This window comes from Ruegeria sp. HKCCA4812 (genome assembly GCF_013034245.1).
Lineage (GTDB): Bacteria > Pseudomonadota > Alphaproteobacteria > Rhodobacterales > Rhodobacteraceae > Ruegeria.
This window is the reverse complement of record NZ_WQFQ01000005.1, coordinates 1-57060: the sequence shown is the minus strand read 5'-3', so window position 1 is coordinate 57060 and position 57060 is coordinate 1. Positions and strand designations below refer to the sequence as shown.

The following is a 57060-nucleotide window of genomic DNA, read 5'->3' as shown; positions in this document are numbered from 1 at the left end:
GAAAACAGTGTTCCGGGTTCCAGCAGACCGGACGCCTGCAATGCCTCGGTTCGCACCAGAGTGCGCGGCCCAAGGCCAAACCCATCCGCCGCGCTGTCGGGCTCGTCCAGCAAGGCAGCCGTCAGGATGAGCTCTTGCGTCCCAAGTGAAAACCGATCACCGACGGACAACCCAAGCCGGTCCATCAGCACAGGTTCCATCACGGCCCCAGGCAAGCCGAAACTGCCGTTCAGGGCGTCTTCCAGCGGGATCTGGGGTTCCAGCCGTACCGAGCCGACAAGTGGGTACGCGTTGTCGACCGACTTGACCTGAGTCAGCGCTCGTTCCGGACCTGTCGCGCCGGGCACAACGGCCATCGAGCGGAAATCGACAACCTCGGACATCTGGACGGATGTCTGTTGCATCCAGGCGCGCTCTGCCTCATCGGCAAAACGATAGGTGAATTCAAGTTCGGCATCGCCCCCCAGCAGCGAGGCCCCTTCTTGCGCAAGCCCAGCCTGTATGGCCTGCCGCACCGACCCGACGGCCGCGATGGCTGCGACCCCCAACGCCAAACAGGCCAGAAAGATCCGAAAACCGCTCAGGCCTCCGCGTAGCTCGCGGCGGGCGAGCCGCCCGGCCATCCGCAGGCTCATTCCGCGGCCTCCTGCCGGGTCTCTTCGGCGATCCTGCCGTCACGCAACCGAACGACCCGATCACATCTTTCGGCCAATGAATGGCTGTGTGTCACCAGAACCAGGGTTGCATCATATTTCCGGCGCAGACCAAACAGTAAATCAACAATTGCGGCCCCGTTGGTTTCGTCCAGGTTCCCGGTCGGTTCATCAGCCAACAGGATTTGGGGACGTGGTGCAGATGCTCGCGCCAAGGCAACACGTTGTTGTTCTCCGCCCGACAGTTGCGCCGGGTAATGATCGCGACGGTGCGACAGGCCAACGGCGTCCAGCTCTTGCTCGGCCCGGTCGAACGCATCCTTGTGCCCTGCCAGTTCCAGTGGGGTTGCCACGTTTTCAAGCGCGGTCATTGTCGGGATCAGATGGAAGTTCTGAAACACCACCCCCATACTGTCGCGCCGAAACCGGGCCAGAGCGTCCTCATCCATGTCGGTCAGGTCCTGACCCAGCGCCATGATTTGACCGTGCGTCGCCTGTTCCAACCCCGCCATCAACATCAGCAGCGAAGACTTGCCCGAGCCAGAAGGCCCGATTAGCCCCAGCGTCTCGCCCTTGTTCACAGTCAACGTAATGTCATGCAGAATATCGACCCGCCCGGCATTGCCATCCAGGGACAAAGCGGCATCTTGGAGGGCGAGAACAGCAGTCGTCATGGGTCTACCCGAAAAAGGAGCGGTCTTTTGGGATATGGAGCGATCACCACGTTGCGCAAGGCTTTGATGGCAGGCCTTTTCACGTGGTGCGGTTTTGCGGTCACAGCCGAACAAGTGGTGATTGCGGCTTTGGGGGACTCGCTGACTCAGGGCTATGGGCTGGTGGAGGAAAGCGGGTTTGTTCCGCAGCTTGAACGCTGGTTGCAGACGCAGGGCGCGGATGTCCGCATCATCAACGCAGGTGTTTCGGGTGACACGACGGCGGGCGGGGCCGCACGTGTGGACTGGACCCTGACACCGGATGTGGATGGCATGATCGTTGCCCTTGGCGGCAACGACCTGCTGCGGGGGATCGACCCTGCCGTATCAAAGGCCAACCTGCGCAGGATCCTTGACGTGGCGCGGGGCGTGAATGTACCGGTTCTGCTGATCGGTATGCAGGCGCCGGGTAACTACGGGGCCGATTACAAGCAAGCTTTCGACGGAATGTACCCAGACTTGGCGAAGGAGTTCGACGTCCTCTTCGCCGCCAGTTTCTTCGAAGGGCTTGCGGCCGAGGGCGACCCCGGTGCGGTATCGCAGTTCATGCAGCCGGACGGAATTCATCCAAACGCGGATGGGGTGGCAAAGATCGTTGAATCACTGGGGCCGTCCGTTCTGAAGCTGGTTGATCAGGCGGGTCGAGCGGAATAGGCGCCCATCCATGGGCACCTAGACGACCGTGACAACTGTTCCGATCGGGACCCGGTTGTACAAATCGATCACATGCTCGTTCAGCATTCGTATGCACCCGTTGGACACCGCCCGGCCAATGGTCTGCGGCTGCGTCGTGCCGTGGATGCGGAAATAGGTATCGACACCGTTCTGGAACAGATACAGCGCGCGCGCGCCCAGCGGGTTATCTCCGCCGCCGGGTTGGACATAGTCGTTGTCCTTGAATTTGGAGTAAGCGACGGGATCACGTTCGATCATCTCATCGGTCGGGCGCCAGGTCGGCCATTCCTTTTTCACATCGATGGTGGCCGTGCCGGTAAACTCCAACCCCGCTTTTCCGACGCCGCATCCATAGCGGATCGCCTTGCGAGGTTCCGTGACGAAGTAAAGATAGAACGACCGGGGCGCGACCAGCAGCTGACCTGGTACAAACTGTTTCTTGATGCGCACGAATTGCGGCGTTGGATCATACTCGACCGCTTTTTTGGCGCTGGCGATGCCCGGCAACATGCTTGCTGCTGTTCCGGCCAGAAAAATACGGCGTGTAAACATCGAAACCCTCGTCGAATGACCAAAGAAACTGAAACCAATTTCATCATGATACGATATTTGGTCAATTCTAGGGCAGACATCACGTGGACGTGATGTGTCCTGCCTGCCACCCGAGGTGGTGGCGGGAAAGGGGCGAGGGGGATCCCCTCACCCGAAATCAAGCTCAGGCCAGCTGGATGCTGTCGGCGCTTTCGCGGCCGTCACGACCGGCGCGCAGCTCGTACGTGACTTTCTGGTTGTCGGCCAGACCGGTCAGGCCCGAACGTTCGACAGCCGAGATGTGTACGAATACATCTTTGCCGCCCTCTTCCGGTGCGATGAAGCCGAAGCCTTTGGTGGTGTTGAACCATTTTACGGTGCCTGCTGGCATATCCGTGTCTCCTGTTTGAGTGCTGCCCACGGAGTTGCGGCAGCCTGGCGTCGTCGGTCTGTATCGATAGACTGACTGCCGATGAAGGAGACAGTAGGTCGAATAGAAAAACGTAAGCACTTTGCATATGGCATCGGGGCGGGGGTGTGACAAGGGATTTTGTTTGATTTCTACAAAGGCATGAGGGATTTCCGCCGTGTCCACAGGCCCGGGGAGGCTAGTTTTCTTTCACGGTGCCGCAGCCTTGCCTAGCATCCACGAACAAGTTGAACGGTCAATCCTCGTTATCACTGATGTCGTGCAGAGTGGTGTTCATGTCACCAGATGGTCACCGCCTTTTTCACTGCAATGCAGGGCGCGATGCGGGTTGCGTCAATCGCGATCGCTTTCCCGTTCAGGCGTGGGCGATCAAGCCAGTCACGATCGGGATGAAGGCACCTTAGTCGCGCCTGCGTTTGCACCGGTTGAATACCGGTTTGTGACGCGCGCATTCTTTGCCAACATCACGCCTGAGAAAGTCGTCGCGATGGATGGAGACTATCCCGCGCCACACGCCTGACGTTGATGCAAGGCATGCGCTGCGATTTCAGAGACGAAAATGCCGGGCATGCCCGTTACCCATAAAGTGCGTGGGCCTCGGCAAAGGACAACAGACGACGGTTCTTCTCATCCCACAGGTGAAGCCGCGCATTGGCGAGGCTTTCCCGGATGGTCATCCGGTTGCTGTTTGCCAGTTCTTCATGATCACGCAGCACTTCGGTCAGACGGTAGAACGGAATGCGGCTGTAGAGGTGGTGTACATGGTGGATGCCGATATTGGCACTGAACCACTGCAACACCGAGGGCAGGATATAGTGCGAACTTCCGTGCGGCGCCGCTTCATGCAGTTGCCAGTCTGCATCGGCGTCCCAATGCGTGTTCTCGAACTGGTGTTGTACATAAAACAGCCAAACTCCGGCCGTTGCGGCAATCAGAGTCGACGGCAGGAAGATCAGCAACATCGGCATCAGCCCGCCAAAATAGTAGATGGCCACAAGGGCAACCAGAATCGCAAGATTGGTCGCCATCGCGCTGACCCAGAACCTGACGCTGTCTGTCAGACCCAGCGGAAGGCGGTTTTGAAACAGAAACAGATAGCCAGGGCCAAGCACGAACAGAGTAATCGGGTTCCGGTACACGCGGTACCAGAACCTGTTCAGTGGTGTTTTGGCGCGGTATTCAGCCACGGTCAGGGTGTGGACATCGCCCATCCCGCGCTTGTCCAGGTTGCCGGAACTGTTGTGATGCGTAGAATGCGTGCGCCGCCAGACATCATATGGTGTCAGTGTCAGAACTCCGATGCCGCGCCCGATCCAGTCGCTGACGGCCCGGTTTTTGAAGAATGCGCCGTGCCCGCAATCATGCTGGATGGCAAACAACCGCAACAGAAAGGCCGCATTGAGGGCGGAAATCACAAAGGCCAGCCAATAGCTGACTGAAAGTGACATCCAGGACAATGCCCACAGTCCGAAAAAGGGGACAATGCTTACGCCCAGCTCAAAAGCGCTGCGCATTTGGTCCGGTTCGCGATATTTGGCAAGCGTTGTTACCCAGTCACGTGCGGCGGTGGTCTCCGGCTTGTCGCGGAGCGAGAGAGAGGGTTCAGTCATACGCCTGCCAGTCTAGTGTTTGTAGGCCACCGGATAGACGACCACCCCGACATAGCAAGCGGTTTTTCTTAAAGGCGCTGCATTTCACGGTCACTTTTCGGTCAAAGGCCGGCAGAGGTGCCCTTTGCGTAACACTGGGCTCAAGACCTCATGCCGGCGTCCCGGGGCGCAGGGCAATCTACAGGCTTGTCAAGTGCGGTTATCGGGCCTATACGCCTGCGGTGGCTTTCCGCCACGAGAATCAAAAACCAAGAAATGCCGTGTTTGGCCCATCACGCTTCGGGGTCATATCCGGCTTAGGAGAAGCGACATGAAACTGAACGAACTGCGCGACAATCCAGGCGCCAGCCCGAAACGCACCCGCGTCGGCCGTGGTCCGGGTTCCGGCAAAGGTAAAATGGGTGGCCGTGGTATCAAAGGCCAGAAATCCCGTTCGGGTGTGGCCATCAATGGCTACGAAGGCGGCCAGATGCCATTGTACCAGCGTCTGCCCAAGCGCGGCTTCAACAAGCCGAACCGCAAGGAATTCGCCGTTATCAATCTGGGTCTGATCCAGAAATTCGTCGACGCCGGCAAGCTGGACGCTTCGGCTGCGATCACCGAAGACGCTCTGGTTGCGTCCGGTCTGGTGCGCCGCAAGCTGGACGGTATCCGCGTTCTGGCCAAAGGCGAAATCAGCGCCAAGGTGAACCTGGAAGTGACCGGTGCTTCGAAATCTGCCGTCGAGGCAGTCGAGAAAGCGGGCGGTTCACTGAAGGTCACAAAAGCTGCTGCGGCAGAGTAATCGCTTGTGAGCGGGCAAAGACCCGCTTACATAGACCTCAGAGTTTTCCAAGACGCCGTCCGAGCCGGAAAACGGTTTCGGGCGGCGTTTGCATAAGAGAGACCGATTTATGGTATCAGCAGCAGAACAAATGGCAGCCAACACAAGCTGGGCTGCTTTGGGCAAGGCCACCGATCTGCGCAACCGCATCCTGTTCACGCTGGGTTTGCTGATCGTCTATCGTCTGGGCACCTTTATTCCGGTACCGGGGATTGACGGAGCAGCTTTGCGCGAATTCATGGAGCAGGCGGGGCAGGGCATCGGCGGCATGATTTCGATGTTCACCGGCGGGGCGCTGGGGCGGATGGGTATCTTTGCCCTCGGCATCATGCCTTACATTTCGGCCTCGATCATCGTTCAGCTTCTGACATCCATGGTTCCCGCGCTCGAACAGCTCAAGAAAGAGGGCGAGCAGGGGCGCAAGAAGATCAACCAGTATACCCGGTTCGGCACCGTGGCTCTGGCCACCGTTCAGGCTTATGGTCTGGCCGTTTCGCTGGAATCGGGCGATCTGGCGACTGATCCGGGGCTCTATTTCCGCATGTCGACCATGATCACGCTGGTTGGCGGCACAATGTTTCTGATGTGGCTGGGTGAACAGATCACTGCACGCGGGATCGGCAACGGTATCTCTTTGATCATCTTCGTCGGCATCATTGCCGAAGTTCCGGCTGCTCTGGCGCAGTTCTTTGCAAGCGGCCGCAGCGGTGCAATCAGCCCCGCCGTGATCGTTGGCGTGATCGTCATGGTCATCGCGGTCATCACCTTTGTGGTGTTCATGGAGCGCGCCCTGCGCAAGATCCACATTCAGTACCCGCGTCGTCAGGCCGGTATGAAAGTCTACGAAGGCGGCTCAAGCCACTTGCCGGTCAAGGTCAACCCTGCGGGTGTTATTCCGGCGATCTTCGCCAGCTCGCTGCTGCTGCTGCCGGTCACGATCTCGACCTTCTCGTCCGGTGCTGCCAACGGGCCGGTCATGTCGTGGCTGTTGGCCAATTTCGGCCCCGGACAGCCGCTTTACCTGCTGTTCTTTGCCTCGATGATCGTGTTCTTCGCCTATTTCTATACGTTCAACGTGTCGTTCAAACCGGATGATGTGGCGGACAACCTGAAAAAGCAGAACGGTTTTGTGCCCGGCATCCGGCCCGGCAAGAAAACCGCCGAGTATCTGGAATACGTGGTCAACCGCGTGCTGGTTCTGGGTTCGGCCTATCTGGCGGCGGTCTGTCTTCTGCCCGAAATTCTGCGGGGCCAGTTTGCCATTCCGTTCTATTTCGGTGGCACCTCGGTTCTGATTATCGTCTCTGTGACTATGGACACGATCCAGCAGGTCCAGAGCCACCTGTTGGCGCATCAATACGAAGGGCTTATCGAAAAGTCCCAGCTGCGCGGCAAAGGCAAGAAACGTGGCAGAAAGGGAGCTGCTCGTCGATGAACATCATTCTTCTGGGCCCCCCGGGGGCAGGCAAGGGAACGCAGGCGCGTCACCTGGTAGAGACCCGCGGGATGGTGCAGCTCAGCACCGGGGATATGCTGCGCGAGGCCAAGACCAGCGGAACCGAAATGGGCCAGAAGGTTGCTGCGATCATGGACGCGGGCAAGCTGGTCACCGATGAGATCGTGATCGGCCTGATTGAGGAAAAACTGACCACCGAAAAAGGCGCCGGTTTCATCTTTGACGGCTTCCCCCGCACTTTGGCGCAGGCCGACGCGCTGTCGGCTCTGCTTACCAAGCTGGGCCAGTCCCTGCACACCGTGATCGAGATGCGCGTGGATGACGATGCTCTGGTGGAGCGGATTACCGCACGGTCAACCTGCGGCGGATGCGGTGAGGTCTATAACGACAAGACCAAGCCGATCCCGGCTGACGGCAAGTGCACCAACTGCGGCAAGGAAAATGACTTCGTTCGTCGCGCCGACGATAACGAAGACAGTCTGCGCACGCGGTTGATGGAGTACTACAAGAAGACCTCTCCGCTGATCGGCTATTACTACGCCAAGGGCGATCTGCGCCCCGTGAACGGGCTGGCGGACATCAAGGAAGTCACAGCGTCGATCGAGGCCATTCTCGGCTGATTTCAATATGGGCTTGACGGCACCGCCAAAAGCCCATATCGACCCCCATCCCTAAAGGGAATCAAGACCGCGTGCGGGATTCGTCCCAACCGCCCCGACCACCTCGAATAATGCTGAACCCTCTGGCCACACTGCCACGGTAAAGCGTTGTGAAAAAAGGTTCTGGAGTTACGGAACCGCAACGAAAAGGAAAGTGACACGTGGCACGTATTGCCGGCGTAAACATCCCGACTGCAAAGCGGGTACCTATCGCCCTCACATATATCACCGGTATCGGAAACACCTCGGCCAAAGCGATCTGCGAAGCCGTGGGCATTGAAGCGCACCGTCGCGTCAACGAACTGTCCGACGCCGAAGTTCTGGCCATCCGCGAGCACATCGACGCAAATTTCACCGTTGAAGGTGACCTGCGTCGTGAAGTTCAGATGAACGTCAAGCGCCTGATGGACCTGGGCTGCTATCGCGGTCTGCGTCACCGCCGCAACCTGCCGGTTCGCGGTCAGCGTACCCACACCAACGCTCGTACCCGCAAAGGCCCCGCAAAGGCCATCGCTGGTAAGAAGAAATAAGGGAGGGTCTGACCGATGGCACGTGACAAGACTCGCGTTAAGCGCAAAGAGCGTAAGAACATCGCATCGGGCGTTGCCCATGTGAATTCGACCTTCAACAACACCAAGATCCTGATCTCGGACGTACAGGGCAACGCCATCTCGTGGTCGTCTGCCGGTACCATGGGCTTCAAGGGATCGCGGAAATCGACCCCCTACGCCGCTCAGATGGCTGCGGAAGACGCAGGCAAGAAGGCGCAGGAACATGGCGTCAAGACGCTGGAAGTCGAAGTTCAGGGCCCCGGTTCGGGCCGTGAATCGGCACTGCGCGCGCTGGCTGCCGTGGGCTTCAACATCACGTCGATCCGCGACGTGACACCGATTGCTCACAACGGCTGCCGCCCGCCGAAACGTCGTCGCGTCTAAGCGATTTTGAATTGAGCTGGGGCTGTGTTTCTGCACGGCCCCAGCACGTCATTTTGAACCTCGGGCGTCTGCACCTTGTTGGTCATGGGGCGCGGACAGGAATGGAGGGATTACATGATCCACAAGAATTGGGCAGAATTGATCAAGCCGACCCAGCTGGAAGCCAAGCCGGGCAATGATCCTGCACGTCAGGCCACCCTGGTTGCCGAACCGCTGGAGCGTGGCTTTGGTCTGACCTTGGGCAACGCCCTGCGCCGCGTCCTGATGAGCTCGCTGCAAGGGGCGGCCATCACCAGCGTCCAGATCGACAACGTCCTGCACGAGTTTTCGAGCGTGGCAGGCGTTCGTGAAGACGTCACCGACATCATCCTGAACCTCAAGCAGGTTGCCCTGCGCATGGAAGTCGAAGGCCCCAAGCGCCTGTCGATCAATGCCAAGGGCCCCGCGGTCGTCACTGCGGGTGACATCAGCGAAAGCGCCGGCATCGAGGTTTTGAACCGTGATCACGTCATCTGCCACCTCGACGATGGCGCTGACCTGTTCATGGAACTGACCGTCAACACCGGCAAGGGCTATGTCTCGGCCGAGAAGAACAAGCCCGAAGACGCGCCTATCGGCCTGATCCCGATTGATGCGATCTATTCGCCGGTCAAAAAGGTCGCCTATGACGTTCAGCCGACCCGTGAAGGTCAGGTTCTGGACTATGACAAACTGACCCTGAAGATCGAAACCGATGGTTCGATCACGCCGGAAGACGCACTGGCCTTTGCCGCTCGTATCCTTCAGGATCAGCTGTCGATCTTTGTTAACTTCGACGAGCCGGAATCGGCAAGCCGCCAGGACGAAGACGATGGTCTGGAGTTCAACCCGCTGCTGCTGAAGAAGGTGGACGAGCTGGAACTGTCGGTCCGTTCGGCAAACTGCCTGAAGAACGACAACATCGTCTATATCGGTGATCTGATCCAGAAGACCGAAGCCGAGATGCTGCGCACCCCGAACTTCGGCCGCAAGTCGCTGAACGAGATCAAGGAAGTGCTGTCCGGCATGGGCCTGCACCTGGGCATGGATGTCGAGGATTGGCCGCCGGACAACATCGAAGATCTGGCCAAGAAATTCGAAGACGCGTTCTAAGCGCGTCTTCCCCAATGCCCGGCCCGAAGTGGGAATATCCGGGGACCATATGGGCATTCCCGCCCCAAGGAGAGCCGGTGACACGCATCGCCGGCCAGACAAAGCAAAACGCAAAAGAAGGAACTAGAAAATGCGTCACGCACGTGGTTATCGCCGCCTGAACCGTACTCATGAGCACCGCAAGGCGCTGTTTGCGAACATGGCTGGCTCGCTCATCGAGCATGAGCAAATCAAAACAACTCTGCCCAAGGCAAAAGAACTGCGCCCGATCATCGAAAAGCTGGTCACTCTGGGCAAGCGCGGCGACCTGCACGCCCGTCGTCAGGCCGCAGCACAGCTGAAGGAAGACAAGGACGTCGCCAAGCTGTTCGAAGTTCTGGGCCCCCGCTACGCCGAGCGTCAGGGCGGTTATGTCCGCATCCTGAAGGCTGGCTTCCGCTATGGCGACATGGCCCCGATGGCGATCATCGAATTCGTTGACCGTGATCTGGACGCCAAAGGTGCGGCCGACAAAGCCCGCGTTGCCGCCGAAGAGGCAGCAGGCGAAGAATAAGATCTGACCCGAGGTCACGGTCGAACCTCCGTTCGGGAAACCGGACGGAGGTTTTTTCGTTATGGCATGTCCGACATGTTGCGGGGCATACCCGACCGCCGACTTGCAATTCAGATTTTGTGTCAGCATATCTGGGCCAATCGCAAAAAACGGAGCCACCATGATCCGCGTAATGCTGACCCTTGTTGCCTTGACCTGCGCGACGCAAGGAATGGCCGAAACGAAAGTTCCGCAGTCACAGGCCGAGATTTCGTTGGGATTTGCCCCGGTCGTGAAACAGGCATCGCCGGCGGTTGTGAACATCTATGCCAAGATCGTCCGGCAGGGCCGGGCAAGCCCGTTTTTCTCGGACCCGTTCTTTCAGGATTTCTTTGGCCGGGGGTTTGGCGAACCACGTCAGCGGGTTCAAAACTCGTTGGGTTCCGGGGTTATCCTGTCTGACGATGGGTATGTTGTTTCCAACTATCACGTGGTCGGGTCCGCGACCGAGATTCGGGTTGTCACCACGGATCGGCGCGAGTTCTCGGCCGAGGTTGTGCTGGGCCATGAGGAAAGCGATATCGCGATCCTGCGGCTGAAAGAGGCCGAAGACCTGCCCTATCTGACCCTTCGCGATTCCGATCAGGTCGAGGTTGGAGAGCTGGCCCTGGCCATCGGAAACCCGTTCGGGGTGGGGCAGACGGTGTCGTCCGGCATCATCTCGGGGCTGGCGCGCACGGGCACGGCAACCGGGAATGGCCGCGGGTATTTCATCCAGACGGATGCGGCAATCAACCCGGGCAACTCCGGTGGGGCGCTGATCGATGTGAATGGCCAGCTTATCGGGATCAATACCTCGATTCTGACCCGATCGGGTGGGTCAAACGGAATAGGCTTTGCCATCCCCGCCAATCTGGTCGCGCAATTCCTCAAGCAGGCACAGCAGGGAAACGAAACCTTCGTCAGCCCGTGGGCGGGAATGTCGGGTCAACACATGAGCGCGGATATCGCGGAATCCCTTGGTCTGGCCATCCCGTTGGGCGTTGTGATCTCTGATCTGCATGAGCTCAGCCCTTTGCGCGACGCAGGGTTCAGAGTGGGAGACGTGGTAACCCATGTGGACGGGGATGAGGTCAATTCGCCCGCCGAGATGAAGTTTCGGATGTCGGTCGCCGGAGTGGGCGGAACCTCGGTTCTGACCCGTCTGCGCGGCGACCAAAGTGAAGATGTTGAGGTGGCGCTTATCAAAGCCCCCGACGTTCCGGCCGCCGAAGAAACGACGTTGAATGACAGAACCGTTCTTCCGGGGTTGGTGGTGTCCCGGGTCAATCCCGCGGTGATCACCAGGATGGGATTGTCGCTGTCGCTGACCGGTGTCGTCGTGGTGGATCCCGGCCCGTATGGCGGAAGGGCGGGTTTGCGAACCGGTGATATTCTTGAAAGCATCAATGCCGATGAGATCCAGCGCCCTCGGGACGTTGAGACCGCGCTGACCGATCCGGGCCGTTACGTGCAGATAGGTCTGGTGCGCGGGGGGCGGTCCGTCTCTTTGCGGTTCCGGTTGTGACCTGTGAGTGATCTGTTCGATACCGGGGCGGCAGAACCTGCCGCTTCTCCTCACCGGCCTCTGGCTGACCGGTTGCGGCCTCGATCCCTGGCCGAGGTGATCGGGCAGGAGCAGGTGCTGGGCCCCGAGGCCCCTCTGGGTGTCATGCTGGCGGCAGGCAGTCTGTCCAGCCTGATCTTCTGGGGCCCTCCCGGAGTTGGAAAGACCACGATTGCACGGCTGTTGGCACAGGAAACCGATCTGCACTTCGTTCAGATCAGTGCGATCTTTACCGGTGTGCCGGATCTGAAGAAAGTCTTCGAGGCCGCGAAAATACGCCGCCAGAACGGGCAGGGCACCTTGTTGTTCGTGGACGAGATTCACCGCTTCAACAAGGCTCAGCAAGATGGGTTTCTGCCCCATATGGAAGACGGGACAATCCTGTTGGTCGGCGCAACCACCGAGAACCCGTCATTCGAGTTGAATGCCGCTGTGCTCAGCCGGTCGCAGGTGCTGGTGCTGGAACGGTTGAGCCTTGCCGATCTGGAGCGTCTGACCCAGCGGGCCGAGAAAGAGTTGAGCCGCGCGTTGCCATTGACGCCTGCCGCCCGCGATGCGTTGCAAGAGATGGCCGACGGCGACGGTCGGGCTTTGCTGAACCTGATCGAACAGGTTTCGGCGTGGAAGGTGGACGCGCCGCTGGCCCCCGACGCGCTGTCAACGCGTTTGATGCGGCGGGCTGCAAAATACGACAAATCCGGTGATGAGCATTACAACCTGATCTCGGCCCTGCACAAATCGGTGCGCGGATCTGACCCCGATGCGGCCTTGTATTGGTTCGCGCGCATGCTGACCGGGGGCGAAGATCCGCGTTATCTTGCGCGCAGGATCACACGCATGGCGGTCGAGGACATAGGCCTGGCCGATCCGCAGGCGCAGGCCATTTGTTTGCAATCGTGGGAAACCTACGAACGTCTGGGTTCACCCGAGGGCGAGTTGGCGCTTGCTCAAGCGCTGGTCTATCTTGCCCTGGCGCCAAAATCCAACGGCGCCTATGTCGGCTACAAGGCGGCAATGCGGCTGGCCAAGCAATCCGGCAGCGAGCCACCGCCCAAGCATATCCTGAACGCGCCGACCTCTTTGATGAAGGATCAGGGTTACGGCGCGGGCTATGCCTATGACCATGATGCCGAGGACGGGTTTTCCGGTCAGAACTACTTCCCCGAGACGATGAAACGCCCGGTTTTGTATCAGCCGGTCGAGCGCGGTTTCGAGCGTGAGCTAAAGAAACGCCTCGATTATTTTGCCAAGTTGCGGACACAGCGGAACAGCTAGTAACGCAGGGTCAGTCGTGGAGGTTCCGCTGCGTCACAGGCGACAGGATTGAAATTGAACGCTTCCCTTGGGTCAAAGCTTGCAGGGGAGGGCTTGATATGCCGATTTCAATCGACAAATCCGAAGATGTCTGGACCGTCATTCACGACAGGCCGGATGCGCGGAACGCCGTTGATACGGAACATGCCGAGGCTCTGGTCGAGGCATTTCTGAGTTTCGAGGCCAGTTCGGCCAAGGCTGCGGTATTCTGGGGCAAAGGTGGCAATTTCTGTGCAGGGTGGGATCTGAAACTTGCCGCATCGCTGGCCGATCCCGAACGGCGCGAGGCGTATTTCGACCAACATGGCTTTCCCATCGGTTCGGCCCCGTCAACGCTGGGGCCCATGGGGCCGTCGCGGCTGGAGCTTTCGAAACCTGTCATCGGCGCGATAGAAGGCGCGGCAGTGGCCGGAGGAATGGAGCTTGCCTTGTGGTGCGATATCCGGGTCATGGCGGAAACGGCTTACTTGGGTGTGTTTTGCCGCCGCTGGGGGATTACCCTGATGGATGGTGGTTCGGTCAGGTTGCCGCGTCTGGTGGGGCAGGGCAAAGCATTGGAGATTGCTCTGACCGGGCGCAAGGTCGAGGCGGAGGAGTGTTACAGGATTGGGCTGGCGGAAAAGGTCGTTCCGCATGGCGCAGCACGAAAGGCGGCTGAAGACATGGCACATGATATCGCCCGTTTCCCGCAAGAGGCCGTTCGGGCAGACCGCCGGTCGATCATCGAAACCCGTGGAATGCCGGTTCGTGACGCGCTGAAGGTTGAATGGGCCAACGGGTTGGATGCCATTCGCCGCGAAGGAACCGCTGGTGCGGCCCGTTTTCGGGATGGGGCAGGTCGGCACGGCGACTTCTCGAACATCTGAGATCCAGAGCCTGATACCTTGACTCTTGCCGCGTTGCGCGCGACAGACGCCCATGATTTCTGGGACACGGATAAACACGCAATCCGGGCGGATCACCCGCGCGGAAAAAGGGGTAATGGCATGAGTGGCGTGCAGATGATTACAGTCGCCGAAGGGGATGGGGACCAGCGCGTGGATCGCTGGCTGCGCCGCCTGTTTCCGCATGTCAGCCAGGGGCGCATTGAAAAGATGTGCCGCAAGGGAGAATTGCGTGTTGATGGTAGCCGTGCCAAGGCCTCGACCCGGTTGGAGGCAGGGCAGGTTGTTCGCGTGCCGCCTTTGCCGGACGCTGATCACAAACCGGCTGAGGTCAAGCATCACATCTCGGATGCGGATGCCAAGATGATCCAGTCCTGCGTGATCTACCGCGACGATCACATTCTGGCGCTGAACAAGCCGCATGGTCTGCCGGTGCAGGGCGGCAGCGGGCAGACAAGGCATGTTGACAGCCTGTCCGAAGCGCTGCGGTTCGGCTATGACGAGAACCCTCGGCTGGTTCATCGATTGGACAAGGACACCTCAGGTGTTCTGCTGCTGGCCCGCACGCGTGAGGCCGCCAAGGGTCTGACGGCCGCTTTCCGTCACCGCGATACGCGCAAGATCTACTGGGCGCTGGTTGCCGGTGTTCCAACGCCGTACCTAGGGGAGATCAAGACCGGCCTTGTCAAGGCGCCCGGTCATGGCAAGCACGGCGAGGGTGAAAAGATGATCCCCGTGCATATGAACGAAATTGAAAGCACTCCGGGCGCGAAACGCGCGCATACGCATTACGCAACACTCTATCGAGTTGCCGGCCGCGCCGCCTGGGTCGCGATGGAGCCGATCACTGGACGTACGCACCAATTGAGGGCGCATATGGCCGCAATCGGACATCCGATTATCGGCGACGGAAAATACGGTGGTTCGGGTCAGGAAAACCTTGGCGACGGATGGGGTGCGCAACTGGGTGGGATCATCAGCAAAAAGCTGCATCTGCACGCACGGCGGCTGTCCTTCCTGCATCCGGTGACGCGGAAACCAGTGACCGTGACGGCGCCCTTGCCCGAGCATATGAAGCATAGCTGGGACACGTTCGGATGGAGCGAGGATCTGGCGGCTGACGACCCGTTTGAGGCGCTGCAATGAGCGCACCCTTGCGGCTGGTCCTGTTCGACGTCGACGGCACTCTGGTCGACAGTCAGGGCAGCATCGTTCATTCCATGACCGCCAGCTTTCAGGCCGCTTCCGTGCCGGTTCCGACGCGAAAGGCGATCCTGTCCATTGTCGGCTTGTCGCTGCCGCATGCCATCGCACGGTTGGTGCCGGAACAGCCTCTTTCGGTCCAGAACGATCTGGTCGACGGGTATAAAGTGGCCTATCACGCCCATCGTCTTGAATTGGGCGCGGCAAGTTCGCCGCTGTACCCCGGTGCGCGCGAGGCGATTGAAGCGATGCATGCCATACCCGAAGTGCTTCTTGGCGTAGCAACCGGCAAGTCGCAGCGCGGGTTGGACGCATTGATCGAAGCCCACGGGCTGGAACCGTATTTCGTGACCCGGCAGGTCGCGGATCACCACCCGTCAAAGCCGCATCCGTCCATGGTGCAGACCGCATTGGCGGAAACCGGGGTCGATCCGGCCTGTGCAGTGATGATCGGCGACACGAGCTTTGACATGGATATGGCTGCGGCCGCCGGTGTTCGCGGCATCGGCGTCACCTGGGGCTATCATGACCGATCGGCTCTGACCGCAGCTTCTTGCATTATCGAAACCTTTGACCAGTTGCCCAATGCGCTGGCTGGGATGTGGGATTGAAAGATGAGTGACTGGAAACCGAAACGCTTCTGGAAGGACAGCACCGTTGTCGCGGTTGATGGCGGCTTCACCGTCGAACTGGATGGCCGCAGGGTCAAAACACCCGCCAAGGCAGACCTGATCCTGCCAACCCGCCCCATGGCCGAAGCGGTGGCAGGGGAATGGGACGCGCAGGAAAAAGAAGTTGATCCTGCCGTGATGCCGTTCACCCGTTCTGCAAATGCAGCGATTGACAAAGTCCGCATCCAGCACGGGGAAGTGGCCGACATGCTGGCCGATTACGGCGATTCCGATTTATTGTGTTATCGCGCAACCCACCCGCAGGAGTTGCAGGATCGTCAGAGCGCCGAATGGGACCCCGCCCTGGATTGGGCCGAGACCGCGCTGTCTGCCCGTCTGGTTCCGGTTGCGGGCGTCCTGCATCAACCGCAGCCGGAATCCGCCCTGGCGACATTGCGTTCTCGAGTGCACGGGCTGGATGCGTTCCAACTGGCCGCTTTTCACGATCTTGTCAGCTTGTCGGGGTCATTGATTCTTGGCTTTGCGGCCGCCATGAATTGGCGCAATCCGGACGAAATATGGCGCATTTCAAGATTGGATGAAACCTGGCAGATTGAACAATGGGGCCATGACGAAGAAGCCCATCAGGTTGCCGAGGCCAAGAAAGCAGCCTTTATGCATGCCAAACGCTTCTTTGAATTATCGGTTTGATCCTAAATTCCGGTTTTTTGAGCAAATCTGTAAACAGCTTGGGGCCTGATCCATCGATTTCGATGATCCGGCCCTTGACGTTTGTTTATGAATACGCCCAAACTCGGTGCCACTAAAGGGGAGACACCTTTGGGGTAACCTATCCGGCATCCACTTGCCGGGCAGAGCCGTCTCGGACGGGGCGGAAAATCAGGAAGAGGTAAAAATGAAAAAATCCGTAATCTTGGGCGCGGCAACGATTGCCGGTCTTGCTGCTGGCGCAGCCATGGCAGGGACCGTTGACGACGTTAAAGCACGCGGCAAGCTGAATTGTGGTGTGACCACCGGTCTGGTTGGTTTTGCTGCACCCGACGCAAATGGCGAATGGCAAGGCTTTGACGTATCGCTGTGCCGCGCTGTTGCTGCTGCCGTTCTGGGTGACGCCAACGCCGTTGAATTCGTTCCGACCACTGGTAAGACACGTTTTACCGCTCTGGCCTCGGGCGAGATCGACATGCTGGCAAGAAACACCACATGGACCTTCAGCCGCGACGTCGACCTGAAGTTCGAATTCACCGGTGTGAACTATTATGACGGTCAGGGCTTCATGGTTCCCAAGGCGCTGGGCGTCAGCTCGGCCAAGGAACTGGACGGCGCCCGTGTCTGCATCCAGACCGGCACCACCACCGAGCTGAACCTGGCCGATTTCTTCCGTGCCAACAACATCAGCTACGAGCCGGTTCCGATCGAAACCAACGCCGAAGCGCAGCAGCAGTACCTGGCTGGTGCATGTGACGTTTACACCACTGATGCATCGGGCCTCGCCGCAACCCGCGCCACCTTCGAAGCGCCGGACGAGCACATCCTGCTGCCCGAAATCATCTCGAAAGAGCCGCTGGGCCCGCTGGTCCGTCATGGCGACCACGAGTGGGGCGACGTTGTCCGCTGGACCCTGAACGCACTGATTTCGGCTGAAGAGCTGGGCGTGACCTCGGCAAATATCGACGAGCTGAGCGCCGGCACCGACAACCCGGAAATCAACCGCCTGCTGGGTACAGAAGGCACTCTGGGTGAAATGCTGGGTCTGGACGCCGACTGGGCGGCCAAAGCGATCAAAGCTGGCGGCAACTATGGTGAAATCTTTGCCAAGAACATCGGTGAAGAAACACCGATCGGCCTGGCGCGCGGCCTGAACGCACAGTGGACCGAAGGCGGCCTGCTGTACTCGCCGCCGTTCCGTTAAGGCATCAATGGAAGAGGGCGCGGGGCAACCTGCGCCCTCTTCTACAATAAATTGCTGCGGGCAGATGCAGAGCGGGGAAAACCTCGCCGAAATGAAACAGCTCGCAAGCCACGGGGATCCCAAAATATGTCGACTATGACTGACCCACCGAAAGCTGATTTTCGGTTGTCTATGCTCATAAACGATACCCGCTATCGCTCTCTTACATTTCAGGTGATTGCGGCCATCGTCATTGCGCTTTCCATCTGGTATCTGGGCAACAACCTGATCCAGAACCTCAGGGCCGCAGGGCTCAATATTTCCTATGCTTTCCTCGGCGATTCCGCCGGGTACGACATCAACCAGCGTCTTGTTGAATATGACAGTCAGTCATCGCATGCACGCGCGGCACTTGTCGGTTTGCTGAACACTTTGCTCGTGGCCTTCCTGGCCTGTATCACCGCAACGGTTTTCGGTGTGATCGCGGGTGTTTTAAGACTGTCGAACAACTGGCTCGTGTCGAAGCTGATGGCGGTATATGTCGAGATCTTCCGGAACATCCCGGTTCTGATCTGGATCATCATCATCTTCACGATCATGACGGCCGTGTTGCCGGCGCCCAGCGCGTTCCGGGGGGAAAACCCGACGTCTTCAATGCTGTTTGGGTCCTTTGCCTTTACCAATCGAGGTATTTATTTTCCCCGTCCCGAGTTCGCCAATGGCCTGTTTGCATCGACAGCCCTGAACTGGTTGCTGGTCATCGCCGTCCTGATCGGATCGTGGTTCGTCAGTGGCGAAGTCGAAAAACGCGCGACCAAGAAGCAGGAGGAAACCGGCGAGCGTCCCGCGACGCTGTTGCCGAAACTGGCAATCTGGCTGGTGCCTTTTGTGCTTTTGATGATCATCATGGGCCTGACCTGGGATGTCCCCGAGCTGAAGCGCTTTAACTTCAGCGGTGGACTGAATGCCGGTGGTCCACTGATTGCGCTGTGGTTTGCCCTTTCGATCTATACCGGTGCCTTTATCGCGGAAAACGTGCGTGCGGGCATTCAGGCGATCAGCAAAGGTCAGACCGAGGCGGCCGCCGCGTTGGGACTGCGTCAGGGACGGATCATGAAACTGGTCATCCTGCCCCAGGCATTGCGGGTCATCATCCCGCCGCTGATCTCGCAGTATCTGAATATCACCAAGAACTCGTCTCTCGCGATTGCCGTTGGCTATGCGGATATCACCGCAACACTGGGTGGTATTACCCTGAACCAGACCGGCCGGGCGATTGAATGCGTTCTGCTGCTGATGTTGTTCTACCTCACGGCCTCGCTGCTGATTTCGACGGGGATGAACATCTACAACGCTTCCGTCAAGCTGAAGGAGCGCTGAGCCATGAGTGATCAAGCAACAAACCCGATCGCCTTCGTGGCCGAAGGCACCATCCCGCCCTCACCGCCGCCGGCAAATGAGACCGGCGTCGTCAAATGGCTGCGCGAGAATCTGTTCTCAGGGGTCGTCAACTCGATCCTGACAGTTCTGTCGCTGATCCTGATCTACATTCTTCTCAAGAATACCTTGCCATGGATTCTGAACGGAGTGTGGAATGCCAACTCGCTCGCGGAATGCCGCGAGATTCTGGGGGACAAGACCGGAGCCTGTTTCGCGGTTCTGACGGAACGCTGGCCGCAGCTGATCTATGGGTTCAAGTACCCCGTCGATGCCTATTGGCGGCCGAACCTGGCCTTTGTGCTGATGCTGGTAGCGATTGCGCCGGTGCTTTTCTTTGACTTGCCTCGCAAGATGCTGTTGTTCACTGCGGTCTATCCCTTCCTGGCTTTCTGGCTGATCTGGGGTGGCACGATCCTCGTGCCTCTGGTTGCACTAGTTGGCTGCATAGCCGCCGGTGGTGTCTTCCAGAAGCTGGGCAACAACAACTTTGCGGCCGGGTTCTTCGGAGCAATTGTGACGGCACTGGTCATCTGGAACGTCGGAGGGGCCCTGATCCCGGAAGGCGCATCAGAGAATGCGTGGCTGACGGCCGTTCCCAGCCGTGATTTGGGCGGTTTCATGCTGAACATGATGCTGGGCGTAACCTGTGTGTCGCTGTCGGTACCACTTGGGATCGCACTGGCCTTGGGGCGACAGTCGAACATGCCGCTGATCAAGTGGGTTTGCGTCATCTTCATCGAATTCATCCGCGGCGTGCCTCTGATCACGCTGCTGTTCGTGGCTTCGGTGATGCTGGCCTATTTCTTCCCGCCTGACAGCACGGTCGACCTGTTCCTGCGCGTCGTGATCATGATCACCATGTTCTCGTCCGCCTATATCGCCGAGGTGATCCGCGGCGGTCTGGCAGCGCTTCCGCGCGGGCAGTACGAGGCCGCAGACAGTCTTGGGTTGGATTATCCGCAGGCGATGCGGCTTATCATCCTGCCGCAGGCGCTGAAGATCTCGATCCCCGGGATTGTGAACGTGGCCGTGGGCCTGTTCAAGGATACGACACTGGTTTCGGTCATTTCGATGTTCGATCTGGTGGGCATGATCCGGGGACCCATCCTGGCGTCGACCGAATGGAACGGCGTCTACTGGGAGCTTCTGGGCTTTGCCGCGCTTCTGTTCTTCGTCGTCTGCTACGGCATCTCTCAATATTCTCAGTGGCTCGAGCGTCGCCTTGCCACAGATCATCGTTAAGGAGTTCAACACATGTCTGAACTTGCAATCGACCGCGAAATCGACCGCTCCAAGATGCAGGTGAGCGACGAGGTCGCCATTGAAATCAACAGCATGAACAAGTGGTACGGGTCCTTCCACGTGCTGCGCGACATCAATCTGACCGTCAATCAGGGCGAGCGGATCGTAATTGCGGGACCTTCGGGGTCGGGCAAATCCACCCTGATCCGCTGTCTGAACGCGCTGGAAGAACACCAGCAAGGCAAGATCGTGGTGGACGGGATCGAGCTGTCGAATGACCTGAAGAACATCGACAAGATTCGCTCCGAGGTCGGAATGGTGTTCCAGCACTTCAACCTGTTCCCGCACCTGACCATTCTGGAAAACTGTACGCTGGCCCCAATCTGGGTGCGCAAGACGCCCAAGAAAGAGGCTGAAGAGCGTGCAATGCACTTCCTGGAAAAGGTGAAAATCCCCGAGCAGGCTGACAAGTTTCCCGGTCAGCTTTCTGGCGGTCAACAGCAGCGTGTGGCGATCGCCCGCTCGCTCTGCATGATGCCACGGATCATGTTGTTCGATGAACCGACATCGGCGCTGGACCCCGAGATGATCAAAGAGGTGCTCGACACCATGATCGAACTGGCCGAGGAAGGCATGACCATGCTTTGCGTGACGCATGAGATGGGTTTTGCCCGTCAGGTCGCCAACCGCGTGATCTTCATGGATGCCGGTCAGATCGTGGAACAGAACGAACCCGAAGAGTTTTTCAACAACCCGCAAAGCGAGCGGACCAAACTGTTCCTGAGCCAGATTCTGGGTCACTGACCTGCACAAAGGCTGAAAGAATTAAGGCGGGGTATTGCCCCGCCTTTTTTTATTCGATCAACTCACGCGGTATGGTGAACCCCAGCACCGTCCCGGTTTGCCATCGGACCTCGGCCCAGCTGTTTAAGTCGAACGACATGACGGTTGTTGCACAGGTTGGATAATCGAAAAAGCGTGTATGATTTGGCGGTTGTCGCACCAGACGGTTGGCAAAATCGGCGATCCCGGGATTGTGGCCCAGCATCAATACCGCCGGTTCCGTAGCACCTGAAAGCTCTCGCAGCATGACCTTTGAATCAGCGTGGTAGAGCGCGCTGTGAAAGCTGACTTTATCGGCCTGCAAACCCATGCGATCCCATGTCTCGCGGGTGCGAGTTGATGTAGAGCTTAGGACTTCATCCGGCAACCAACCGTGGTGACGCAACCAAGCAGCGATGGCCGGGGCTGACTTTCGTCCACGCTTGTTCAGCGGGCGGTCATGATCGCCAAGACCCGGGCTATCCCAGCTGGATTTCGCATGACGTGTCAGGATCAGAATTCGGGTCATGACCGATGAAAGGCTTTCATGTGATGGGCCGATTGTTCCGGGTCGCGTCCTGCGCCCGCGCTCAGAGGGCAGGCTAGGCGGGCCAGACACCCGCCCGCCATACAGGTTTGACCTTCAGCGGTGCCCAGATGGTCGTGGCATGCAGCGACGTCATAGAACTCCTGCGCTTTCAGCGCGCTGACCGGGCAGGTCGTCGTGCAAGGCGCGGCACAGCTTTCGCAAGGCGACACGCCGGAAGTGGCCGGGATGGCGAACTCTTCGGCAAAATGCAGTGCGCCCCGATAGGAAATCATCATCCCAACGGTATCATGCACCAATGCCCCGACCGGGCTGCTGAACGTCCGCCCTGATTTGAGCGCCCAGTCGATGAATGGCGTGTACGGGGGGCCGCCGAACGGAAAATACGCCTGTGCGCCCAGCCTTTCGGCCATCTGACCGACGACCCTTTTCGACCATCGGTCAACGGGGTCGTCCTGGTGCCATTCCGGTGAGGCCTTTAATACGGGCCAGAATTCCGGCCCGGCCCCCAACAGGATCAGCGTACCGGTTTCGAGGTCTTTGGCTGCAACGTGGCGAGGATGCAGCGCGCCCATGACCAACAATCCAGCATCACGGCCGGCGTTTTCAACCTGTTCATAAGGCGTCGCGTCAGGATCAGAGGAAGGCTGTGCAAGATGTGTCATGTCTCCTCCTCCTCTCTTGCGGGGATCAGTCCGGGCGTATCAGCGACCCGGCCCCATGTTCGGTGAACAGCTCCAGCAGCACGGCATTGGGTGCGCGCCCATCAAGTATGACGACAGCCCGAACGCCGCTGTGCAGGGCGTCCAGTGCGGTTTCTGTCTTGGGTATCATACCGCCTGCAATGGTGCCTTCGCGGGTCATTTCCCTTATCTGACCGGCCTTGAGTTCGGTCACGACATCGCCCGCCGCGTTCTTGACACCGGAAACATCCGTCAGCAGCAACAGACGGTCTGCCTTGAGCGAAGAAGCGATTGCTCCGGCTGCCGTGTCACCATTGACGTTGAATGTTTCACCGTCGCGGCCTGCACCAAGCGGGGCGATGACCGGGATTACGTCATGTGAAAACAGATCATGCAGGATCTTCGGATTCATCTCGGCAGGGGTGCCGACAAAGCCCAGCGACGCATCCGTTTGATCGCAGACCATCAGGCCTGCGTCCTTGCCGGACAGGCCCACGGCTGATCCGCCCTGATCATTGATCGCCTGTACGATGCGCTTGTTCACGAGTCCGGACAGAACCATTTCGACCACTTCAACCGTGGCCTTGTCGGTCACTCGCTTGCCGTTCACGAATTCGGATTGAATGTCCAACTTGCCCAGCATTGCATTGATCATCGGACCACCGCCGTGGACGACCACCGGGTTCACACCCACCTGGCGCATCAGAACCACGTCCCGGGCAAAGCTTTCCATCGCCTCGTCGCTGCCCATGGCGTGTCCGCCAAGTTTGATGACGACGATGGCTCCATCATAGCGCTGCAGATAGGGCAGGGCGCTGTTGAGTGTGGCTGCGGTGGCGATCCAGTCCCGGTTCATATCTCGTGTCTTCATAGCTAAAGTCCTTCTGGAAAACCGTGTTAGGACCTTTGCCCCACGCTGCCAAGGGCGAAGCTATTCCAGATGCGCAATGATGGACCGCAGGGTCGCGATGCCATCACCCTTTTCGGAAGAGGTAAGTACAATTTCCGGAAAAGCCGCGGGATGTTTGGACAACGCGGCCCGGGTTTGCTCCAGCACCTTCTCGCGATCCTTGGTTTTGACCTTGTCTGCCTTGGTCAGAACGCATTGAAATGTCACGGCGCTGGTGTCCAGCAACTTCATGATTTCGTCATCGACCGGTTTTACCCCGTGGCGCGAGTCGATCAGGACAAAGGCGCGGCGCAGTGTCTGGCGCCCGCTGAGATATTGTTTCAGCAGCTTCTGCCACTTCTCGACCACTTTCACCGGGGCGTTTGCGTAGCCATAGCCCGGCAGGTCCACGAGATAGAGTTCAGGGCCTTGGGTGAAAAAGTTGATCTCTTGCGTGCGGCCAGGCGTGTTGGATGCGCGGGCCAGACCCTTCGTGCCGGTCAAGGCATTGATCAGGCTGGATTTGCCCACGTTCGAACGCCCCGCAAAACAGACTTCCAACCGGTCAGGGGCGGGAAGGCCATTCATGGCGACAACGCCTTTGACGAACTCGGACGGGCCTGCAAACAGTTTGCGGCCTCGCTCCTGGGCGAATTCATCCGGGTCTTCGGCCAGGGGGAAGGGAAGCGCGGTCATAGCAGCTGCACCTCATCGTTGACGCGGATTTCGCCACCCTGGACTACCTCGGCGTAAACGCCGAAATCCTGATGGTCCCAACTGTTCAGGGCGCGCAGGGTGTCTGCGTCCCTCTCACCGGTTTCGGGATTGGCGGTGGTGGCCATACATCGCGTGATCCGCTCGCGGACGCGAAGCACGGCCTCGCCAATGCGCACGTCACGACCCAGCCAGTCAAACTCATCCCACAACGGCAGACCTTCGAACCAGATATTGCCGCGCCATCGAACAATGGACAGAGTCCGGTCCAGTTTCTGTTCGACTGCGCGATGCGATGCCATGTTGCACAGGCTGATCGATGGAAAGTCGCTGTCCGTCATACCGCGCCCCGGAACCCGAACGATCCGGGCAGATGCGGCCCGGTCCGCCGGCATAAGTGGCTTTACCCAGTCCAGAAAAGCCTCTTGTTCGGTGTCCGGCGCAAAACCGAGATCCGGTCGCTGCGGGTGGCGCAATGTAACCCGGTCGCCCTGCAATTCGGCCGAAATGGCCATCAACTGAGGCGCTTTTGAACCGCGGCTGAAATTGAAACAGGGTGCCCATTCCGAACCATCGGTTTTGGCGGCCTCATGAGCGACCGCCCAAACGCGATCCCCGGGCATGGTCTGCCCGGGGATGAGTGTGACTTGGCTCAGGGCTTCTCGCCCATGGCTTTTGATCGGGTGGCGCCAAAGGCTTGAGACCGTTCTGCTCATTTGTTGTCCGTTTTTGGCGTCCGCTTGAAACCGGACTTTATGTTTCCGAATACATCCGGCTTATAGCCCTGGCTGCGCATGATCAGATATTGCTGTGTGAACGTGATAGTGTTGTTCGCGATCCAGTACACGACCAGACCACTGGCGAAACCACCCAGCATGAACATGAAGACCCAAGGCATCCAGGCAAAGATCATGGCCTGCGTCGGATCGGTTGGCGCCGGGTTCAGTTTCTGCTGCAACCACATCGAAATACCCAGCAGCAGCGGCAGAATACCGATGAAGATCAGCGCCATCAGGCTTTCGGGTGCAGGTGCGGCCCAAGGCAGCAAGCCGAAGAAGTTGAAGATCGACGTCGGATCCGGCGCGCTCAGGTCCTGAAACGGGCCGAACCATGGGGCCTGACGCAGTTCGATCGTCACGAAAATCACCTTGTACAGCGAGAAGAAGATCGGAATCTGCAACAGAATTGGCAAGCAGCCTGCGGCAGGGTTCACCTTTTCCTTTTTGTACAGCTCCATCATACCCTGCTGCATTTTCTGGCGATCATCGCCTGCGGCTACTTTCAGGGCTTCCATTTGCGGCTGCAATTCCTTCATCTTCGCCATCGAGACGTAGGACTTGAAGGCAAGCGGGAACAGGATGGCCTTGATGATCAGCGTCAGGCCGATGATAGACCAGCCCATGTTTCCAATCAGGGCATTGATGTTGTGCAGCAGCCAGAAGATCGGCTTGGTCAGGAAGTAGAACCAACCCCAGTCGATGCTGTCGATGAACTTCTGAACACCTTCTACCTGATACTCACGGATGGTTTCCCATTCCTTGGCACCGGCGAACAGTCTGGTCGTGACCTCTTCCGTCGTACCGGGCGCGACTGTCAGCGTCGGCAGAACCGTTTCCGTTTGATAGATTTTGCGACGTGAATCGTATTTGGCAGCGGCCTTGAACGCTGCACCCTCGGCCGGGATCAGGGTGGTCATCCAGTAGTGATCCGTGAACCCGATCCAGCCGCCTTCTTTGACCTGATAGACCTCGGCCTGTGCGCGTTCATTGGGGTCGATATCGAAATCGCGCACATCGCCATAGTCGATCTCATCCAGAACGCCGTCAGACATGACCATGACGCCTTCGTGAAGAATGAAGAAGTTCTTCAGGCCCGGCAGATCACCGTCTTCGCCTACACCGTGGCGAGCCAGAATGCCGTAGGGGGCCATGCCGACCTCAGCATCCGTGGTGTTCTCGACCGACTGGGTGACCGAGAACATATAGTCTTCATCAACGGCAATGGTGCGGCGGAAGGTGAGGCCGTTTCCATTGTCCCAGGCCAGCGTGATCGGAGTGTCAACACCCAGAGTTTCGCCCTGCTCAAGCGTCCAAAGAGTGTTCGGGCCCGGAACGTCCGTGACCGACAGGCCCGCGCCGGGGGCCCAGCCATAAAGCGCATAATAGGCCGAGTCACTTCCAACTGGGGACAGAAGTTCGACGATCGGAGAATCCTCGGCCAGTGAAACCTTGTAATCCTTCAGAGACAGCTCATCAATTCGGCCACCGGCAAGCGACAGGCTGCCCGTCAGGCGGGGCGTGTCGATGCTGACGCGGGGCGCCTCTGGTTCGGCTTCGGCTTCAGTGGCGCTTGCAGTTGCTTCGCCGACCGTACCGGTATCAGCGGCGCTGGGCGTCTGAACCTCATTCCCTTCGATGCTGGCGATTTCAGCCTGTTCCGTGGTTGGTGTGGGTTCCGGCGGGGGGAACAGCACGAACCAGACCAGGATCACGAGAAAGCTGAGCGCGGTTGCGAGGATGAGATTCTTGTTCTGATCGTCCATCTGGGACAGCCACCTTGAGCAGTGAAAGACACCCGCAGGGTTCAACAGAGTGCAGGCCCAAAGGTCAAGCGGAATCGCTCGTCATTTCGTCACGGATTGGTCTTCTGTGGCGCAGTTTCCGGTTCTTCAGCCGGTTTGCCGCCCGATTTTGGGCATTCCGTCGATCTTGTTGCAATGAGACGTGATCCAGCCCTTGGTTTTTTCGAAAGGCATGGGCTTGCCGATGCCAAACCCCTGAACGTGGTCACATCCCAATTGCGCCATCAAGGCGTGTTCCCCGGGCGTTTCAACACCTTCAGCAAGCGTTTCCAGACTCAGCCGTTCTGCCATGGTCAGAATTGCGCTGGCCAACTGCTGCTGGCTTGGGTCCTGGTCCGCCTTTGTCACGAAAGAGCGGTCGATTTTGATCCGGGACACATTGAACCGCTTGATTGACGCGATCGAGGCATGCCCTGTGCCGAAATCGTCCAGATCGATACAGCACCCCATCGCGGCCAAGCCCGTGACATTGCGGGTGATTACGTCATCCGGCCCTCTGGAAAACACGGTCTCCAATACTTCGACCGCCAATCTGTCCGGGGTCAGATCGCATTGATCCAATTCCCATTTCAGGCGGTCGATCAGCCCCGGGTCACGCAATTCGTCCGACGAAAAGTTGATGCCGATGCGTGGTACGGTCAGACCGGCGCGATCCCATTCGCGCATTGCGCAAAAGGCGTGATGCCGCATCGCCTGCCCCAGTTTGCCCATCAACTCCGCCTGTTCGGCAAAGGGCAGAAAGACATTGGGACCCAGCACTCCTTTTTTCGGGTGTTCCCAGCGGGCCAGAGCCTCGAACCCGGACACGCGCCCGGTATCCGTCGAGATCTGCGGTTGAAACCATGGACGAATTTCACCGCTTTCCAGCGCCGCATCAAATTCCTTGCGCAGATTGGTTCTGACCTGAGCCCGGCGACGTGTTTCGGACGAAAAGGCACGAATCGTCGACGGCCCGTTTTGCTGTGCTTCTTGCAGCGCGTTGTTTGCAGCGTTGCACCAATCCGTCGCGGTGCCGTCGGGGACATTGCTGCTGAGGCAGAAACCGATGGAGCAGGACATGTAAACTCCGGTTCCGTTCAGCATGATGGGGTCTTCGACTGCGGATTGTATTCGTCCCGACATCTGTATGCAGGTTTCCAGATCAAGCTGTTGCGCCGGGTGCAGAACAACCATCATCTTGTTTCCATCGATCCGGGTCGCGGAGTCACTGGCGCGGATCATGGACATGACACGAGAGCAGAATTGCTGTGCCACATGGTTTGCTGCTGCTTGGCCATGCAGTTCAAGTATTTGCATATAGTCGTCCAGGATCACAGCGAAACAGGCCGACGTTTCACCGCTGCGGCGACTATCCGAGAGCACCTCTGCCAGAACGGTTTCGATCTGGTCATTCGGCAGCAGGCCACCTTGTTGCCGTTTCCTGTCTGCCTGGTTGGGGGCCATTGCGCCTATACCGGCAATCATCAGGGGCAAGCCCAGGGCCACCGCGACCAAAGCGCGTTCACCGCCAAGCCAGAACGCCCCCAGGCTTGTTGCCGGAACAAAGGCAAGAACGGCTGGGCCGTATGCCACGTTTCTCAAAGCTTCAAAAATACGGTCGACGAAAGGATGATTCCGCATCGGGTCCTGACCTTGGGCATGAATGGTATGCCGAGCCTAGGAAACCAGTCTGAGTCAGTCGTTAACGCAGAAGCGGTATTTCTTCCAAATTTTCCGCTTTTTCGTCGGAGTTTACGGAAAGATTAACAAAATCAAAGAGTTTCGCATCCAGAAGGTGCGACGGGCGTGCATTTGTTAGCGCGCGGAACATAACCTGACGCCGACCCGGACTGTTCGATTCCCATTGATCGAGAATCTGTTTGACCTGCTGCCGTTGCAACCCATCCTGACTGCCGCACAAATCGCAGGGGATGATCGGATATTGCATGGCCTTGGCAAATTTCTCGCAGTCGGCTTCGGCGACGTGGGCAAGCGGGCGAAAAACAAAAAGATCTCCCTCTTCATTCACCAGTTTCGGTGGCATGGTGGCCAGACGGCCTCCGTGGAAGAGGTTCATGAAAAACGTTTCGAGAATATCGTCGCGGTGGTGGCCCAGCACGACGGCGGAACAGCCTTCTTCCCGGGCAATGCGATACAGGTTGCCGCGGCGCAGTCGCGAGCACAGGGCGCAATATGTTCGGCCCTGCGGGACCTTGTCCATCACAACAGAGTATGTGTCCTGATACTCGATCCTGTGTGGCACACCCATGCGGTCCAGAAACTCTGGCAGGACCGTTGCCGGAAATCCGGGTTGCCCCTGATCCAGATTGCAAGCCAGAAGATCGACAGGCAGCAATCCGCGCCATTTGAGTTCGTAGAGGACGGCCAGCAGCGTATAACTGTCCTTGCCGCCCGACAGGCAGACAAGCCAACGCGGCGGTGTGCCGTCCTTGTCATGGGCGGACGGGTCAACCATCCCGTATTGTTCGATCGCTTCGCGGGTCTGGCGCACGATGCGTTTGCGCAGTTTCTTGAACTCGGTGGTCGAGGGCGCGCCGGCAAAGAGCGGGTGGATATCGTCTGCATCATCAAACATGCGCTGCCCCTACAGCAGATGGCGCAACCGGGCAAGTGGCGGGTCAGCCAAGCCGCGCCAGCAGGGCGCCGGTATCCAACCCGGCTACTGCTCCGGGAATGCGGCCGCTGTCACCGGAAAGACGTGTGGCAACAAAGCCATCAGCCACAGCGCCGGGCGCATGGCGCAGCAATTGCGAGGCCGTCAGCAGCAGTGCCGTGCGTTCAGCGTACCAGCGCGCTTCGGCCTCGGGCGGCAGACCGGGCCAGCGGCTGCGATGCGCGGTCAGTGCTGCGTCATAATTTCTGTCTGCGCCTGTCACCGTATCCAACTCGGCCTCCAGAACCTCGGCAGCCAGCGGCTCACGGGCCAGAGTGCGCAGGATATCGAGGCAGATCACGTTGCCTGACCCCTCCCAGATGCTGTTCAGGGGCGCTTCACGATAGATCAGGGGCAAGGGCGTGTCTTCGACATACCCCATGCCGCCCAGCACTTCCATCGCTTCGACGACGACGACCGGGCAGCGCTTGTTGTTCAGGAACTTGGCCAATGCGACGCTGATCCGGGCAAAGGCCTTGTCTTCGGGCGTTTGACCGTCAAATGCCTGCGCCACACGCATTCCCAGAGTCACTGCGCCTTCCCAGTCCAGAACAAGGTCGGACAGGACCGCTTGCATCAGCGGTTGATCAATCAATCGGCGCTGAAATGCGCTGCGGTGTTCCACCCAATGATGCGCTGCGCTGAGCGCGGCACGCATCAGCCCGGCCGGTGCCATGGCTGTATCAAGCCGCGTGTGGTGCACCATTTCCAGTATGGTGCGTATGCCCGCGCCTTCTTCGCCCAACTGATAGGCCAGCGCGTCATGATACTCGATTTCCGAAGATGCGTTGGATTTGTTGCCCAGCTTGTCCTTCAGACGCATCAGGTGGATCGCATTGCGTTCGCCCTCGAGCCAGCGGGGCACCAGAAAACAGGTCAACCCGCCGGGCGCCTGTGCCAGTGTCAGGAACCCATCCGACATTGGCGCGGAACAGAACCACTTGTGCCCGCGCAAGCGCCAGTGATCCCCGTCGCGGGTCGCAATGGTCGTATTGGCGCGTATGTCCGAACCGCCCTGTTTCTCGGTCATCGCCATCCCTAGCGTCGCGCTGGTCTTTTGACCGATCGGTTCCTTCGAAGGATCATAGTGGCGGGCCATGAGTTTTGGCTGCCAGAGCGAGGCAATGTGTTCATTGGCGGCCAGTGCAGGGATTGCTGCATAGGTCATGGTCATCGGGCAGCAATGCCCGGGTTCGACCTGTCCGGCCAAATAGACCATCGCCGCATGGGTCGCGTGCCCTCCGGGCTGTCTATCCCAGGCCAGTGCGGCATAGCCCGCCGATTGGCTGATCTGCATCATCTGATGATAGGCCGGGTGAAAGCGCACCTCGTCCAGGCGTCTGCCGCCGGGATCGAACAGCCGCAGTTCTGGCGGATGCCGGTTGGCTTCCCGACCCAGTTCCCGCGTTTCTTCGGTTCCGAGTGTTTTGCCATATGCCACCAGTTCCAAAGCGCGCGCGCCCGCTGTCTTTGCTGCGTCTTGCAGGACCGGATCGGACAGCCAAAGATCGATGCCGCCGCGCGCGGGCGGTTGGTTCAGGACATCGTGGGTTGGCAGGGTGTCGCGCGCTGGGGATTTCATTGGGACCTCGGGTTGTGCTGGTCCAACTGTTCAGGCGCGGCACTAGCCGGTCAAGTCTGACGAGGGGTCAGGACGAAGGGTCGTTATGCTTGTCGTCAGGTACCGGATCGTATCCGTCGCCGCCCCAAGGGTGGCAACGGCAGATCCGATGAGCGGCCAGGTAGGATCCTTTGACCGCCCCGTGTTTCTCCAGCGCCTCAAGCGCATAGGCTGAACACGTGGGTTGGTAGCGACAGTTGAAACCGACCCATGGGCTGAAGATCAGCCGATACGCCCGAACAGGCAGGGCGACGATATGGGACAGGAAGGTCATTCTTCGGCCGCATGCACCTTGCGGAGCGCATAGCGCAGGTCGTCCAACAGTGCGTCATAGGGGCGGTTGGCGGTAACTTCGGCGCGGCCGATCAGAACGTAATCCCACCCGTCGCGGCCGGCTTCGGGCAATACGGCCCGCGCGGCTTCGCGCAGACGGCGCTTGGCGCGGTTGCGGGCCACGGCATTGCCCACTTTTTTCGAGCAGGTGAACCCCACGCGAATCCCGACGCCCTCGCCGGGCGCGCGCTTGCGGGCCTGAACCATCATCGAAGACGTGCCTTGTCGGCGGGCACGCGCCGCTTTCAGAAAGTCGGACCGTTTCTTGAGAACGGTCAGAGGTGCAGATGCACAAACGGACGCCGCCGGGGGCTTGTTCCCGGGGTGGTTCCTACCAACCTCAGGGGCCTCCGGCGGCGTCATGTTCATAACCTGATCGGTGAGCGGTTTACGCGCTCAGCGATTTGCGGCCGCGTGCGCGGCGTGCATTCAGGATCTTGCGGCCGGCCTTAGTGGCCATGCGCGCGCGGAAACCGTGGCGGCGTTTGCGAACCAGGTTCGAAGGCTGATAGGTGCGTTTCATCGCTCCGTCTCCAATCTATGCGGTCGGGTGCGGCGCGGATTCGCCTGCCCGTGGTGTTCGAAGCCCGTCCTCTACTGCCAAGCGGGGGGTAAGTCAAACCCCAACGGCCAGGTTTTCGCAGCTTTTGCAACAATTCTGTAACCGGCAACGGCAAAAGGTTTCAAAATACCCGTTTATCGCCGAAATCCCTCACATTCGGTGCCACACAGATCAAGGCCCCGTGATCCCCCTGTTGCAGGCCGGTCAGTCAGCGCATCTTGGGCATAAGATGAAGCACAAAGAACCGGAAAATCTGATGTCCGACACAAGCCAGGCGCCGCGCAATGGTTTCGCGCGCCACATTCCGTTGCTTGTAATCCTGAGCGTTGCCGTTGTCGGCTTTTTCACACTTGGGGATTACCTGACTTTCGAGACCTTGCGGGACAATCGCGAGGCGCTTCTGGCGTGGCGGGACGGTCACTATTGGGTCATGGCAGCCGCTTTTGTCGCCATTTATATCGTCATAGTGGCCTTTTCACTGCCCGGTGCCGCGGTGGCTTCGATGACGGGGGGTTTTCTTTTCGGTCTTTTTGCGGGAACCGTTTTCAATGTCGTGTCCGCCACCATCGGTGCGTCGGCGATCTTTCTGGCGGCGCGCTGGGGCTTGGGCGAAGCCCTGACGTCGCGCCTGGAATCATCAGAAGGCACGGTCAGGAAACTGAAGGACGGTCTGCGGGAAAACGAAATCTCGGTGTTGTTTCTGCTGCGACTGGTGCCGGTCGTGCCGTTCTTTGTTGCCAATCTCGTGCCGGCTTTGGTCGGTGTGAAGTTCCGCAATTTTCTTTTGACGACCGCGCTGGGCATCATCCCCGGAGGTATCGTGTACACGTGGATCGGGGTCGGTTTGGGCGGTGTATTCGACCGTGGGGAAACGCCTGATGTTTCGTTGCTGTGGGAACCGTTCGTGATCGGGCCGATTACAGGGTTGTGCGTATTGGCCGCCTTGCCCATCGTTTTCAAAGCACTGCGCGCGAAAAGAGGCACCTGAACCATGAAAGAGTTGAAAACCGATCTCCTGGTCATTGGCGCCGGGTCCGGAGGATTGTCCGTCGCTGCGGGCGCCAGCCAGATGGGCGCGGATGTTGTCCTGCTGGAAGGGCACAAGATGGGTGGGGATTGCCTGAATTTCGGCTGTGTCCCGTCGAAGGCGCTGATCGCAAGTGGCAAAGCGGCCCACGCTCAGGCGCATTCCGTTCGTTTTGGCGTCGCTGATACAATCCCTCAGGTCGACTACGCCGCAGTAAAGGATCATGTTCATGATGTGATCGCGCAGATCGAACCGATGGACAGTCAGCAGCGGTTCGAAGCCTTCGGCGTGAAGGTCATCCGCGAATACGGCACGTTCATATCCCCTGAAAAGGTGCAGGCCGGGGATCATGTCATCTGTGCACGTCGCATCGTCATCGCGACCGGTTCATCACCGCTGGTGCCGCCGATTCCGGGGTTGGACACGGTGCCCTATTATACGAACGAAACCATCTTTGACTTGAGAGAGCGGCCAGATCACCTGCTGATCATCGGGGGCGGACCGATCGGGATGGAGATGGCGCAGGCCCATATACGCCTCGGCAGCAAGGTGACGGTCGTCGAAGGGCTCAAAGCCTTGGGCAAAGACGATCCCGAGGCTGCCTCCGTGGTGCTGGATACCCTGCGCAGTGAAGGCGTGGACATCCGGGAAAACGCCATGATCGCGCAGGTGCGCGGAACAGAGGGCGCTGTGGAGGTCGTTGCCGAAAACGGTGAAACTCACCGGGGCTCTCATCTTTTGATCGCCGTCGGTCGCAAAGCCAATATCGAGCGTCTGAATCTGGAGGCAGCCGGAATTGAACGCACGAGAACCGGCATCATGACGGATGACGCGCTGCGCACGACCAATCGCCGCGTCTATGCGATCGGAGATGTGGCCGGTGGCCTGCAATTCACCCATGTTGCAGGGTATCATGCAGGTGTCATCATTCGTTCGGCCCTGTTCGGTCTGCCGTCCAGGGCGAAAACGGAACATATTCCTTGGGCCACCTATACGGACCCGGAGCTGGCCCAGATCGGACTGACCGAAGCTCAGGCCCGCGAGGTGCATGGTAAAAAGCTCGAAATCGCCCGCTTTGACTATCTCCACAATGACCGGGCGATTGCCGAGCGCAAAACCAAAGGCTTCGTCAAGGTCATGGTCGTGAAAGGCCGACCCGTCGGCGCCACAATCGTCGGGCATCAGGCGGGTGAGTTGATCAACTTGTGGTCGTTGGCTTTGGCCAATAACCTGAAGATGGGGCAGATCGCTGCCATGGTTTCACCCTATCCGACGATCGGAGAGCTTAACAAACGTGTGGCGGGTGCTTATTTCTCGCCAAGGCTGTTTGAGAATCAGACAGTTAAACGAGTGGTCAGGTTCGTCCTGCGCTGGATTCCCTGACCTGAGGAGGGGCGCAAATTGAACTCGCTGTCGGGCCGATTTCTGATCCTGACGACGGTCTTCGTCATGTTGGCCGAGGTTCTGATCTTTGTCCCGTCGATCGCCCGATTCCGCGAGGACTTTCTACTGAACAGGCTCGAACGCGCGCAGATCGCCTCGCTGGCTTTGCTGGCGGACGACATGCTTGCCGAAGATCTTGAGGCGGAACTGCTGGCAAACGCAGGCGTCTACAATGTCGTATTGCGACGGGATGAGGTTCGGCAACTGATGTTGTCGTCGCCGATTCCCGATCCAATCGCCGACACGTTCGATTTGCGGGATGCAAGCCCATGGGTTTTGATCCGGGATGCGCTCAGCCGCTTTCTCAAGCCCGAAAACGAAGTCGTCCGGGTCATCGGAGAACCGGTAAAGGGGGCAGGCCTTCTGATCGAAGTCACTATGGACAGCATGCCGTTGCGAACGGCGATGATTGACTACGGGTTGCGTATTCTCGGTCTCTCCTTTGTGATCTCCATCATCACGGCGTTTTTTCTGTTTCTCGCCGTGCGCGTCGTACTTGTGCGGCCCATCAAAAGCGTCGTCGGCTACATGCAGCGCTATGCCAGTGCGCCAGAGGACGCGCGTGGCATAATCTCGCCGAATTCGAAGGTGACGGAGCTGCGAGAGGCCGAGGAGGCACTGAAGATGCTGCAAACGGACCTGACCCAGGCGCTCAAACAGCGGGAAAGGCTGGCGCAGCTTGGGGGGGCCGTCGCCAAAGTCAGCCATGACCTGCGCAATATCCTGACGTCGGCGCAGCTGTTTACCGATCGGATCGAGGCCAGCGATGATCCGCTGGTGCGGCGGATGGCGCCGAAACTGGTGAATTCCATCACCCGGGCAGTGTCTCTTTGTGAAAGCACATTGGCCTTTGGACGCGCGGAAGAGCCCGCGCCCACTCTGACTATGGTTCCGATCCGCGCAATCGCGGCGGATGTCGCGGCCAGCGAACAACTCGCCGTCGCTGATGCCTGCGTCGAGATCGTGAACGAAGTGCCGGACACCCTTGTGGCCCGTGCCGACCCCGAACAATTATACCGCGTCATCATGAACCTCGTGCGCAACGCAAGACAGGCGCTGGTTGCCTCCGGAAAACCTGGCCGGGTTACCATTGCGGGCTGTGAAAACGATGACACTTGGTGCATCGAAATCCGCGACACAGGGCCGGGTCTTCCCCCCAAGGCGCGCGAAAACCTGTTCACGCCTTTCCAGGGCGGGGTCCGAAAGGGTGGCTCGGGTCTGGGGCTGGCAATCTCGCAAGAGCTGGTGCGCGGCCATGGCGGGGATCTGGTTTTGAAAGAGACCGGACCCGAGGGAACAGTCTTTGAAATCAGCCTTCCGCGCGGGGACATGACTTTTTGATTTTTTTTTGAAGAATCGGCTTGCACGTCTCGGGCAGCAGGTCTAAACACCGCCTCACCAACGCGGACCGATAGCTCAGCTGGATAGAGTACTTGACTACGAATCAAGGGGTCGGGGGTTCGAATCCTCCTCGGTCCGCCACTTTCCTTTTATAAAACGTCAGAGATGTTTGACCTTTCCGTCACAACATTGACCCAACTGCCTTTCGAACCCGACTAGGCTTGGGGAGATCGATTCGTCTTGGCGGCCAATGCGATGCTGGGATCTGTGTGGACGAGCTCGTGTTACAACTTAACTTGCGCAACGCAATTTCTGGAAGCAGTAGCTTTTCGATCGGTTAGAGAAGCTCAGGTTTTCTCTGCCGGGAGCGCGGAGCAATACCCCAGAATCTTGCCTTTCACCTCGACTGCAAGAAAAGAAAATCTTGACCAATACTCGTCTAGGAACTTTCGTCGCTGCGCGAAATGAAAACTGCTCTACGAAGAGTGTTGCTTAAATTCGATTCTGAAGGAAACCTACCCGTTTCTAGGACCTCTCCGATTTCCTCGGGGATTCTTTGACTTGTTTCTAACAGTTGTTTCCCTGACTCACCGACACCACTTTCTGAGCTGATGTCTCCTAAGCGGTTGATTGCATCACAGATTCGCTGAGGTGTTGGGGGTATGGAGAATCCGAGTGATGTCCCATCAAAGAACAGGGGACCAACAGGAGCCACTCTACTGAACATCACCAGTCCTATTTTGTTGATTGATTGGGGGCAAAACAGAATTTGCAGAGGAAACATTTTTTCGGAGATAGTGTTTAAGCTCCGGTTCTTCGTTCGTGTTTTACGATCCGAAGCAGAAATTGCCAATTTTTCGATTTCGTAGCCGTCGGCAAGAGTTACACCAGAGACATTCAGCGCATTGTCTAACCGTGCAAGTTTACAGGTCTTTCCTGGGACATAAAAAATATACAACGGGTAAGTTGCGACTGCTGCTCTTGCTGTATCGCACAACACCTTGGCCTGTAGCACCTTTGAAGCTCCGGATTGATGATACAGTTCCCTAAAGGAGTGGCGTCTCCACTGCTTCCCTTTTCCATAAGATCGCTTGGCTTGAATCAATAGCCGAACAAATGATTCGTTGCTCCGGTCAACGAAATTCCATTCCATATCAGCACCCGTGGAAAGTTCGTTTGGAAAATCAACGACAACATTTTTTCCTCCGAGTGCAACAATGTTGGCCATCAACATATCAGTTATAGTTTCCTCTCTGAAACTCTTCTGAAGTGTCGCAGATCTGTCCAAGAAGTTTTCGGTGAAGGCCGGAAAATTGCGGGCCATATGACAAAGCATGACAGTGTTTTCCTTCGGTCAAGTTTGCATACGTGAAGCTACGTCGTTCAGAGAATCCCTATTTTGAAGCTCACTTGACCACCCAGCTGCAAATGAAATGTCGTCAGAGTCCGGAAGCTTGTCTTCGGGAAGAGATCTGATTTTTACGCGGGCTGGCAATGCAGCAGCTTCGCCCAAAAAAAGAGACTCTTGCCTAGGCAGCGAAGATAAAACTGAAGTCATATTAGAGAGGCTGTCGGGCAAGAAACGTTTAACATGTTGTTGGTCTTGGCTATTTGACAATCTTAAAACGATCCACGAATTGCACTGTGAAATAACAGTGCCTTCAACATCTGCTGGGCGCTGCGAAATCAACATAAGACCTAAACCGTATTTCCGCCCCTCGCGGGCGATACGGCGAACAGCATCTTGGGCGACCGCGTATTGGGCTTCGCCTCGATCTGGAACATATCGATGCGCTTCCTCACAAACCAACAAGATCGGATCTCGCTCTCGACCCTCTCGATTTTGAGCGAGCTTATATTGGAACAATAATCTGGCGATCGAGGCTGTAAGGGGCCCCGCAACTTCGTTGGGCAGGCCAGAAATATCGATGACCTTAATCTTTGTCTGCTGTTCGTCAGCAACAGATAGAAACTGAGCCAAAACATCGGAAAGTGTCAGCGGCTGAGCATCATCCAAGTGATCGCTCAAAAGGAACGAAATCCTCGTATCAGATCTCAAAACAGACACTTTATCGAGAATTGACGAGAATTTTTGTTTAGCCCCGTCAGTCTCATCGTCCCACTTACCTTTGAAGTACCGCTTGGTCTGTAGCTCACTAATATGGGCCACAAATTCTGACAACCTAAAGGGTCGTGGTTTATCTCTGTCAAAATTCGCGATTGCTTGCTCACGCTCTGCGCCTTTGTCGGGGTCGTCTGAGGGAAGAACTATTGGTTCCTGAGGATGCTGATCGGCTCCAAGAGTTGCCAAATCAATATCAGCCGCCGCCATTGTGAGACCTGCTTCAACCATCCGTGCATGGGTCAGAGCTTTGTAAACGATGTTAGATTGAGATGTGGCTTCATTCTCAGTTTTACCAACAATCAACGAACGGAACTCATCACTCGACATTAGCCAGAATGGGAGTTTCAAGTTTGCATGTTCAACAGCAGCCTCGTTTGGCGCATCATAAGCACGGTACAGCGACGCGTCGTCTCCAAAAGCGGCAGCATATTCCCCATGAGGGTCAATTATCACGATTCTTGGATTGGAAGGCTGCCCTTCGATAGGTTGATGAGCGATCACCGAATGAAGGATGGACGCGACCGTCCCCGACTTCCCGGAACCTGTTGAACCGAGGATTGCGCTGTGTTGGCCAAATAGTTTATCGATATTTGCGCGGCAAGCGACACGGGTGGCTCCAACGTAGTCGCCGATTGCGACATGACAATCTATGCCATCGTCCCGAGCGCTTTCGACACTTGCATATAGTCGTTCAGTTTCCCCCTTCGTCATCAAAAATACGGACTGCAGAGGAAGTGGGAATGTGCTTATACCGCGCCGGAAATCCAACTTTTCTTCCTTTGGTTGCCACCAAGCTTCCCCGAGCAAATCGGCTTCGATGACTCGCTTGTCAAATGTAGAGACAGCGCTTCCAGTCGAGGCGGCAATCGCTGCAGCTTCTTCATCTGACTGAAGGCGCAAAAGGCTAACCGTTGCAAAGATGACCTTTCTGCCGACATGCAGTTTGATCACACTGCCAAGCTGACCGACAGAGTAGCTTCTCCCACGATAGCCTCTAGTTAATTCAGTGATGCGTTTGTCGAGGGCAATCTTGATGGAGTTTCCAGCAACTTCGAATACCGTGCCAATCTCCAGCCCAGGTTCGACGGCAAAATCGGTCATGCCATTGCCTCCTGAATATCCGCAGGCAGGCCATCCGAGAGCATTTCAGTCACGCCAGTGAACGTCCACCAATCACGGCCCTCATCGAGTTCCCAGAACGGGCCGCGGTCGCCGTTATACAACCCTTTGTTTGAAACGATATATATCCTCTCTCCCCAGGAAGTCTTCCGCCAGTCGTCAAGGATCGGAGGTAACGCATCTCTCTCTTCTGAAAACGCAACCAGCGTAAGTTGGCTATCTGGAGCAGACATAGCAACTTCAATGTCCTGGTTGATATGCTCATCGCCAAAGGAGTATCCGCAAACCAATAGGACCCGCTCTGAGCCATCAGCGAGGTTCACGCGAAACCGTTGGAATAGCTCGGCAAAGGGGTCAAGTTGAGTGTTTACGTATTTTGTAGATTGCGGATAAATCACCACTTGGTTCTTAGGTGCAGGATAAGCATCATGATGTCTGACTCTAAGGAGACGCGAGGCATCATCCTTAGGCGCCACCCAATCGATGGAGCCGTGGAGTTTTACCACCCTTGCTTTATGGGGTGGGTTAGCGGCACCCCCGTAGCCGGCCCAAAATGCGATGCTGCCACCAGAGAAGCCGTCATCATAAGGCACGCCACGCAATGCGAGTGCATCTTCAATAAGGGTGTCGTAGTTGGTTGTGAAGAACTCTACTGGCCCACGCAGAGCTTCCAGCCCAGCTCGATTGCGTCCAAAGACTGCTCGCACAAAATTAAGGTGATGTTCGATGGTCACAATAGGCTTTTCGGAGGTGCCTACACTTGGATTTAACTGCTGGCCATCTTCTGCCCAGTTTTCGCGATAGCCCCACCTGATTGTATCCGAGATGATCTCCAGAAGTGCGTTGTGCAACTTGGTCAAGATATCAAAGCCGACCTTAGCATTTCCCAACTGTGCACTTTGATCACGGGACCTCACCGACATGGAGATCAAGTCTGCCAAGTGGGTTAAAAAAATTTCTATGTGCGCGTTTTCGTCAATGTCACTTTCAATAAAATCGATCGTAGAAAGTATCTCGCCCTCATCTTTGAAAGTTTCTGTCCTTGCCAGTTCCAACACGCGCCTTGTCAAAGGATACATCAAGGGGATGTTTGACATGAAGCTAGCGCCAGCAGCCAGCAGCCACGTTTGTTTCGGTGTGTTGAATGCTTTTTCGAACTGCTCGGCTATATCGTTTGCTTCGTCCGTTATTTTCAGAAATCCGTTATCAATCAATAGGTTTGAGGGTGGCTGATATTTGGATCAATCACAACCAAAAGTTGAAGATCTTAGTGAAAATATCTACTGCTTTACTCAATGCAGGGAAGTCTCACGCCCGTTGCGGTCTCCAGTTTGGTTCCCTGTGGAGGTTGGCGTTGATCAACTGTTAGGTAAGGCGGGGCCTCGAGCGCCAATTGACAGGTCGCCACTCAGCTGCAAAGGCCGTGGCATTCATTGAAAGCTGTCTAGAATAAGACCATCTGTTTTCGAGTGGTAATTGACCTTACGTGGCCGCGTGCGAGCAGGAATTTCGCTTACCGCGCGTGGATGGGTACTATGAAGACATCGCCCGGCCTTTGGTGCGGCAACTCATGACTGAGACTTCCTGCGCCGTAGAAAATGCGCAGCAACCTTCATCAGTGGGAGTTCTACAAGCAACGAAGGCAGCAGTAGCACTATCAAAACCATCGATGCCCCCACCATCCAATCCGGTCTGTAATCTTCAGGCACCAATGGTACATTGAACTCCGAGCTAAGCTGCACAAGGCCAAAGTAGATTGACGTGACGGCATACAACTGGTCTCGTATTTGCATCAAAACCTGAGCGGGTTTTGAGAAGTTGTCCTTCCTACGCGCACGGCATTCCAGACGTAGTTGTTTCAAAAAGCTCATGCCCTCCGCAGGTACAACGCTATTAGGGTAGGCTACCTCAGGTGACCGAAGGCCGAGTTCTTGGTACAGAGCATTCGTCGACAAATGATCGACCTTAAACGCGTCGATGAACCTGAGACGCGTCGCCTGCGTTAACTCCCGATTTTGGTATTCGTAGTTGCGAAGGGTTCTCGCGGAAATCCCGATCCGTGCTGCAATTTCAGCCTGGCTTAGATCTTCCGAATCTCGGAAGTCCTTCAAGCGCTCTGATGCGATCTTGCGCACAATGACGTCATATTTCTCCTTGTCGCGCGTCATAGAATTTTCCCACAAACCGCTTGGCACAAAGGTACTCAAGAACCTTAGTTGATGAAATCTTCGGTATTGCAAGTGGATAGCCGACACCGGAACAATTGTACCTCGCGGAACATCTGTTCCGATTCTAAAATTGTTTAAATACAGCCTGTTGCAGTGTTGACCATCGGTGATGGAGTTCCTTAGCTGATGGTAATTTTTCTTTTGTTGCGATCTATCGATTGGACACATCCTGCATGCGACAACCCACCAAAAGTGACCTGGACGCCCATGAGAGAATGAAAGCTGAACTGAGGATCAGGGGAACATCTCTGGCTCAGTTGGCCCGCGATCTGAGGGTGACTGACTCAGCCTTGACGTTGGTCGGAAAGCGTATGTGCAGATCTCAGAAAATCGAAAAAGCGCTGGCCGATGCGCTCGGCGTAGCGCCGGAAGCGTTGTTTCCAGATCTAAAAGAGGGGGGAGCCAAATGACCTAAAATTAAAAGGCCCTCGAGAGCTGGTACTCTCAAAGGCCTTCAAATTGAGGTGCATTCAAGTTTGTAGACCAAAATGCACCTCTTTCATGACCCAAAATCCGGGACCGGTCAAGCCTGCAGGTAAGCCTGCAGGGCGGTCCCGCTCATCCATACCTGAAGGAGGGTATGTGGGTTTCCGGTCAGAACCGGGCCTCACTGATAGTCACATGACCGAAAGCAACATCGATGATCACGCATATCGCCCACCGTCTGAGAGCACAGGAATCAGAAGCTTCGCGGCACGGTCGAAATCGAGCGTCAGGGGGTTTGCCATCTTCGAGATGCCAGCAGACAAACACCCGCGACAAATCATCTATGAAAGCAATCTGGAGCGGAAAACGCTCCTGACGCTCTGCGCCCAAGCCGATATCTGGAATGTTCGCGATCAGCCGGGACGAATTTCTTTCGAGGGTCTTACTGGCAAGCGGGAAACGCACATCCCCGACTACTTGGCTCAGTTTCGATGCGGATTGAGGGTAGCCATTGCGGTTAAGCCATATGATCGGGTCCAAAAGATCAATTTTCGCGCCACGCTCCGCGCAGTCGAAAAGTGCATGTCACCGAGCTTTGCTGATCGCTTGGCTTTGGTGACCGAAAAGAGCCTAAATCCCGCAGAGGTCCAGAATGCAGAGTTTCTGCATTTGTGTCGCCAGCACAAAGACCGTGAAGCTGATCTCTTGGTTGCAAATGCGGTTGCCGGTCTTGTCGCTTCAACCAGCATTGCGGATTTGGTAAGCGAGGTTGGTTTGGGTGGGCGCGGCTTCCGAGCCGTTTTTCGAGCCATCTATGATGGTCGATTGTCTGCAGAAAAACGCAGTGTCATCACACCTTTGACAAGCGTGTCATTGCCAGAGATGCAGCCATGACGAAACTGCGGATTTCAACGTGTGATGCCATAGTCGCGCGCGGTGAAGTACATATTGTCGAGCACGCAAAAGAGCACTCGGTACAAATCAAAGCGCTGTACGGCGATGGGGAACGCGTCAACCTTACCCATGAAGAGCTTCGGCAACTCATCGACGAGGGAGTGTTTTCAATCGAGTATGGGTATTTTGCGAGTCGGCAGGTGGCACGACGTGCATCTGCTGGGCGAACTCTGATTGACAGACTTCCACAGACCGAAAAGTGGCTGGTCTTTTGGAAGGAATTGTTCGTACGGCTGTTCTTGGCTGCAGAGGCTCAAAATGAAGTATCGCGCTCCGAGGCGTCGTGCATCAAGTTCATTCCTGAACTTCATCGGCGTGTGAACGAACAGATTTCGACTGATCTATCAAAGTCAAAAATTGATGATGGATTTGCTGTATCCCTTTCATGGCCTGCACCCGGTCGGGGGAGTTTGATGAAATGGGTGCGCGTCTGGGCTCCCACGCGAGATCCAATGACGCTGGTGCGCAAAACGATATTCAATGGCGCTAACGCGAAAGGTATCGACGCCGAACGCGAAGCTATTATTGAATCCCATTTGCCCGAGTTTCTCCACGTCAGTGAGATCTCCGTCACTCAGCTTCACCTCGCGATCTCGGGTGACATTCGAGAGCGAAACAAGATCCGCAAGTTGAGTGATCTTCCTCCGCTGAAGGACGTCTCCGAAAGTACGGTGCGCCGCCGGGTCAAGGCCTTGGATGAGTTTGAAGTCGTCGCTGCTCGCAAAGGTCTTTCGGTGGCGAAGAATGAACTTGGAGCTCACTCAGGCGGTCTCGATGTCAGAGCCCCACTGGAACGCGTGGAGATGGATGAGTGGCAGATCGACTTGATGGCCATCCTTGCAGAGGCCGGTATTGACTTTACCAATGACAGTTTGCGTGACGTCGAGATTGGTCGATATTGGATTTGCGCAGCTTTAGACACAGCCTCAAGATCCATACTGGGCCTAAAGCTCTCGCGCCAACCCAGCTCAGAGGACGCAAAGGCTGTCCTTTGGATGGCGATGCGCGACAAGTCTGACATCTCAACGCAACTCGGTTGCGAAACAAACTGGAAGCAATTTGGTCACGTCCATCATGTAGCTGTTGATAACGGTCATGCTTTCGTGAACGTGGACTTCAAAGCGGCGGTTTCGGACCTTTCGATTGGATACTCGGTCTTGCCAGCTGGTGTTCCAAAGCTGCGAGCCCGAGTGGAACGTATCTTTCTAACACTGGCCATGATGCTTATGCCCTACCTAACAGGGCGCACATTCGGCAACCCAGTCGAAAGGGGGGACTATCCATCCGAAAAATATGCAGTTCATACGGCCGAGAGTATCATTGAGCTGTTAGTTCGGTTCATTGTTGATATCTATCACGTCAAAAGCCACCGCGGACTGGAATATGCTTCGCCGAATGACGCATGGGACAAGCTTTGTAATCAGTTTGGCTGGTCCCCCGCTCCCAGCGAGCACAAGCTGAGGCACGTTCTTGGTCTGGATATGACCCGCAAATCCGGGAGACATGGAGTCCTCGTCTGTGGGATCAACTATCATTCGACCGGCCTTTCGCATCATTTCAAAAAACATGGCTCGCAAGAACTTGACCTGCGCGTTGACCCGGAAAATCTCGGCCACGTCTCTATTTGGTTTGATGACGCTTGGCGCTCGGTGCCCGCGCTTATTGACGGCGTTGAGGGGGTGTCTTTTGCGTCCTGGGAGCGGACGATCTCAGATGTGCGCCAGAAAAATCGAGCGGCGACAGACATTAATCAAGAAACCATCGACAGGGCCATTGCACGGATGAAGGCAATTGATGCTGAGCAACGTGCTTGGCGACGCTTGGGGCCGATCGGCGTGTCAGCACGTGAAATCCAGCGCGCGGAAAATGAGACATTCTGGGGTCTGAATCTCAAACCTGATCCCGAAAGCACAGAAGCTCACATCGAGATGAACCCGAAATCGAATGGCGGGTTCCTGTCAGACATCATTGGTGATCGCACCAAAGGGAAACGCGAACTTTCAAACGAGAATTTCGATGTCAACGACGATGAACCAGTTGAGTTATGGAGGTTTAGTGATGACGATGAATAATCCTCAAATCAGGCGGATCGTCCAGGATTTGCGGTCTGCATATGTGCCAACCAAGGCTTACCGAAAGCTGGAGCAGAACTTTCAAATGCTGCTGGACCAACGTCGGGCGGACTTGGCGGAGGGCATCACGTCTAGTGTTCGTGGAATTGTCCTTATTGGACAGTCTGGCAGCGGCAAATCAACTGCAATCCGGGAACTGGTCAAACAAAACCGGGCCTTGATTGCGTCGAACCCGGAAGAGGAAGTCTGCGAGTTCATCGGGCTACAGGTTCCTTCCCCAGCGACGATGAAGTTCGTGGGGGCGGCAACCCTGAACGCGTTGGGATATCCTTATTCCGGAAGCCAGTCGGGGCCGGTGGTTTGGGATATGGTCAAACGCCAGTTGGAACTGAGGCGAACACTGTTCTTGCATCTGGACGAAGCGCAGGATTTGGCGCGATATCAAACCGACAAAGAACGCCAGGCGGTCGTAAACACACTCAAGTTTCTGATGGAAAACAGTCAGTGGCCGGTTGGGCTTGTTTTGACCGGGATGCCAGATCTCAAGAACATCGTTAATCAAGATGCGCAGCTTGCACGACGGCTGTATCCGATTGAGATTGATCGATTGCATGACCTTCGGCATGCAAAGTCCGTAGTCGATCTCGTAAAGGGATATACCCGTCGCGCAGGCATTGCCATTTCAGATGAACTAAAGTCCGAGAGCTTTGCGCGCCGCCTTATGCATGCAGCGGACTATGAGTTTGGGCTTCTGGCTGAATTGACGGTTCAATCTATTACGGAGGCGATTACGTCCGCAGGTATCACTGTGGCGTTGCAGATTAAACACTTTGCGGAGGTGTTTCACGCGCGGTCAGCAGCCATTGATGGGCTCAACCCTTTCATTGCGGAGGATTTCACACGGATTCGTGCCCGTGATGTTCTTGGCGGGGTAAGTGTATGACAGCTCCCCTTGTGCTCGCGCCCCCTCTTATTGAGGGAGAGTCACTCAACGGATACGTGAGCCGATCTGCGCAGCTTTTCGGGAGGACACCGCGTGATTTCTGCACGGACCTTGGAATGCGTTGGCCGTATCTGTGCAGCGGGCATGATGATCAGATGGAACGTTTGGCCTGGTTAATCGGTGAAAGCCCTGAGAAGCTTAGTGCGCATACTGCAGGGAAAGTAGGAGAGGGTCGTTTCAAGCTTGGACAGACCGTTGTGACCCTTGGAACGATGCGTCGAACTGCCGTACGTTTGTGCCCGCAATGTGTGGTGACGGCATTAACTGAAATCGGACCTCATGGTGTGTTTCAACTTCTGGAATGGGCCGTCACGTCTCTTCATACATGTGGGCGGTACAAGTGTTATTTGATGACACTCCCGCCCGCCAAACATGCTCACACAAACTATGATTTTGTTGCCCGGGTACTGGACAATATTGATGCCGTTCAAAGTGCCTGCATGAGCCCTGAGACAGCGCAGCAAACTGCGTTCGAACGGTATATTCGTGAGCGAATTCAACGAGGCCCAAAAAACGACTGGCTGAAAGATCTCGATCTGACGCAAATACACCGCCTTTGTCTGAACTTGGGTGCTGCAATCGAAGGTCTCAAAATGAAGATCATGAAGACCCTTGGTAGCCAGCAAGAACGCAGCTTGTGCCAACTGGGCTTCAAAAATGTGCGCGCTGGACCGGATGGCTTCAAAGTCGCGCTGAAACGTTTGCACCGACAAAGCACCTCAAACCGACCCTACTTCAGTGCAGATATGGGGCTTTTTTATCAATGGCTCAGAGAGTATTATGAAGACCCAACCTTGGCACCGTTGGTTGACCTGACATGCGACCACATATTCGAAACCTATCCAATCCCGACAGGGAAGGAAGTCTTCGATCGGGTGGCTCCCAAGCAGACGTTGCTGAACATGCATGAGGCGCGAAAAAGATCGGGTTTCGGCGTCATGTTCCTGAAAGGGCTGCTTGGTCATTTAGACGGTGTGGATCTAGCAGAAGCCAACTTGCGAACTGATGTTCGAGTGGATGAGCTTGCACGCGCACAGGCATACGTTGAAGGTCTGATCAATCTCGAAGATGCAGCACGGATGCTTGGTCTCTCTAGGTCTCAAATAAAGGCGCTACAGTCATGCGGCGTTCTCGACATGATTAAAATCACGTCTTCACTCCGGTATGTACTGCGAAATCAAGCGGGAAAGCTGCTTGATAAACTCAACGGTTTGCCAACTGCACTTCCCTACAGATCAGTTGTCCCTCTCAGGGAGTTTTGCCGCTCAAAGCAAGTTACTATGGTTCAAATCATCGACCTTTGGGTGCAGGGCGAACTCGACGGAAAGCTCTGTCGCGGTGAGGGAGTTGGGTTGCAAGCAATTGAAGTTGAGTGATCCCTGCTGTCCGAAAAAGTTCTGGTTGAGCTCATTGGGGACCTCTCTGCCGATGAAGCTGCGAGGTATCTCAAGGTCAGTGTGGCTTTCATTCGGCTGTTGCGAGATGAGGGGTACTTAGAGGCAGTTTCTCGAAGGAATCCTGACACCAATCATGTGAAGCAATTCATCACCAAACGAAGCATCTCAGAATTCGAACAGCGGTATGTTACGCTCGGGCAGCTGGCGGAAAACCTTAAGATGATGCCATTTCATCTCGCTCGCAAACTTGATCGTGATGATGTACCGCCGATCAATTGCCGGATAGTACAACTAAGAGTTTATTCGAAAGATGCGTTAAGCAGATGGTATGGTGAAGATGCCTGAAGGCCAGATCATCCAAAGATCGCAAGCCTTGCTTCGTGAAATCTCAGTGGTCGGCACATCGCAGCCGTGTTGCTGGCGCTGTGGAATGTCGGAACTGATTGGGAGTTGCAACAACCAGCCATGAATGAAGACCAACCTCAGAAAAGACTGCCCATGCCCAGTGCACGTGACTTTCGGAAGGAGCTTCGTGAGCTGAAGCGCACGGGTGAAATTTCGACACCAGCGGGGCAGAAAAGGCTGCGCGAAATTCTCAAGATATTGGGGGTCAATCTGGATAATCCCGGCGGCGAGTACGACACTCACTTTGAAGTCCGAACGGAACCTTTTACAGATGAAGAGTTGTGGGAGAATACCCCTCCGTGTTTTCGGCATTTGCTACCGCCGGAGGTGATCCAGAAATTTGACACGGAGTAGCTGGGTAGGCGGTTAGGGTCAGGACTCATAGCCAATTGATGACGGTTGCTGCGAGGGCGATCACTGAGAGGAAGACCTTTGGGCGCCTGTCGTTTCGAGTGGCGACGCGGTGCCAGCCCTTCAGTCTGCTGAACATGATTTCGATCCTGTTGCGGCGTTTATAGCGGCGCTTGTCGCAATTCACGGTCTTCTTGCGCTGCTTTCGACCGGGGATGCATGCGCGTATCCGCTCAGGCTACCTTAGTTCCCTTGAGTTTCGTGCAGACTGCCTTCTTAATGGGGATAAAGTTAACGAAGATATCTCGAAACTTGTATACTTAGCGCATATGAAATCATTGATTGTCGCACAGGCGTCGGTTTGATTAGCGACCGAGAATGCTCCACCCGCCTACCGATCTTAGTGAGCTGGCTCGGACAGATCTTGGAACGGGTCGAAGGGTTTCAGCAGCGGTGCAAATCGGATGTCTGGCTGTGTCGTTGTTTGCAATTCGTCCAGCGTTCGCAAGGTGGCGTCAAGCGGATCAAACGGGAATGGCTTTAGCGCGAGGTTGTCAGCAGGTGGAAGCTTGTTAAACAGTTTTTGTCCATGTGCGTCCCAGTGTGTCGGGATAATCCGCCGCGCGCCCGTGACTTCGACGATAGTCTCGGTGAGGGATTTGCGGTGTGTTTTAGGTTTCAGACCCAATCCCCCGATACCAAAGAAAACAACATCTGCCTTTGCGCGTGGCCCCGCTGCCGCGAGGCGTGCGCCTACATCGCCCGCGCTGCCGATAATCAGCATGGACCAACCGCTTGATCGGTGGTGGATCTGAACAGAGACGCCATGACCTTCGCCCATTTCGTGAATTCGGGCGGGGAAAGTGAAGTTGTCGCGCGTCTGTTTTCTATTAAGAAAGTGTTGGACAAAGCTGTCGAAATGTGGCGTACGGATGAGCGCGACTTCGAAATCGCCTGTACGAAAGACTTTGGGCGGGTCCAGCTCTCCTGCAGGTGGTTTCTCAGGTTTAATTGACCAATCAAACTGCGTATTATCTTCACCAAGCATCTGTATTGCGGCCTTGGTCAATTGTTTCACCGACGGATCGGCGATAAGCCGGGCGCGGTGCATTGCCGCGACGATGGGGCTGTCCATCGCGTGGTCGTAGTGGGCGTGCATTGGTATCACATAAGACAAGCCGCGATGTGCAGCTGCGGGACAGTCAACTACGTTCTGCGACGGTTGGCCTGCGCAGAAAAACCGGTTTAGTCCCAGTTGTTTTGCCGCTCGCTCGATCTCCGGCATATCCGGTTCAATTTTCCGGACAATCATATGTTCTTCTCGTGAATAATATCCATCGATGACGATCTGGGTTTTGTTGTCTTGGATCAACAGCGTGGAAATCCCGGAATAGGTCACAAGCACCGGGCCTTCCTTGGCGGCGGTAGACAGCGTGCTGTCACGAACACGGTCTTTGAATTGGTCCGCGCAGGCGGATAGAAGTACAAGCGCGACAATGCCAGCAGAAATCGTCAGCCGAAGATCGATGCGCTGTCTCATTGTTCCGCTCCGCTCAGTTCGTCGAGATCGAAGGTCGCCATGATTTTGTATCGCTGCCCCCAGACTCTAACGCGGCTGCCGTTGGATTTATCAAGCGAAACTAGAAGGTCTGCGTTCGATTGTCGCTGCAGGTCGCGAATGAGCTCTAGGTGATCGGGGTTGCGGACTTGCAAATCGGTGCAATTGCCTTCTGCAATCCCTAACCGGCGAGTAACTGGCCCGGAAGGGACAAGTGTGATGACGGGTCGCGAAAAATGTTCTGCGCTGTGGATCGGGTAGTCTCGAGCGAGCGTCTTGATCGTCTCAGCCATGATCTCAGCGATATCGGTGAAATCCAGAGGCACAACTTTCGCGACTTCAGGTGTGATGTGATTGTCGCCATTATTGTTGCGGTCACTAAGGCGTTTTCGGGCCACGAAGATCCAATCGTGTATGACACAGGCGGGGCCAAAGCCCCGAACACTCAACCCGCCGAAAGCCTGCACTGAACGGGGCACGAAACCACTATCAGTATAAAACGCCGCTGGGATAGCCGTTAGCGGGCGTGCATTGCTGCCGGGTTTGACTGGGTGGGTAAATGCGAACTCCCTGCCTCCCACAGGCACACAACGGAACTGACTGTCACCGACAGCAGACTCCGCGCCCGCAGCAACCCAGGCTACCAGCACTGAGCCGGTGAATGCAGTCGCATTGATCGAATTATGATTGACATTAACGCATCCAGAGACAAATCGCGCCTCAAACAACCGTATCAGATTGTCCACGATTTATGTTCCAAAATAACATCCGTTAACTGGCGGCAGACCAAAACAATCTCACTCCAAGTCGTATCTCTCATAGCAACAAATTCTGTATCCAACGTTCTTTTGTCCTCGCGTCTCAGTAGCATGCAAATTGGCTTCCAAACCGCAGAGCAAAATAAGCAGGCTACCGCTGCCCGAGTGCGTCGCGTGCTAAAGCCACTAGGTTTGAGGGGGGGCGTATCAAGGCGACTATGGTATTGTACTGGGGCGCGTCTTCGAAGAATCCCTTCAATCGGCTATACTGTTTTCCTCGCCGGTCCAGTCCCAAATATCTTAAGGCGTTAGCTCCCAGAATGGCAATTTGATCGGATTCTTCGAGTGCGGATGCCTTTAACGCATTGCGAACGTCATTATAATAACTTGCGTGTTGGTTCTCACGGCCAAGCATAGTCCAGTCCGAACCATACATCAGGCGAGATTTGAGGTTTTCTCTCTGGTCCAGCAGGTTATCCAGCAAATCAATTATTTCTTGTGACTGAACGCGATTGCTGTCTGTGACGTCGGTCCAGTATCCTAGATCGACATAGACATTATCGTATTTCGCGATTAGTTCTGCGGCCTGCCATTCGTAGGCCTGCGTCTGGATTGGGCATCCGGGGGCGGTCCGGAACCGTTCCTCATCAAAGCCACCAAAATGGGCGATGTTTAGTCTTAGATTGCTCCACGCCGGGGTTTCCAACACTGGTTCCCAATTTGCAGCCGATGCGTTTTGCCCGGTGCAGGCATCGGCACCCAACGAATTGTTGCCATGCGTCTTTATTGGGACATCTTCGGCAGCGCACCAATCGTATAGGGCGCGCAACTCGTTATCGATTTCTTGCCCTGTCACCCCCAACTCCCGTAAGGCGCGGGGCCTGCGGGCGCCCGGAGCGTCGAACCTATCGTTGCCCAGTGGCAAAAAGCCCATCGGTGGATACAGCTTGATACCTGCAAACCCTTGGGATTCGACCGATTTCTGGATGGTTTGCAACCAACTTGAATTTCCGTTTTTGCGGTAATAAGCGGCGCGCAACGGGCAAAAGGGTGCGAAGGGTAAAATCAGGGCACCGCGCTCCAACAAGGCCATACGCGACAGCAGGTCAATCTGATCTGTGATGTCGCGCCCGCTGCGGTCGGCATCCCGGTCCTGCCCGGCTCGAAGCCAATAGGTGAAGTCGACAAGTGATGGCGAGAACACTTTGATCCCGTTGGAGCCAAGGGGATCATTCGTGCTGGCCTGTGCAGTTTGGTGGGCGTACAGCCGGATCAACTCACCCAGTATATCCACGCGGCTGCGGGTCAGCAGCCCGGCCCACATCAGGGTTTGAACCAGGCTTTGATCCGGGTTTCTGCGCTCGGACAAAGATTTGAAACTCGGAGCGTCCGGAAGCGCTTCATCCGCGTAAATGGCATCGGCGATTTGTCGGGCCTGATCGCCGGCACGGGCAACATCGCGAACGTTCCCGGCCAATCCGACGGGGTTTACCGGGATGTCACTTTCGGCGGCCAGCAGTGTAAACAAAATTTCGTCGCCGGTTGCCGGGGGCAATGTGCCGTCGGTGGCGAAAGCCCCCTGACGCACACGTCCTGCCGCATCCACACGGCTCTCCAGAGCAACCAGTCCCGCCTCGACTGAGCGGCGGTCCTGTATCAACAAATCCCCTCCGTCACGAATGGGCAAGCGCTGTAATTCCGCGATTTCGATCAGCTCTTCCGACGCGGTTGGTGTCCCGCGCGCGGCCAAAACGATGTCAACGACCAGATCAACGAGCGATCGTGCTACAGATGGCCCACCGGGCACCGGGGTCTCAGGGTCGCGCAGTAGTACCTGCTCAACAAACCCCGGTATCGGCACATCGGTTGCGTTGAATATGTGATTGTGGATGTCCACTGGCACTGAGGGCAGGCCGTCAGGGCTGACATTTCTGTCCTCACCCTGGCCATAACAACCAGGTAATGCAGTCGTGGCTAATCCCCCGATTAATATACTGCGCCGCGTTGGCATGATTGCAATTCTAGTAACATCCATAAAATTCGTTCCGGCGTTTCAATGATCAGTACGTAGAAAGGCGTTAATGCGATCAATCAAGTGATATGCCCGCCTCCACTAGAAATTCTCTTACGCTGCTCAAGCCTGCCGCCTTGTTAAGCCCGTCGCAAGTGTCATCAAAGGTTTCGTGCCCAGTGTGGTGAATGCCTACTACCTCGCCAGCATCGTTGAACGCTGGAGCTCCCGAGCTGCCCGCTTCTGTGTCGCAAGTGTGGGCAAACAACCTACCTGCGTCTTGGCCTGACAATTTTCTTTTGGTACAACCTCGAGAGATTTTCTTTGTTTGTAACGCTGGATGATGCACAATCGTCAAGTTGTCGCCTATGGACGAATTCGAAGCAAATACAGCAGGAGTGGGGGGGGCATCGTTGGTGATTTTACCAAGGCGCAACAGAGCAAGATCGTCCTCCGATGAACGATGAACCATCGAAGCGCATGGATATTGACGGCTAGTACTATCTCCATCCCACGAAAAATCGACAAAACCATTACCTTCGCAAATGTCATGCGCCCATCTCGATTCGCCAGCGCCACCGCAGTGGTCATTGGTAAGGAACAATAACTCTGGCTCGACACTTACTAGAATGCCGGTACAGCTCCAAACTGCAACTCCATCTAGATTGTTGCCAGCACTCACAACAAACATTCCCACAGGTTCTGAACGTCGCTTCCAAAACTCTTCAACTGGACCGCCAGCTCCGTCCGTTGGATCATATACATCGCTCCAATCCGGTTGCCCGTTCGAGTCTTTTATGGAGTAGAATGGAGTGTCTGCTCCCATGCCCACGGCTTGATAGAAAACCGTCTTTGCGGGAGGAGCGTCGCGCTCGTGTTCAACAAACAGTTCAACCTTATTCGTATAATACCTGTCAGTCCAAAATGCTTTTCCGTCCGCATGCGAAGAGTGGATTGATTGTAGTGGTCGACCTTGGCCGTCACGAATTCGCACTGTCCAATCATGCGCGTCATCTACTAAAGGCTCAATCCGCACTCTCAAGTAGCGAACATCTTGCTCTTGCAACGGCAATCGGCTTCCCGGAACTAAGTTTCGCTCCCAAGACTTAAATATGCCGATATCAACCGCAAATTCGTGTTCGCGTTCGGGGCATGGCGCAGACTCAGCGACTGATACTAAAGATAGAGCCAAAACAGTAGTAGCTGAGAAAATGACGTTTAGTTGCATGCGCTAGTGTCAGTTTCAATTTTTGCAGAGTCCTCGAGCCGAGGTGGAGTTAAAATAAACTCGATTTCATTGGCTTTTAGAACCATAACTGATGGTTCCTTTCCATCTGAAAAAGTTACTTTCACAAGCGGATCTGAACCGATGACTCCTGGCCCTGTGCGTCTAACAGTACCGAATGATTGGAGCTCTTGGCTACTTGGTTCGTGAAAAAGAAAATACTCCCTGTCACCGTCAGTTGTATCGTATCCTACAAAATGGCGGAGTAAGCGAGGGGTAACGGCCCCGCCATCAGCGTCTTGCCCCTCAATGAGCGGAGACTCTGGGCTAATCTTATCCACGCACCATTGAAGAAGTTTTGCCGGACGAACCCTCTTGCCCCTCACAGCGACATGATGAGACGTGGGGTCAAGCAGCGCCTTTTTTGCATCCACAACTCCGGTGGCCAATCCATTCCGAAGGCCTTCGTTAATAGGGGGAAATACCGCTGCCTGGATTCGGACTTTAGATTCTCTCGGTGTCCAGTGGTAGTTAGGCCAAACACATGACATAGAAGAAATAAGTCCCGCAACTAGTGCAGATGCCTGAGAAGTGCCTTGCGCAATCCCATACTCAGTTTCGGTCGCGGGTGCCGGTATTTTGCCACCGTAAGCAGCAACGTGTACAAGACCATCATCCGAAAAATTCGAGTAGTTGGAAAGTTTGGCGTTTCTCGATCCACAGTTCTCACACGCGGCAACGACTAGAATGTTTTTTCTGTCGCCAATATTTGCTGGAGATCGATCTGATTGGGCGCTGATATTTATGCCGCCGTTGCTATTATTTCCCGCGGCAACGACCCAAATGTTGTTCCCCCAACGTATCGTTTGCACGTATGGTGGGTTGTTCAGTCGAAAATTGGAGTCCTGTTTTAATTTCTCTTTTTCATCATCGTCATCATATTTCCAACTGCTTGCAAAGAGTACGACTTTCATCTTCGCGTAGACACTAAAGTCGCGAATAGCTCTATTCGTCGCCGCGACCTTTCTAATATCAATAAACGGCTTGCCTGATTTGGCATCCTTCCAAATCAAATGCGAACTGGGTGACACCCCAGTAAAGTATTCAGGGTCATTTCGGGAAATCAGTATCCCCGCCAAATGTGAAGCGTGGTGGATGTCATTTTCAATTTCACCGACAGATAAACACTGTAAATTTGGCTGGCCATGTTGATAGCTCTCATCTACCTTATGGGCAATTGCGGGATGCATGGCGGGGGCTCGGTCAAAAAGCACAATTTTCGAACAGTTGTCCCGGCAGTCGCAGGTGGGCATTTCCTCCAACCCCAAGAATTTTGAATAACTCGGTTTTTCAATCAAGCACGAGTCTAGCCAACTCTCTCCATCTAACGAATCCAATCCCCCATAGGATTGCACTTCATCTAATTCGAAAACTTCGATTTCATTTCGACCAATTACGGGATTAAATCTACGGAGTGATTTGACTATCTGTCTACTTTCTTCCGTGTCTGGGACGGATGCAGAAATTTCGAACCCATTTAGCTCAATATATCCGGTTGGTTCGGTTGTTGAGGTGCAATGTGAGGTCGCAAGTAAGCCCCAGGGCGTTTTAACTCTCGTACATCGAAAGGTTTCAAGTGAATTTGATTTATCATATACTTGCACCGCACCGATCGATTGTATTGGCAGGTCCGGATACGCAACATGGCCCTTTGGGATATCTACAGCTGCTAGTCTTCCAGAGGAGAGATCTGAAATAAGTCTTTCTATCTCAATCGAGCATCCCAGCCTAATTTCCGTACTGCGAAATCCAAGTTCTTTGATTGCAGTATTGCATGGTCCTTGGTTGCTTATCGGTTTTGTCTTGATTTTTACAAGATCGTTTTGAATGAGCGTTCTCGCAATGCGTGCCCAATCGTTTGGTGGGTCGTTACTAAACACTTCAATAGCGTATTCTTTCCCGCGTTCGGACGAGATGGGCGAGTCCGCCTGCGCCCACTCCACCGTTGGATAAACAAACGCTCCGAAAAGAGAGCTTAAAACTACTCTACGAACATGCATTGGTCGCCTTTCGTGTACAGGCAGCGGAACCCCTCTATGTCAGATGATCTCAAACCTAGATCGAAGCTTCCGCCCTCTCCGCACAAGTAGTGCATTACTGAACCCGGAGTGTAGGGTGTAATCGGTTTGTACGTCCCGCCTTCAGAAGAGCAACCTGGAACATCATTAATATGTTCGTGTCTGAAACCAAGAATGTGCCCGATTTCATGCCGCATTACACCGGTGCGATCAAAGGACATTGTATCGGAAAAGTAGGCGGGAAAAACCTCTATGCGCCACATATCTTTTGGGTAACTTGGGAAGAAGGCGCGTGCAATCGGTCCATCAATATCGTCCAGGAACGCGATGACAAAGCTCGCTTCTTCCGCTGATTCTACGCGAGTGAAGCTCACACCACACTCGGGGCAAGCATTCGTCCAGGAAGTTGCCCCATTGACAAAGCTGGATAGCGTCAATTCGGCTTCTTCGGATGACCTAAAGGTACTTTGGTCAAAAAAGTAGGTTAAATTTCGGTCTTCCGGTTCGCGCAGAAAGTCGTATTTACCGGCTACAATGTTAACGATGAGTTCCGAAGAGACCTTCGCGCTTCCCGCCGCCTCCTCGTCGTCCACCAACTGTCTGTTTCTAAGATAGCTCGGAACTTCGCCTCTTGTAATGATGATGTCACCTTCCACGATAAAGAAGCCCGAGCCCTGCGGTGCTTCAATCAGTGTTTCAATGAATTCTTCAACGATTTCATCATCGTTTGGGTTTTCTATGGCAGCTTTCAGCGCTTCAGAAGCATCGGCTGTTTGTGCGGATACCATCGACGAATGCGTTAGAAAAAGCGCCAATCCTGCAAGTATTGCTTTCATGACTTCCCCCGAAATTTCTTTATTTCAATGGCGACATTATCGCCATCAATCGCTAATCCAGCAAGAAATTTCTTCAATTTTGTTAATCAAACACAATCGATAAAGCATCGAGAATATGCGTCGAATGCGGCAACGGATTGATTGAGTTTTGGATCATTGCCTCGATTTCGCTGGCTCGGGATCAGTACTCTCGCTTCTAGCCCGGCGTGTATTAAAAAAAAGGGCCGTCAGTGATGGTAGTGCAGGAATTAATACGCAAAGTAGTTTATGGTCAGGGATGTTCACCAGACCGTTCGTCGAAAAAATTAAGCTGCCGTTTTGTAGGTTGGGTCAAGTATCAGGATTTCCAACGTGTTGATCCTTAACCGATTTTTCCTTACCACAACTAGTACGTACAGCAAGCTTTCTTCCGAAGAGCGAAGCTTTTTCCATGTTCGGGCGCAAAAATTCTTACTGCCGGCGTGTGCAGCAAGAAACCTCAACATAAGAACTTCTCTTATTTGAGGCATAGAAGGTAGGGTCGATGAATGGTCGTTACTTGATCTGGGTCAGGAATGCTTGACGTTTGGGTCAGAATTGAATGACTAGATTTGCGCAATTCTTGAGGTCTTGGCCATCGATTGAGTCAAAGATCTGTGACGTTCCACACCTTTGAATTCATTGGAAAAAACGGCGGTTTTTACCAGCTACCCGCCAACATACCCGCCAAAGCGGTGGCTAGTTTCGAATGGGCTGTAGACATCGACGGATTGATACCGGGAAATAACTCGTCAGTTCAAACTGACTATGAGTTACCTGATCGGGTTCAGCCAAATATTCTATCCGTTTACTGTTTTTTGCTGGGCGACAGACTTCCATACAAGTTCTAAGTTAACTCCTAGGCTCAGGATGCATTATTTTTTGCTGCGCTGCGTGACTCGCGGCTCCCAGAACGGAGC

At 55.9% G+C, this 57060-nt stretch carries 54 protein-coding genes, 1 tRNA gene and 1 pseudogene (1 of these 56 only partly in view); 28 read left to right on the top strand and 28 right to left on the bottom strand.

Features of this window, described 5'->3' with window-relative positions; translation table 11 throughout:
• On the bottom strand, nt 1–635 hold the start of the coding sequence (locus GOW04_RS14810; protein ID WP_171233065.1) for an ABC transporter permease. The gene continues 1894 nt to the left of window position 1, outside the view; only the first 635 of its 2529 coding nucleotides appear in the window; the start codon lies at nt 633–635; the stop codon falls past the left edge of the window.
• Nucleotides 632–1327, bottom strand: a complete 696-nt coding sequence (locus GOW04_RS14805; RefSeq protein ID WP_171233064.1) for an ABC transporter ATP-binding protein — start codon at nt 1325–1327, stop codon at nt 632–634. The genes GOW04_RS14810 and GOW04_RS14805 overlap by 4 nt, the downstream gene beginning before the upstream one ends.
• 66 nt (nt 1328–1393) lie before the next feature.
• On the opposite strand from GOW04_RS14805, the gene GOW04_RS14800 reads away from it, so the two are divergent.
• Nucleotides 1394–2020, top strand: a complete 627-nt coding sequence (locus GOW04_RS14800; RefSeq protein ID WP_171233063.1) for an arylesterase — start codon at nt 1394–1396, stop codon at nt 2018–2020.
• Nucleotides 2021–2038: 18 nt separating this feature from the next.
• Here the strand turns inward: GOW04_RS14800 and GOW04_RS14795 are convergent, their stop codons facing one another.
• The 3 genes from GOW04_RS14795 to GOW04_RS14785 form a co-directional block, all read right to left on the bottom strand.
• Nucleotides 2039–2593 (bottom strand): L,D-transpeptidase, encoded by a 555-nt coding sequence (locus GOW04_RS14795; protein WP_171233062.1) that lies wholly within the window; start codon nt 2591–2593, stop codon nt 2039–2041.
• Between the two features lie 163 nt (nt 2594–2756).
• Nucleotides 2757–2963: a cold-shock protein gene (locus tag GOW04_RS14790; RefSeq protein WP_152456904.1), complete on the bottom strand. Its 207-nt coding sequence runs from the start codon at nt 2961–2963 to the stop codon at nt 2757–2759.
• A 614-nt stretch (nt 2964–3577) separates the two neighbouring features.
• A complete protein-coding gene (locus GOW04_RS14785; RefSeq protein ID WP_171233061.1) occupies nt 3578–4612 on the bottom strand; it encodes a fatty acid desaturase in 1035 nt (344 codons plus the stop codon).
• Between the two features lie 310 nt (nt 4613–4922).
• Here GOW04_RS14785 and rplO point away from each other — a divergent pair, with 310 nt between their 5' ends.
• The 17 genes from rplO to GOW04_RS14700 all read left to right on the top strand — a co-directional run bounded on the left by rplO (nt 4923) and on the right by GOW04_RS14700 (nt 21164).
• On the top strand, nt 4923–5396 hold the full coding sequence (rplO, locus tag GOW04_RS14780; protein WP_152456906.1) for a 50S ribosomal protein L15: 474 nt from the start codon (nt 4923–4925) through the stop codon (nt 5394–5396).
• A gap of 109 nt (nt 5397–5505) precedes the next feature.
• Nucleotides 5506–6870 (top strand): preprotein translocase subunit SecY, encoded by a 1365-nt coding sequence (secY, locus tag GOW04_RS14775; RefSeq protein WP_152456907.1) that lies wholly within the window; start codon nt 5506–5508, stop codon nt 6868–6870.
• Nucleotides 6867–7511 carry an adenylate kinase gene (locus tag GOW04_RS14770; protein WP_152456908.1) on the top strand — a complete coding sequence of 215 codons (645 nt, stop codon included), beginning with the start codon at nt 6867–6869 and terminating at the stop codon, nt 7509–7511. The genes secY and GOW04_RS14770 overlap by 4 nt, the downstream gene beginning before the upstream one ends.
• Before the next feature lie 200 nt (nt 7512–7711).
• Nucleotides 7712–8080 (top strand): 30S ribosomal protein S13, encoded by a 369-nt coding sequence (gene rpsM, locus GOW04_RS14765; protein ID WP_008757392.1) that lies wholly within the window; start codon nt 7712–7714, stop codon nt 8078–8080.
• A gap of 15 nt (nt 8081–8095) precedes the next feature.
• Nucleotides 8096–8485: a 30S ribosomal protein S11 gene (rpsK, locus tag GOW04_RS14760; protein WP_008757289.1), complete on the top strand. Its 390-nt coding sequence runs from the start codon at nt 8096–8098 to the stop codon at nt 8483–8485.
• 114 nt (nt 8486–8599) lie between these two features.
• Nucleotides 8600–9616, top strand: a complete 1017-nt coding sequence (locus tag GOW04_RS14755; RefSeq protein ID WP_117870179.1) for a DNA-directed RNA polymerase subunit alpha — start codon at nt 8600–8602, stop codon at nt 9614–9616.
• A gap of 130 nt (nt 9617–9746) precedes the next feature.
• Complete coding sequence (rplQ, locus tag GOW04_RS14750) at nt 9747–10169, top strand: 50S ribosomal protein L17 (RefSeq protein ID WP_171233060.1); 423 nt, start codon at nt 9747–9749, stop codon at nt 10167–10169.
• Between the two features lie 160 nt (nt 10170–10329).
• On the top strand, nt 10330–11715 hold the full coding sequence (locus GOW04_RS14745; protein ID WP_152456910.1) for a trypsin-like peptidase domain-containing protein: 1386 nt from the start codon (nt 10330–10332) through the stop codon (nt 11713–11715).
• Between the two features lie 3 nt (nt 11716–11718).
• Nucleotides 11719–13029, top strand: a complete 1311-nt coding sequence (locus tag GOW04_RS14740; protein ID WP_171233059.1) for a replication-associated recombination protein A — start codon at nt 11719–11721, stop codon at nt 13027–13029.
• 98 nt (nt 13030–13127) lie between these two features.
• Nucleotides 13128–13934: a crotonase/enoyl-CoA hydratase family protein gene (locus tag GOW04_RS14735; RefSeq protein ID WP_171233058.1), complete on the top strand. Its 807-nt coding sequence runs from the start codon at nt 13128–13130 to the stop codon at nt 13932–13934.
• Between the two features lie 120 nt (nt 13935–14054).
• Nucleotides 14055–15098, top strand: coding sequence for an RluA family pseudouridine synthase (locus tag GOW04_RS14730; protein ID WP_171233057.1), 1044 nt, complete (start codon nt 14055–14057; stop codon nt 15096–15098).
• Nucleotides 15095–15766, top strand: a complete 672-nt coding sequence (locus GOW04_RS14725) for an HAD-IA family hydrolase (RefSeq protein WP_171233056.1) — start codon at nt 15095–15097, stop codon at nt 15764–15766. The genes GOW04_RS14730 and GOW04_RS14725 overlap by 4 nt, the downstream gene beginning before the upstream one ends.
• A 3-nt stretch (nt 15767–15769) precedes the next feature.
• Nucleotides 15770–16477 (top strand): ATP12 family chaperone protein, encoded by a 708-nt coding sequence (locus GOW04_RS14720; RefSeq protein WP_171171038.1) that lies wholly within the window; start codon nt 15770–15772, stop codon nt 16475–16477.
• Between the two features lie 205 nt (nt 16478–16682).
• Nucleotides 16683–17699, top strand: a complete 1017-nt coding sequence (locus tag GOW04_RS14715) for an amino acid ABC transporter substrate-binding protein (RefSeq protein WP_152456916.1) — start codon at nt 16683–16685, stop codon at nt 17697–17699.
• 126 nt (nt 17700–17825) lie between these two features.
• Nucleotides 17826–19058, top strand: a complete 1233-nt coding sequence (locus tag GOW04_RS14710) for an amino acid ABC transporter permease (protein ID WP_152456917.1) — start codon at nt 17826–17828, stop codon at nt 19056–19058.
• Nucleotides 19059–19061: 3 nt separating this feature from the next.
• Nucleotides 19062–20360 (top strand): amino acid ABC transporter permease, encoded by a 1299-nt coding sequence (locus GOW04_RS14705; RefSeq protein WP_152456918.1) that lies wholly within the window; start codon nt 19062–19064, stop codon nt 20358–20360.
• 12 nt (nt 20361–20372) lie between these two features.
• Complete coding sequence (locus GOW04_RS14700) at nt 20373–21164, top strand: amino acid ABC transporter ATP-binding protein (RefSeq protein ID WP_152456919.1); 792 nt, start codon at nt 20373–20375, stop codon at nt 21162–21164.
• Between the two features lie 49 nt (nt 21165–21213).
• On the opposite strand, the gene GOW04_RS14695 is transcribed toward GOW04_RS14700, so the two are convergent.
• The 12 genes from GOW04_RS14695 to rpmH all read right to left on the bottom strand — a co-directional run bounded on the left by GOW04_RS14695 (nt 21214) and on the right by rpmH (nt 31726).
• On the bottom strand, nt 21214–21711 hold the full coding sequence (locus GOW04_RS14695) for a histidine phosphatase family protein (RefSeq protein WP_171119633.1): 498 nt from the start codon (nt 21709–21711) through the stop codon (nt 21214–21216).
• Nucleotides 21708–22394, bottom strand: a complete 687-nt coding sequence (locus GOW04_RS14690; protein ID WP_171233055.1) for a ferredoxin — start codon at nt 22392–22394, stop codon at nt 21708–21710. Before GOW04_RS14690 ends, GOW04_RS14695 begins: the two co-directional genes overlap by 4 nt.
• Nucleotides 22395–22419: 25 nt before the next feature.
• Entirely contained in the window at nt 22420–23283 is an 864-nt protein-coding gene (argB, locus tag GOW04_RS14685) for an acetylglutamate kinase (RefSeq protein ID WP_171119631.1), read from the bottom strand.
• Nucleotides 23284–23343: 60 nt separating this feature from the next.
• Entirely contained in the window at nt 23344–23997 is a 654-nt protein-coding gene (gene yihA, locus GOW04_RS14680) for a ribosome biogenesis GTP-binding protein YihA/YsxC (RefSeq protein WP_171233054.1), read from the bottom strand.
• Nucleotides 23994–24731: an MOSC domain-containing protein gene (locus GOW04_RS14675; protein ID WP_171233053.1), complete on the bottom strand. Its 738-nt coding sequence runs from the start codon at nt 24729–24731 to the stop codon at nt 23994–23996. The genes yihA and GOW04_RS14675 overlap by 4 nt, the downstream gene beginning before the upstream one ends.
• Nucleotides 24728–26557, bottom strand: coding sequence for a membrane protein insertase YidC (gene yidC, locus GOW04_RS14670; protein ID WP_171233052.1), 1830 nt, complete (start codon nt 26555–26557; stop codon nt 24728–24730). The genes GOW04_RS14675 and yidC overlap by 4 nt, the downstream gene beginning before the upstream one ends.
• 126 nt (nt 26558–26683) lie before the next feature.
• Nucleotides 26684–28216 (bottom strand): bifunctional diguanylate cyclase/phosphodiesterase, encoded by a 1533-nt coding sequence (locus tag GOW04_RS14665; RefSeq protein WP_171233051.1) that lies wholly within the window; start codon nt 28214–28216, stop codon nt 26684–26686.
• A 61-nt stretch (nt 28217–28277) separates the two neighbouring features.
• Entirely contained in the window at nt 28278–29171 is an 894-nt protein-coding gene (gene ttcA, locus GOW04_RS14660) for a tRNA 2-thiocytidine(32) synthetase TtcA (protein ID WP_171233050.1), read from the bottom strand.
• Between the two features lie 43 nt (nt 29172–29214).
• A complete protein-coding gene (locus tag GOW04_RS14655) occupies nt 29215–30831 on the bottom strand; it encodes an acyl-CoA dehydrogenase family protein (protein ID WP_171233049.1) in 1617 nt (538 codons plus the stop codon).
• Nucleotides 30832–30898: 67 nt separating this feature from the next.
• A complete protein-coding gene (gene yidD / locus GOW04_RS14650; protein ID WP_152456928.1) occupies nt 30899–31144 on the bottom strand; it encodes a membrane protein insertion efficiency factor YidD in 246 nt (81 codons plus the stop codon).
• Entirely contained in the window at nt 31141–31566 is a 426-nt protein-coding gene (gene rnpA, locus GOW04_RS14645; RefSeq protein WP_152456929.1) for a ribonuclease P protein component, read from the bottom strand. Before rnpA ends, yidD begins: the two co-directional genes overlap by 4 nt.
• Before the next feature lie 25 nt (nt 31567–31591).
• A complete protein-coding gene (gene rpmH / locus GOW04_RS14640; protein ID WP_005980833.1) occupies nt 31592–31726 on the bottom strand; it encodes a 50S ribosomal protein L34 in 135 nt (44 codons plus the stop codon).
• Nucleotides 31727–32021: 295 nt separating this feature from the next.
• Here rpmH and GOW04_RS14635 point away from each other — a divergent pair, with 295 nt between their 5' ends.
• The 4 genes from GOW04_RS14635 (at nt 32022) to GOW04_RS14620 (ending at nt 35717) form a co-directional block, all read left to right on the top strand.
• Nucleotides 32022–32753: a TVP38/TMEM64 family protein gene (locus GOW04_RS14635; protein ID WP_171233048.1), complete on the top strand. Its 732-nt coding sequence runs from the start codon at nt 32022–32024 to the stop codon at nt 32751–32753.
• Between the two features lie 3 nt (nt 32754–32756).
• Nucleotides 32757–34175 (top strand): NAD(P)/FAD-dependent oxidoreductase, encoded by a 1419-nt coding sequence (locus GOW04_RS14630; protein ID WP_171233047.1) that lies wholly within the window; start codon nt 32757–32759, stop codon nt 34173–34175.
• A gap of 18 nt (nt 34176–34193) precedes the next feature.
• Nucleotides 34194–35576, top strand: a complete 1383-nt coding sequence (locus GOW04_RS14625; RefSeq protein WP_254430163.1) for a sensor histidine kinase — start codon at nt 34194–34196, stop codon at nt 35574–35576.
• A gap of 64 nt (nt 35577–35640) precedes the next feature.
• Nucleotides 35641–35717, top strand: a tRNA-Arg gene (locus GOW04_RS14620).
• A gap of 298 nt (nt 35718–36015) precedes the next feature.
• Here the strand turns inward: GOW04_RS14620 and GOW04_RS14615 are convergent.
• The 4 genes from GOW04_RS14615 to GOW04_RS14600 all read right to left on the bottom strand — a co-directional run bounded on the left by GOW04_RS14615 (nt 36016) and on the right by GOW04_RS14600 (nt 40988).
• Complete coding sequence (locus tag GOW04_RS14615) at nt 36016–36900, bottom strand: DUF6615 family protein (protein ID WP_171233046.1); 885 nt, start codon at nt 36898–36900, stop codon at nt 36016–36018.
• 30 nt (nt 36901–36930) lie between these two features.
• On the bottom strand, nt 36931–38802 hold the full coding sequence (locus GOW04_RS14610; protein ID WP_171233045.1) for an ATP-binding protein: 1872 nt from the start codon (nt 38800–38802) through the stop codon (nt 36931–36933).
• Nucleotides 38799–40034, bottom strand: coding sequence for an SIR2 family protein (locus GOW04_RS14605; protein ID WP_171233044.1), 1236 nt, complete (start codon nt 40032–40034; stop codon nt 38799–38801). The genes GOW04_RS14610 and GOW04_RS14605 overlap by 4 nt, the downstream gene beginning before the upstream one ends.
• 354 nt (nt 40035–40388) lie before the next feature.
• Nucleotides 40389–40988, bottom strand: a complete 600-nt coding sequence (locus GOW04_RS14600) for a helix-turn-helix transcriptional regulator (protein ID WP_171233043.1) — start codon at nt 40986–40988, stop codon at nt 40389–40391.
• Between the two features lie 275 nt (nt 40989–41263).
• On the opposite strand from GOW04_RS14600, the gene GOW04_RS14595 reads away from it, so the two are divergent.
• The 6 genes from GOW04_RS14595 (at nt 41264) to GOW04_RS14570 (ending at nt 47659) form a co-directional block, all read left to right on the top strand.
• Complete coding sequence (locus GOW04_RS14595) at nt 41264–41458, top strand: helix-turn-helix domain-containing protein (protein ID WP_254430162.1); 195 nt, start codon at nt 41264–41266, stop codon at nt 41456–41458.
• Between the two features lie 211 nt (nt 41459–41669).
• Nucleotides 41670–42368 carry a hypothetical protein gene (locus GOW04_RS14590; protein WP_171233041.1) on the top strand — a complete coding sequence of 233 codons (699 nt, stop codon included), beginning with the start codon at nt 41670–41672 and terminating at the stop codon, nt 42366–42368.
• On the top strand, nt 42365–44500 hold the full coding sequence (locus GOW04_RS14585) for a DDE-type integrase/transposase/recombinase (protein WP_171233040.1): 2136 nt from the start codon (nt 42365–42367) through the stop codon (nt 44498–44500). The genes GOW04_RS14590 and GOW04_RS14585 overlap by 4 nt, the downstream gene beginning before the upstream one ends.
• Nucleotides 44445–45443, top strand: a complete 999-nt coding sequence (locus GOW04_RS14580) for a TniB family NTP-binding protein (RefSeq protein WP_171233039.1) — start codon at nt 44445–44447, stop codon at nt 45441–45443. The genes GOW04_RS14585 and GOW04_RS14580 overlap by 56 nt, the downstream gene beginning before the upstream one ends.
• The gene (locus tag GOW04_RS14575; protein ID WP_171233038.1) at nt 45440–46879 is read left to right on the top strand and encodes a TniQ family protein; all 1440 of its coding nucleotides are present in this window, start codon (nt 45440–45442) and stop codon (nt 46877–46879) included. Before GOW04_RS14580 ends, GOW04_RS14575 begins: the two co-directional genes overlap by 4 nt.
• A gap of 486 nt (nt 46880–47365) precedes the next feature.
• Entirely contained in the window at nt 47366–47659 is a 294-nt protein-coding gene (locus tag GOW04_RS14570) for a hypothetical protein (protein WP_171233037.1), read from the top strand.
• Between the two features lie 25 nt (nt 47660–47684).
• On the opposite strand, the pseudogene GOW04_RS14565 reads toward GOW04_RS14570, so the two are convergent.
• From GOW04_RS14565 to GOW04_RS14535, 7 genes and pseudogenes are all read right to left on the bottom strand, one after another.
• A pseudogene (locus GOW04_RS14565) lies at nt 47685–47885 on the bottom strand (transposase); the annotation flags it as partial.
• 171 nt (nt 47886–48056) lie between these two features.
• The gene (locus GOW04_RS14560) at nt 48057–49196 is read right to left on the bottom strand and encodes an MBL fold metallo-hydrolase (RefSeq protein WP_171233036.1); all 1140 of its coding nucleotides are present in this window, start codon (nt 49194–49196) and stop codon (nt 48057–48059) included.
• Entirely contained in the window at nt 49193–49960 is a 768-nt protein-coding gene (locus tag GOW04_RS14555) for a hypothetical protein (RefSeq protein ID WP_171233035.1), read from the bottom strand. The genes GOW04_RS14560 and GOW04_RS14555 overlap by 4 nt, the downstream gene beginning before the upstream one ends.
• 163 nt (nt 49961–50123) lie before the next feature.
• Nucleotides 50124–51869, bottom strand: a complete 1746-nt coding sequence (locus tag GOW04_RS22280; protein WP_217356938.1) for an amidohydrolase family protein — start codon at nt 51867–51869, stop codon at nt 50124–50126.
• 190 nt (nt 51870–52059) lie between these two features.
• Complete coding sequence (locus tag GOW04_RS14545) at nt 52060–53211, bottom strand: serine protease (protein ID WP_171233033.1); 1152 nt, start codon at nt 53209–53211, stop codon at nt 52060–52062.
• The gene (locus GOW04_RS14540; RefSeq protein WP_171233032.1) at nt 53202–55268 is read right to left on the bottom strand and encodes a S8/S53 family peptidase; all 2067 of its coding nucleotides are present in this window, start codon (nt 55266–55268) and stop codon (nt 53202–53204) included. Before GOW04_RS14540 ends, GOW04_RS14545 begins: the two co-directional genes overlap by 10 nt.
• A complete protein-coding gene (locus GOW04_RS14535) occupies nt 55250–56122 on the bottom strand; it encodes a hypothetical protein (RefSeq protein WP_171233031.1) in 873 nt (290 codons plus the stop codon). The genes GOW04_RS14540 and GOW04_RS14535 overlap by 19 nt, the downstream gene beginning before the upstream one ends.
• Nucleotides 56123–57060 lie beyond the last annotated feature (938 nt).

What these genes read in the sequence shown, in the direction of transcription:
- rplQ (WP_171233060.1), top strand. Translation starts at nt 9,747, where the DNA reads ATGCGTCACGCACGTGGTTATCGCCGCCTGAACCGTACTCATGAGCAC.
- GOW04_RS14610 (WP_171233045.1), bottom strand. Translation starts at nt 38,802, where the DNA reads ATGACCGATTTTGCCGTCGAACCTGGGCTGGAGATTGGCACGGTATTC.
- GOW04_RS14540 (WP_171233032.1), bottom strand. Translation starts at nt 55,268, where the DNA reads ATGCATGTTCGTAGAGTAGTTTTAAGCTCTCTTTTCGGAGCGTTTGTT.
- yihA (WP_171233054.1), bottom strand. Translation starts at nt 23,997, where the DNA reads ATGACCGCGCTTCCCTTCCCCCTGGCCGAAGACCCGGATGAATTCGCC.
- GOW04_RS14595 (WP_254430162.1), top strand. Translation starts at nt 41,264, where the DNA reads ATGAAAGCTGAACTGAGGATCAGGGGAACATCTCTGGCTCAGTTGGCC.
- GOW04_RS14635 (WP_171233048.1), top strand. Translation starts at nt 32,022, where the DNA reads ATGTCCGACACAAGCCAGGCGCCGCGCAATGGTTTCGCGCGCCACATT.
- GOW04_RS14720 (WP_171171038.1), top strand. Translation starts at nt 15,770, where the DNA reads ATGAGTGACTGGAAACCGAAACGCTTCTGGAAGGACAGCACCGTTGTC.
- GOW04_RS14600 (WP_171233043.1), bottom strand. Translation starts at nt 40,988, where the DNA reads ATGACGCGCGACAAGGAGAAATATGACGTCATTGTGCGCAAGATCGCA.
- secY (WP_152456907.1), top strand. Translation starts at nt 5,506, where the DNA reads ATGGTATCAGCAGCAGAACAAATGGCAGCCAACACAAGCTGGGCTGCT.
- GOW04_RS14580 (WP_171233039.1), top strand. Translation starts at nt 44,445, where the DNA reads ATGTCAACGACGATGAACCAGTTGAGTTATGGAGGTTTAGTGATGACG.
- GOW04_RS14570 (WP_171233037.1), top strand. Translation starts at nt 47,366, where the DNA reads ATGAATGAAGACCAACCTCAGAAAAGACTGCCCATGCCCAGTGCACGT.
- GOW04_RS14725 (WP_171233056.1), top strand. Translation starts at nt 15,095, where the DNA reads ATGAGCGCACCCTTGCGGCTGGTCCTGTTCGACGTCGACGGCACTCTG.
- GOW04_RS14560 (WP_171233036.1), bottom strand. Translation starts at nt 49,196, where the DNA reads ATGAGACAGCGCATCGATCTTCGGCTGACGATTTCTGCTGGCATTGTC.
- GOW04_RS14715 (WP_152456916.1), top strand. Translation starts at nt 16,683, where the DNA reads ATGAAAAAATCCGTAATCTTGGGCGCGGCAACGATTGCCGGTCTTGCT.
- GOW04_RS14675 (WP_171233053.1), bottom strand. Translation starts at nt 24,731, where the DNA reads ATGAGCAGAACGGTCTCAAGCCTTTGGCGCCACCCGATCAAAAGCCAT.
- GOW04_RS14790 (WP_152456904.1), bottom strand. Translation starts at nt 2,963, where the DNA reads ATGCCAGCAGGCACCGTAAAATGGTTCAACACCACCAAAGGCTTCGGC.
- rnpA (WP_152456929.1), bottom strand. Translation starts at nt 31,566, where the DNA reads ATGACGCCGCCGGAGGCCCCTGAGGTTGGTAGGAACCACCCCGGGAAC.
- GOW04_RS14630 (WP_171233047.1), top strand. Translation starts at nt 32,757, where the DNA reads ATGAAAGAGTTGAAAACCGATCTCCTGGTCATTGGCGCCGGGTCCGGA.
- GOW04_RS14805 (WP_171233064.1), bottom strand. Translation starts at nt 1,327, where the DNA reads ATGACGACTGCTGTTCTCGCCCTCCAAGATGCCGCTTTGTCCCTGGAT.
- GOW04_RS14735 (WP_171233058.1), top strand. Translation starts at nt 13,128, where the DNA reads ATGCCGATTTCAATCGACAAATCCGAAGATGTCTGGACCGTCATTCAC.
- GOW04_RS14590 (WP_171233041.1), top strand. Translation starts at nt 41,670, where the DNA reads ATGACCGAAAGCAACATCGATGATCACGCATATCGCCCACCGTCTGAG.
- GOW04_RS14730 (WP_171233057.1), top strand. Translation starts at nt 14,055, where the DNA reads ATGAGTGGCGTGCAGATGATTACAGTCGCCGAAGGGGATGGGGACCAG.
- GOW04_RS14665 (WP_171233051.1), bottom strand. Translation starts at nt 28,216, where the DNA reads ATGCGGAATCATCCTTTCGTCGACCGTATTTTTGAAGCTTTGAGAAAC.
- ttcA (WP_171233050.1), bottom strand. Translation starts at nt 29,171, where the DNA reads ATGTTTGATGATGCAGACGATATCCACCCGCTCTTTGCCGGCGCGCCC.
- GOW04_RS14785 (WP_171233061.1), bottom strand. Translation starts at nt 4,612, where the DNA reads ATGACTGAACCCTCTCTCTCGCTCCGCGACAAGCCGGAGACCACCGCC.
- GOW04_RS14800 (WP_171233063.1), top strand. Translation starts at nt 1,394, where the DNA reads ATGGCAGGCCTTTTCACGTGGTGCGGTTTTGCGGTCACAGCCGAACAA.
- GOW04_RS14545 (WP_171233033.1), bottom strand. Translation starts at nt 53,211, where the DNA reads ATGCAACTAAACGTCATTTTCTCAGCTACTACTGTTTTGGCTCTATCT.
- GOW04_RS14705 (WP_152456918.1), top strand. Translation starts at nt 19,062, where the DNA reads ATGAGTGATCAAGCAACAAACCCGATCGCCTTCGTGGCCGAAGGCACC.
- GOW04_RS14770 (WP_152456908.1), top strand. Translation starts at nt 6,867, where the DNA reads ATGAACATCATTCTTCTGGGCCCCCCGGGGGCAGGCAAGGGAACGCAG.
- GOW04_RS14795 (WP_171233062.1), bottom strand. Translation starts at nt 2,593, where the DNA reads ATGTTTACACGCCGTATTTTTCTGGCCGGAACAGCAGCAAGCATGTTG.
- GOW04_RS14535 (WP_171233031.1), bottom strand. Translation starts at nt 56,122, where the DNA reads ATGAAAGCAATACTTGCAGGATTGGCGCTTTTTCTAACGCATTCGTCG.
- GOW04_RS14700 (WP_152456919.1), top strand. Translation starts at nt 20,373, where the DNA reads ATGTCTGAACTTGCAATCGACCGCGAAATCGACCGCTCCAAGATGCAG.
- rpmH (WP_005980833.1), bottom strand. Translation starts at nt 31,726, where the DNA reads ATGAAACGCACCTATCAGCCTTCGAACCTGGTTCGCAAACGCCGCCAC.
- rpsK (WP_008757289.1), top strand. Translation starts at nt 8,096, where the DNA reads ATGGCACGTGACAAGACTCGCGTTAAGCGCAAAGAGCGTAAGAACATC.
- GOW04_RS14575 (WP_171233038.1), top strand. Translation starts at nt 45,440, where the DNA reads ATGACAGCTCCCCTTGTGCTCGCGCCCCCTCTTATTGAGGGAGAGTCA.
- yidD (WP_152456928.1), bottom strand. Translation starts at nt 31,144, where the DNA reads ATGACCTTCCTGTCCCATATCGTCGCCCTGCCTGTTCGGGCGTATCGG.
- rplO (WP_152456906.1), top strand. Translation starts at nt 4,923, where the DNA reads ATGAAACTGAACGAACTGCGCGACAATCCAGGCGCCAGCCCGAAACGC.
- GOW04_RS14710 (WP_152456917.1), top strand. Translation starts at nt 17,826, where the DNA reads ATGTCGACTATGACTGACCCACCGAAAGCTGATTTTCGGTTGTCTATG.
- GOW04_RS14695 (WP_171119633.1), bottom strand. Translation starts at nt 21,711, where the DNA reads ATGACCCGAATTCTGATCCTGACACGTCATGCGAAATCCAGCTGGGAT.
- GOW04_RS14755 (WP_117870179.1), top strand. Translation starts at nt 8,600, where the DNA reads ATGATCCACAAGAATTGGGCAGAATTGATCAAGCCGACCCAGCTGGAA.
- GOW04_RS14585 (WP_171233040.1), top strand. Translation starts at nt 42,365, where the DNA reads ATGACGAAACTGCGGATTTCAACGTGTGATGCCATAGTCGCGCGCGGT.
- GOW04_RS14690 (WP_171233055.1), bottom strand. Translation starts at nt 22,394, where the DNA reads ATGACACATCTTGCACAGCCTTCCTCTGATCCTGACGCGACGCCTTAT.
- yidC (WP_171233052.1), bottom strand. Translation starts at nt 26,557, where the DNA reads ATGGACGATCAGAACAAGAATCTCATCCTCGCAACCGCGCTCAGCTTT.
- GOW04_RS14745 (WP_152456910.1), top strand. Translation starts at nt 10,330, where the DNA reads ATGATCCGCGTAATGCTGACCCTTGTTGCCTTGACCTGCGCGACGCAA.
- GOW04_RS14655 (WP_171233049.1), bottom strand. Translation starts at nt 30,831, where the DNA reads ATGAAATCCCCAGCGCGCGACACCCTGCCAACCCACGATGTCCTGAAC.
- GOW04_RS14615 (WP_171233046.1), bottom strand. Translation starts at nt 36,900, where the DNA reads ATGGCCCGCAATTTTCCGGCCTTCACCGAAAACTTCTTGGACAGATCT.
- argB (WP_171119631.1), bottom strand. Translation starts at nt 23,283, where the DNA reads ATGAAGACACGAGATATGAACCGGGACTGGATCGCCACCGCAGCCACA.